A 56313-nucleotide genomic window follows, 5' to 3' on the forward strand; every position below is an offset into this window, starting at 1 on the left:
TCCCACCGGCGGCATTACCTGTGGCACCCGTGCCCCCGGCGGCGTCCCCGCCCGTGGCCCCGGCGCCAGGACCGCCGCCGTTCGCGGCCTGGCCGCGGTCCTGGCCCCCGCCGCCCTGTTGCTGCTGCGGGGCGCCCTGCCCGGCTCCGCCGGGCATCCGGCCGCCACCGGCACCGCCCTTGTTGCCGCGCAGGGACATCAGGGTGGAGTTCCCCTTCAGGCGGATCCCCACGTCCTGGAGGAAGACCCCGTCGATGGTGAGGTCCGCCTTGATGGAGTCCTTGGTGCCGTCGCCCTCGAACTCCTTGATCATCTTGTCGAAGTCGGTCTGCTTGTACTGCAGCTGGATCGCGTGCTCGACCGTGGTGTCGTACAGGCCGACCGTGCCCTTGACGTCCTCGGTGATCGTGTCGGCCTCGACACGGGACGCGGAGGTGACGTACGGGGAGATACGGGCGTCCCCGAAGGCGTACACCAGCACGGCGAGTCCCAGGCACAGCGCCCCGGCCGGTTTCCAGTGGTGCCGCAGCCGCACCGGGAGGCGGTCCTTCAGCCGCCGCCGGCGGACCGGCGTCGTACCGCCGCTCATCACAGGTCGGTCGTGTCGTAACCGGTCAGCACCGTCACCCGCTGCCCGGAGGTGCGTTCCTGGAGGGCCGTGACGAGGTCGCCGGGTTCGGTGCCCTTCTTCATCCGCACGGTGTAGAACACCTCGTTGAGGGCTCCCCCGCGGATCGTCTCCGTGCTGACCAGCTCGAACTCGCTGGTGTATTTGATCAGGACGTCACGGATGGCGGGCGTGTAGTCCTCGCCCGCGGGGACCTGGACCTTGACGACCTGGCGCTGGACGTTCAGGGCGAACCAGTTGAACTTGAACATCACGAGGATCACGACGCAGATCACGACGGCGCCGACGGCGGCCAGCGTGTAGAAGCGGGCGCCGCAGGCCATGCCGATGGCCATCGCCAGGAAGATGAAGCCGACGTCCCTCGTCTCCTTCACCGCGTTCCTGAACCGGACGACGGACAACGCGCCGACCAGGGAGAACGCCCGTGCCAGGTTCGAGCCGACCACCAGCATGATCAGGGCGACGATCATGCCGACGATGACCAGCGTCTGGACGTAGGACTGGCTGTACGAGACGTTGCGGTGCGTGTACCGGTAGGTGTAACCGATCACCGTGCTCAGGATGAACGACAGCGCCATGGCGGCGACCACGTCGGCGACGCTGAACGTCCCGCTGAGTTCCTGCAGATCGAAGTTCACTGTGCTCCTGCTTTCACCGGCGCGTACGGCGCCGCCGGCTGCCCCAGCGGCAGTCGGGTGTGGGGGGTGGGAGGCGGACAGTCCGCCTCGTCGAGGTGGAAGACCGACCTGGGGGCCAGGCCGAACGCTTCGATGGACTGCACGTACTTGCTGACCCGCACCAGATTCAGGTTCCGGCGCGCGGCCAGGTCCGTGATCCAGTGCGGGGTGCGCTCGTTGACCTTGATCTCCATCACCGTCATGTGCGGCGGGATGGTGAACCGGTTCTCCGGAGTGGCGGTCCCGAAGTGGAAGTCGCGGTCACGGCCCCGGATCCGCCGGTCGAAGGTGACCCGCAGCCCCGTGTCGGAGGCACGGCCGACCAGGGCCTCGCGCTGGTATCCGGTGATCGCCGTCGGCCGGAGGTTCAGCCGGATGACGAGGTCGAGCACCTCCTGGATGAAGGGGCTCTCCTTGGGCGAGTGCTCCACCATCTCCCGTGCGTCGCAGAGCCTTCTGGCGGTGGCGTACGGAAGGGTGATGCGCCGCTTCTGCGTCACCCGGTTCACCCGCTGCTTGATCTCCACGCACACCGGGGATCCGTCGGTGACACCGTCGAGATCGCCGTAGTGCCGGATCCGCAGCTTGCGCCGGAACTTGAGGCCCTCGATCTTCTCCCAGTAGAACCGCAGCTCGGGGCTGTCGTAGTACAGGCTCCAGACCCCGTAACCGCCCACCGGGCTGTTCAGGTCCCGGTCCATCCGCTCGCCGAGCTCCTCCCGGATCTCGACGGCCTGCTCGACGGGGACGAGGTACTTCAGCTCGAACCGGTTGAACGCGTGCAGTCTGCTCGCCACGTGCAGCGGCTGGTCACCCTCGGGGGCCGGGGCGTCGCCGTCCCGGGACCCACGGGGTGCGGCCATGTCGGGTCGCGACACCATGCGCCTCCTTGCGTCTACGTGCCGGACCGGGCCGGCACGGACACGCAATCAAGGCCGCATGAGGAAGCCGTGAGAAACGCGGGTTGATTGCAGGAGGATCAGAGGTGACGTACAGGTGAACACCAGGCGGCACGTGGCAGACCGGGGCTCCACGGACGAAGGGCCCGGAATCCTCTCGGATCCGGGCCCTTCGCGGGTGTACGGGGTCGTCAGCTGCCGTCGCGCAGATCGCCGGGCCCGGTGGGCCGGAAGGCGATCCGGTCGAACGTGACCGTGCAGCCGTCACCGGTGGGCGACTGGGCGAGGAAGCCGATACGGGCGGCGGCCCGCTCCTCCTCCGTGCCGAGGGTGAACAGCCGGACGAAGGTCCACCGCTCCCCGTCCGGCGAGGCGTGGAAGGCGAAGGAGCTGCCGATGCGGCTGAGCCGCAGCCAGCTGCTGTTCCCCTCCACCACGGCGGAGTTCACGTCGTCGGAGTGGCCCCGGGTGACCACGGTGCAGATCGTGGGGCGTTCGGGCGAAAGCTCCAGGCAGAGCTTCGCCCACTCCCGCTCCCCCACGTGGAGGTAGAGGACCCCCGCGTCGAAGGCGGCGGCGAAACCGACGCTCACCCGGGCGATCAGCTGGAAGTCGCCCTCCGGGGCGGGGCCCAGCAGCCGCGGCGCGTCGGACGCGGGTTCCAGGGTGTCGCCGCCGGGCGGGACGAAGCGGTCCTGCTTCGCCGCCGCCGATCCGGTCAGGACGCCTTCCTCGTACGTCCATCCGCCCTCGGGACCCACCGGCTCCAGGACGAAGGGGAGCTCGGGGATCTGTACGGCCGTCATGCGCGCCGCCCGTCGACCCGGCGCGGCAGGTTCTGCGGGTTGTCCTCGCGGAGCTCCGGCGGCAGCAGCGCCTCGGGCGTCGACTGGTAGCTGACCGGGCGCAGCCAGCGCTCGATCGCGGTGGCGCCGACCGAGGTGGAGGTCGAGGTGGTGGCGGGGTAGGGGCCGCCGTGGTGCTGGGCGGGGGCGACGGCGACACCGGTCGGCCAGCCGTTGACCAGGACGCGTCCGGCGACCGGGGTGAGCCGGGCCAGCAGCTCCGCGGCGCTGCCGTCGGCCTCCTCCGTGGCGATCTGGAGGGTGGCGGTGAGGTTCCCCGGCAGGCGGGAGAGCACAGCGGTGATCTCGTCCGCGGAGTCGTAGCGCGCGACGACGGTGACGGGGCCGAAGCACTCCTCCAGGAGCGCGTCGTGCGGTCCTTCCTGGGCCAGGCGGTGCGCCGGCACGGTGAGGAAGCCCGCGGAGACGGTGTGTTCGCCGCCGGCGCCCGGGGTGACCGGGGCCTCGACGTCCGGGAGCGCGGCCCGCTCGGCCACCCCCTGGACGAAGGCGTCGCGCATCCGGTGGTCGAGCATGACCCCGGAGCCCGTGCCGCTCACCGTCTCGGTCAGCGACTTCAGCAGCTGGTCGCCCGCCTCGCCGGCCGGGGCGAGGACGAAGCCGGGCTTGGTGCAGAACTGTCCCGCGCCCATGGTCATCGAGCCGCCGAGTCCGGCGCCGATCTGCTCGGCGCGCTCGGCGGCGGCGGCCTCGGTGACGACGACGGGGTTGAGCGAACCGAGCTCACCGTGGAAGGGGATCGGCGCGGGCCGGGCGGCCGCCGCGTCGAACAGGGCCCGGCCGCCGCGGATCGAGCCGGTGAAGCCGGCGGCGGAGACGAGCGGGTGCTTGACCAGCTCGACGCCCGCCTCGAAGCCGTGGACCACGGTCAGGACGTCCTCGGGCAGACCGTGCTGTGCGGCGGCCCTGCGCAGGAGCGAGGCGCAGAGCTCCGAGGTCGCGGGGTGGTCCGGGTGCGCCTTGACGACGACGGGGCAGCCCGCGGCGAGGGCGCTCGCGGTGTCGCCGCCGGGGACGGAGAAGGCGAGCGGAAAGTTGCTGGCCGCGTAGACGGCGACGACGCCCAGCGGGATCTTGTAGCGGCGCAGGTCCGGCCAGGGCGGGGTGCGGCTGCCGTCCTCGTGGTCGATGTGGATGTCGAGGAAGGCGCCCTCGTCGACGACCTCCGCGAAGGCCCGCAACTGGGCGGCCGTGCGGGCGAGTTCGCCGGTCAGCCGGGCGGGGCCGAGCGCGGTCTCCGCGTCGGCCGCCTCGATGACGTGTTCCTGTGCCTCGGCGAGGAGGTCGGCCGCGGTGCGGAGGAACGCGGCGCGCACGGTGCGGTCGGCCAGCGCTCCACGGGCGGCGTGCGCCGCCCGGACCGCGGCGTCGACCTCCTCCGCTGTAGCCTCCACCGCAACCTGCTCACGCGGGTTCCCCGTTCGGGGGTCGACGCTCCAGACTGGTGCTGCTGCCACCGTGTTTCCTTCCGGTCCACTGCCACACAGGAGAAGTTGTTCGGTATTCTGAACAGCGTTCCTGATCGTGAATACACAGGAACTCTATTTCCGGGCGCTCAGTGTTGGCAAGAAGTCGCAGGGTCGTGCAAGAAGGCTGGAAGGGGCATCAGGCATGTCGGTAGGCGAGTCCGGTGGGGCACAGGTCAAGTCCGCGGTACGGACGGTGGAACTCCTCGAATACTTCGCGGGGCGCCCCGGCATGCACTCGCTGGCCGCCGTGCAGGAGGCCGTCGGCTACCCGAAGTCCAGCCTCTACATGCTGCTGCGCACGCTGGTGGAGCTCGGCTGGGTGGAGACCGACGCCACGGGCACGCGGTACGGGATCGGCGTACGCGCCCTGCTCGTCGGCACCTCGTACATCGACGGCGACGAGGTCGTCGCGGCCGCCCGCCCGACCCTGGACCGGCTCTCCGACGACACCACGGAGACCATCCACCTGGCCCGGCTCGACGGGACGAACGTGGTGTACCTCGCCACCCGCCAGTCCCAGCACTACCTGCGCCCCTTCACCCGGGTCGGCCGCCGGCTGCCCGCGCACTCCACCTCGCTGGGCAAGGCGCTGCTGGCGACCCACAGCGACGAGCAGGTCCGCAAGATGCTGCCCGAGACGCTGCCGGCGCTGACGGAGCACACCCTCACCGACCGCGAGAAGCTGATCGAGGAGCTGCACCTCATCCGCGAGCAGGGGTACGCGGTGGACCGCGAGGAGAACACCCTGGGGCTGCGCTGCTTCGGCGTGGCGATCCCGTACCGCACCCCGGCGCGTGACGCGATCAGCTGCTCGGTCCCCGTCGCCCGGCTCACGCCGGCGCACGAACAGATGGTCAAGGACGCCCTGTTCGACGCCCGCGACCGCCTCACCCTCGCGACCCGCAGGCTCTGAACACCGGCCGGCGGTAGCCCGGGAGACCGAGGCTCTCTCCGCCGTGCGGCGGAGGCGGATCGTCGTCGGGCAGGACGTGGCGGCACGGCCCGCGCGGGAGCGTGGGTGCCATGACACGGACACCGCACGCACCCGCCGCCCCCGCGTCCGCCGCCCCGGGCACCACCCGGGTCCGCTCCGCGCTCCGCACCCTGGCGATCGTCGCCTGCCTGCCCTACATCGCCCTGAAGACCGCCTGGATCGCGGGCAGTCACATCGGGGTGCCGGAGAACAGCTCGCTGCTCGACCACCGGGCCACGACGATCGCGGCGAACGGCCTGTCCGTCCTCATGGACAGCGCGGTCGTGGTCATCGCCTTCCTGCTCACCCGGCCGTGGGGCCGCCGGGTGCCTGCCTGACTGCTCGTTTCGGCGTCGTCAACTCCGGCTTCATCGTCCAGGGGCTGGCCCTGGGCGCCCTCTTCGCGCTGTACGCCGGGGACCGCTGGGGCCACCTCTGGCGGGGCGCGCTGCGCCATCTCCCGTACAGCCCCACCGCGCCCGCCCTGCGGGTCACCGCGGTCGCCGCCTCACTGACCGCCCTGGTGCCGGGCACCCCGCACCCGCTCCGGGCCACGGGCTCGGCCTCCGGGCTGAACACCACCCGGATCGCGGAGCGCACCGGTGACTTCTACGCGCTGGAGGCGGTCTACGCCCTGTTCGTCGCCGTCGCGGTCGCCGGGGCGCTGCTCCTCGCCTTCCGCCGTCGTTCCGCGATGCCGCTGCGGGTGCCGCTGGCCCTGGCCTGGGGCGGCTCGGCGGCGACGGCCTGCTGGGGCGGCTGGCTGAGCCTCTCCGCGTGCTGAAGCGTGCGGCGGCCGAGGTGCTGGTCCAGGCGGTGCGGCTGGTCGCCCGCAGCGACTCACTGCTGTTCCCCGCCGCGGTGCGCGGTCTGGCCGCCGAGTACGGCAGGCGGGCCGCCCCGGCGCCCGCCTGGGTGGGCCGGCTGACCGGGCGGGAGGCGGACGTGCTGCGGCTGATGGCGGCGGGCCTGACCAACGCGGAGATCGCCGGACGGCTGGCGGTGGGGCCCGCCACGGCGAAGACGCATGTGGCGGCGGTGCTCGCCAAGACCGGCGCCCGGGACCGTACGCAGGCGGTGATCGCGGCGTACGAGTCGGGGTTCATCACTCCCGGGTGAGCCGGCCCGGCGCGTGGCAACGTGCCGGCCGGGGGGGAACGTGCCGGCACTGCGCGTGAGAAACCGGTGAGAAGGAACACGAACGGGAACGACTCCGGCGCTCCCGTTCGTCCCTCCAGCGGGATGAACAAGACGATCAGGCGCGCTTCGGTCTTCTGTCTGCTCATGGTGCTCGCCCTGCTGGTGCGGGCGACGTGGGTGCAGGCGTACGAGGCCCGGGCGCTCGCAGACGACGAACACAACCGGCGGAACACGATCGCGCAGTACGCGCAGCCGCTCGGCGACATCATCGTGGCCGGATCCCCGGTCACCGGTTCGAAGGAGACGGACGGCGACGACCTCCGCTACAAACGCACCTACACCCAGGGCGACCTGTACGCGGCGGTCACCGGCTACAGCTCGCAGGCTTACGGAGCCACCCAGCTGGAGGGCATCTACAGCGATGTCCTCGACGGCACCGACGACCGGCTCAAGAGCCCCGGCGATCTGATCACCGGCAAGCAGACGGCCCCCGGCGACGTGCTGACGACCATCGACCCGGGCGTGCAGAAGGCGGCCTACGAGGCGCTGGGTGACGACCGGGGCGCGGCGGTGGCCATGGACCCGGCGACCGGGCGGATCCTGGGGATGGTCTCCTCCCCCTCGTACGATCCCTCGGACATCAGCGGGACGGCGGACGGCGACGCCTGGCAGAAGCTGCTCGACGACAAGACCAAGCCGCTGGTCAACCGGGCCCTGCGGCAGCCGCTGCCGCCCGGTTCGACGTTCAAGCTGGTGGTGGCGTCGGCGGCGCTGGAGAACGGCCTGTACGGCTCGGTCGACGAGCCCACGGACAGCCCCGACCCGTACACCCTGCCGAACACGAGCACCGTCCTGTCCAACGAGAACCCCTCGGCGCCCTGCGAGAACGCCACGCTGCGCACCGCCCTCCAGTACTCCTGCAACAACGTCTTCGCGAAGGTCGCGGCCGATCTCGGCCAGGACAAGCTGAAGGCGATGGCGGACGCCTTCGGCTTCGACACCGAGGAGCTGGACGTGCCTGTGCGGGCGTCGCAGAGCGTCTACCCGACCGGCATGGACAAGGCCCAGACGGCGCTGACCGGCATCGGCCAGTTCGAGGTGACGGCAACCCCGATGCAGATGGCGATGGTCTCGGCCGCCCTCTCCAACGGCGGTGAGCTGGCCTCGCCGCACATGGTCGCGAAGGTGACGGACGCCGACGGTTCCACGCTCCAGGAGTATCCGGACGGTGACACCGAGCGGGTCGTGAAGGCCTCGACGGCCGAGCAGCTGCGCAGCGCGATGGTCACCGTCGTGGAGAAGGGCACCGGCAGCAACGCCAAGATCGACGGGGCCGAGGTGGGCGGCAAGACGGGCACCGCGCAGAACGGCGTGGACAACAGCAACACCCCGTACGCCTGGTTCACCTCGTACGCGAAGGACTCCTCCACCGGCAAGCAGGTCGCGGTCGCGGTGGTCGTCGAGGACTCCGGGGCGGCCCGCTCCGAGGTCAGCGGCAACGGTCTGGCGGCGCCGATCGCGCAGAGGATGATGAAGGCCGCCCTGAAGGGATGAGCCGCCCCGAGGGGGTGAGCCGCCCTGAGGGGGTGAGCCCTTCCGCTGCCACCGCCGCGCCGGAGGTGCGGGGCGGTGGCAGCAGGGCGGTGGCAGCAGGGCGGGCCGGCTACTTCACGCCGAGCAGCTGCTCGATCGGGTCGATGGCGAAGTACACCGCGAACAGCGCCGCGGTGCCCCACAGCAGCCAGTGGATCTCCCTGGCCTTGCCGAGGACGACCCTGATCACGACGTAGGCGACGAAGCCGGCGCCGATGCCGTTGGTGATCGAGTACGTGAACGGCATCACGGCGATCGTGAGGAAGGCCGGGATGGCGATCTCGTACTTCTCCCAGTCGATGTTCCGCACCTGGGCCATCAGCAGGAAGCCGACGGCGACCAGGGCGGGCGCCGCCGCCTGCGCGGGGACGATCGTGGCGAGCGGGGTGAGGAACAGCGCCACGGCGAAGAGACCGCCGGTGACGAGTGAGGCGAAGCCCGTACGGGCGCCTTCGCCGACGCCCGCCGTGGACTCGACGTAGGACGTGGCGGAGGACGCGGAGGCCGCGCCGCCCGCGACGGCCGCCGCACCGTCGATGAGCAGGACGCGGCCCAGGTGCGGCACCTTGCCGTCCTCGTCGAGGAGTCCGGCCTCGTGGGTGACGCCGACGACGGTGCCCATGGTGTCGAAGAAGTCGCTCAGCAGCAGGGTGAAGACCAGCAGCACGATGGTGACCACACCGACCTGCTGGAACGCCCCGAAGAGGCTGAAGGAGCCGAGCAGCCCGAAGTCCGGTGCGGCCACCAGGTCGTCGGGGACGGCGGGGACGGTCAGGCCCCAGGCGGCGGGGGCGATGTCGGCGATCTCGTTGATGACCACCGCGACCACGGTCGTCACGACGATGCTGATGAGGATGGCGCCCTTCGCCTTCCGGGCGAGCAGCGCGACGGTGAGCAGCACGCCGAGGCAGAAGACCAGGACCGGCCAGCCGGAGAGGTGCCCGGTGGCACCGAGCTGGACGGGCACGGAGCCGGTCTCGCCGGGGATGCGGGAGACGAAGCCGGCGTCCACGAAGCCGATGAACGCGATGAAGAGCCCGATGCCCACGCTGATGGCCTGCTTGAGGGAGGCGGGGATCGCGTGCATGATCGCCTCGCGGAGCCCGGTGACCACCAGGACGCAGATCAGCAGGCCCTCGATGACGATGAGGCCCATCGCGTCGGGCCAGCTCATCAGCGGCGCCAGCTGGAAGGCGGCGACGGCGTTGAGGCCGAGACCCGCGGCCAGGGCGAGCGGCAGATTACCGCCGAGCCCCATCACGATGGTCATCACGGCGGCCACCAGGGCGGTGGCGGTGACGAGTTGGGGCCCGGAGAGGTGGTTGCCGAACTTGTCCTCGGCCGAGCCGAGGATGATCGGGTTGAGCACCAGGATGTAGGCCATCGTGAAGAAGGTGGCGAACCCACCGCGTATCTCACGCCCGAAGTCGGAGCCGCGGGCGCTGATGGAGAAGTAGCGGTCGACCGCGCCGAGCCGGCCGGGCGCCGGGGCCACGGCCTTCGGGGACAGGGCCTCCGGGGACACGGTGGGCGCGGGCACCACGGCGTCCTCGGTCCTGCCTACGGGCGCGGTGGGATCAGGTCTGTCCGGCATGGCACTCCTCCTTGTGTACGGATCACGCGTCGGTCAGCCGGATTGTTCACCGGCCACGGCGATTTCTGGTTTTCCCCGTGTTACGTCTTGCCCGGCAGGGATCCGGGCGGGCCGTCGGGGCGGCCGGGCCCAGGCTCCCCGGATCGTTCGTCCGGCGCAGGGTCTTCACGTTTTCGCCGTGTTACGCCTTACTGGGAGGCGCACACGCGTCGAAGCGCTTCCGGGGTGCGCGTTGGTACGCTCTCGCCCCGCGAAACGGATGTGGGAACGTACACAGCTCGTTCGAGCGGGCAGGAACCCAGTGCAGAGAAGAGGTACCCGTGGGCACGGTCGTGGACGATGCTGCTGCCGCCGAGTTCCATGCGTTCTTCGAGGCGCATTACGCCGAACTCGCCCGCCTCGCCCATCTGCTGACGGGTGAGGCCGACGCGGCGGACGACCTGGCGGCGGACGCCCTGATGGCGCTCTGGCACCGCTGGGACCGGGTGCGGGGGGCCGACCACCCGGTGGCGTACGCGCGAGGGGTCGTCGCCAACCTCGCCCGTACGCGCATCCGCAGTGCCGTGCGTGAGCGCCGGAGGATCGCGCTGTTCTGGGCGCCCCGCGGGGCCGGGGACGGCTACGCGGCGGACGGGCCCGACGTGTCGGCGGTGGTGGACGTCCAAGGGGCCCTGCGCCGGCTGCCGTTCCGCAAGCGCGCCTGCGTGGTGCTGCGGCACGCCTTCGACCTGTCCGAACGTGACACCGCTCTGGTCCTCGGGGTCTCGGTGGGTACGGTGAAGAGCCAGACCTCGCGCGGTGTGGCGGAACTCCAGCGGCTGCTCGGGCACGGGACCCCGGCGGCACAGGTACAGGTGGCGGCCGCCGGGCAGCGCACCGGAGGAAGGCAGTGATGGACGAGGACCTGCGGGAGCGGCTGCGCACCGCCGCCGCTTCGCACCGCCCCGACCGGGCAAGGATGCTGGCCCGGATCGAGCGCGGCATGGCGCAGGAACCGCCGGCCCGTCCCGCGCGTGCCCCTCGCACACCGATGCCCTGGCTGCGGGTGGCCGGCGCGACGGCAGCGGTCTGCGGGGTGCTGACGGCCGGGGCCTTCGCGGTCACCTCGGCGGGCCGGGAGGGACCGGCGGACGGGGGGCAGGTGGCCGCCGGGCCCGCGTCGCCCGCCCCCGCGACGTCCCCGGCCCGGGGCGCGGCGCTGCCCGCGGGAAACGGCCCGCTGTGGTCGGACGGTTCGCTCGACCCGAACAGCAACAGCTACTGGGCGCAGAGCGAGGTGACGGTCAAGACGACACAGCCGCTGTCCACGCTCACCGTCGAGCTGCGGATCGCCCTGAACGGCGGGGTGAACACCACCGGTTCCTGGCGCTCACTGCCGGAGGAGGACTTCGTGGTCTCGGCCCGTGAGGAGGACGGCTTCCTGGTCTACCGCTGGACCCTGAAGCCGGGACGGAGCGTGCCCGTCGGGACGCACAGCTTCGCGGGGCAGTACAACCACGCGGAGGGCACCCGCGACACCGGGCGGGACGACTACACGGCGCGCGGGCGTGCGGCGGCGGACGGGGCGGTCTCGGTGGGCGGCGGCTTCACGGACACGCACTGAGGAAAAACAGATCCGGTACCACGGCAACCCTTTCCCGGGCGGCGGCGACCCATGAGCGCGACACACTCCCCCACCCCCTAGGAAACGGGACCGACGAAGATGAGTGAACGAGCGCACACCCACCGGCGCAGGCCCGGCAAGCGCCGTATGGCCGCCGCGCTGACCGCGGCCCTCGGCCTCACCGGCGCCGCGCTGGCCACCAACATGATGCTGCAGCCCGCGGGCGCGGCGACGGCGGCGGTGCCGGCCTGGCCCAGCGCCACCGGCACCCAGGCCGTCTCGAAGACCATCGAGGTCTCGGGGACGTACGACGGCTCGCTGAAGCGCTTCTACGGGAGCGGTGACCTCGGCGGGGACGGTCAGGACGAGGGTCAGGACCCGATCTTCAAGCTGGCCGACGGAGCCACGCTCAAGAACGTCATCCTGGGCTCGCCCGCCGCCGACGGCGTCCACTGCTCCGGCAGCTGCACGATCCAGAACGTCTGGTGGGAGGACGTCGGCGAGGACGCCGCCTCCTTCAAGGGCACCTCGACCAGCTCCGTCTACACGGTGTACGGCGGTGGCGCCAGGAAGGCCTCCGACAAGGTCTTCCAGTTCAACGGCGCGGGCAAGCTGGTCGTCACGAAGTTCCAGGTCTCCGACTTCGGCAAGCTCGTCCGCTCGTGCGGCAACTGCTCCAAGCAGTACAAGCGCGAGATCACCGTGAACGACGTCGACGTCACGGCGCCCGGCAAGTCCCTGGTGGGCATCAACACCAACTACGGGGACACCGCCGCACTGCGTTCGGTGCGGATCCACGGCGACAGCAGCAAGAAGATCAAGCCGTGCGTCCGTTACACCGGCAACAACACGGGCGCCGAGCCGAAGGAGACCGGCAGCGGCCCGGACGGCACGTACTGCCGCTACGCCGCGTCGGACCTCAGCTACGACTAGACCGCCGCTCTCCTGAGCTGCCCGCCCCCGCCCGTCGCACCGGGCCGGTGGGGGCGGACAGCGCTGTCCGCAGCGGCGCGGCACCGGCGATTGCGCCATGGATACGGCCGGTCGACACTGGGACGTGAGGATCCTGCTCGGGGAACCTACCGAGGATGTGCGCGCGTCATGGCCAGCTCCGACAGCACCGGCCGCGAGGGCCGGGACCCGGACACCGAGATCGATGTCCAGGAGGGCGAGGGCGGTCCCGACGAGGGGCCGTCAGATGTCTTCCTGGACGTTCCGGCCCTCCATGTGGACAAGCTGGACCTGGAGGTCGACGACCTGGAGGCCCACGTCTCGCTGCAGGCCGAGGTGCTGGACCTGCTCAAGCTGAACGTCGGGGCGGACGTACGTCTCGGGCGGGTCCAGCTGGATATCGAGGGTGTGGATGTCGAGGCACAGCTCAAGGTGCGGCTCCACCACATCGCCGCCATCGTCAACCGGCTGCTGGCCACGGTGGACCGTAACCCCCAGATCCTCGAACAGCTGACCCGCGGCGTGGGCGCGGCGGCCGAGGAGGTCGGGGCCGGCGCCGGCCGGGCGGCGGGAGAGCTGGGCCGGGGCGCCGGCGCGGCGGTGAGCGAGGTCGGGCGGGGAGCGGGGACCGCGGCCGAGTCCGTCGGTGAGGGCGCGGGCCAGGCGGTGAGAGACGTCGGCGACGGAGCGGGCGCCGCCGTCGAGGACGTGGGCGGCAGCGCCGCCGGCGCGGTCGACGAGGTCGGCGGGACGGGCCAGACCATCAGGGGAGAGCTCGCCGGCGAGCAGGAAGAGGAGCAGGACGAAGAAGCGCCCGACGAAGAGGCGCAGGACGAAGCAGCGCAGGAAGAGGAGCAGGAAGAGCCGGAGGACGAGCCCGACGAGAAGCCCCGCCGCCCGGCCGCCCGCCGCCGGCGCCGTGCTCCGGAGGACGCGGCCCCCGCGAAGAAGGCGAGCCGGAGCCGCAAGCCGGCGGCCGGGACCACGGCCACGCCCACGGAGAAACCGAGGACCCGGAAGACGGCAGCCCGGAGGACGACGGCCGGGAAGATGACGGCCGAGAAGGCCACCGCGAAGAAGCCGTCCGCGGTGAAGAAGGTCGCGAAGAAGGCGGCGGACCGCCCCCGGCACCGGACGTGACCGGGCAGGCGCACGGTCTCCCGGGCCGGAGCGCACACGCGTCGGGGGCGCGGCCACCGTGGTGTCCGCGCCCCCGCGTCATGCCTGTGGCGACCGGATCAGTCGCGCTGTGCCCCCTTGGGCAGCGTACGGAGTTCCATGGTCCCGGCGGTGTTCGAACCGAACCCGTGGTCCAGGATCTTCGCCGCGTCGCCGTACCGGTCCGTGCTGTTCAGGACGGTGCCGATGAGGGTCCTGTCGCCCCGGGTGGCGGAGAACACCAGGCAGTCGCCCGCCGGGGTGGTCGTACCGGTCTTGATGCCGGTGACCCCCTCGTACGACCCGAGCAGCTGGTTCGTGTTGGTCCAGGTGTACGTGCGGACGCGGCCGTTGGCGGCGGGCGCGTCGCCCTTGTACTCCTTGGCCTTGACGACCGTACGGAAGGTGTCGTTCTCCATGGCGTGCCGGGCCAGCCTCGCCAGCTCGCCCGGGGTGCTGACGTCGGACCCCGCGCCGTCGAAGGAGTCGAACTCGGTGTTGACGAGCCCGAGTTCGTCGGCCTCCGCGTTCATCTTCGCGATGAAGGAGGCGGTCCGCTCGGCGCTGGTGGCGCCGGTGCCGAACGTGTCGGCGAGTGCGAACGCCGCGTCGGCCCCGGAGGGGAGCAGGGACGCGTAGAGCAGCTGACGGACGGTGAGCTTGTCACCGGTCTGGAGGTCCGCGGTGCTGGAGCCGTGCTCGGTGACGTAGTCGCGGTACTCCTGCTGGACGGGTACCTGGCGGTCCAGGTCGACACCGGTGGTGTCGAGGACCACGGAGGCGGCCATGATCTTCGCGGTGCTGGCGATGGGGCGGGCGGTGTCCGCCTCCTTGCCGTAGAGGGTCTCGCCGCTGTCGCCGTCCACGAGCACGGCGCCCAGGGCGGCGATGCTCGGTTCTGGCTGGGTGGGTACCGCTGCGGCCTGGGCGACCAGTGGGGAGAGTGCGAGCAGCGTGCCGCCGGCGAGGGCGGCGGCCGCCTTACGCTTGGTCAGGAATGTGGCAGTCAAGGAGAAACGCTCCGTATCTGCGGTGCTTTGTCGTGCAGTTGTCGTTCTGTGGGGGCTGCGGGGGCTGCGGGACAAGTAAGCGTGCCCCCTACATAGAACGCCATGGAGCGGCGGCCCGGTTGCAGCGGGGCCGTGTCGGACCCGGGGCGGAAAGGACCGGTCAGGTGCGTACCTGCCGGTCAGGCGTACGGACGCCAGTCGCCCAGGTATCCGGCCGCGGTGTGCGCGCGGGCCTGGGAGGCGGTCAGCTGCGGGCGGTTCGCGGGGACGGTGACGCGCGCGCCGGGCCCGGTGTTGCGGTACTCGGCGAAGCGCTGGTCCTGCCAGGGGAAGCCCGAGGACATCGTGTCGTACGGCGTGACCGCGTCGATGCCCGCGCCGAGATGGCTCTCGCGGACCGTCAGCATGGGGTGCGCGGTGAGGTCGGAGGACGGCACCCAGGGGCGGGCCAGCTTGTAGTACGCGTCGGGGGCGGTGCTGGTGATCCGGGAGCGCAGGACCAGGTAGCCGCGCGGGTTGGCCCCGGCGGTGCTGGGCGCGAAGACGAATCCGTACGGCGCCGAGGCCAGGTCGGTGCGGGTCAGGGTGCGGAAGTGGCAGCGGTCGTAGACGGCGGTGGCGCGGCCGAAGACGAAGTCGACGTCACCCTCCACGTAGCAGTCGCGGTAGTACTGCCGGGCGAACGCCGTGAGGGCGAGGGAGTCGGCGTACAGGGTGTCCTGGTGGCCGAGGAAGTGGCAGCCGTAAAAGGCCGAGCGGTCGCCCTGCACCTTGATCGCGACGGCCTGCGTCCCGGTGTACTCGGGGTTGTCGGAGCGCAGCCAGTCGTTGGCGAAGGTCACGTGGCGCGCGGTGAAGCCGGCGGCCTGGACGGTGACGGTCGCCGATCCGCTCGTGCCGTAGGTGCCGGACCCGTCGGGCCTGGGCGTGCCGGCGGCGTTGTCGTACACGAGGACGGTGTCACGGGGGTCGCCGCTCGCGCCGACGAGGGTGAGCTCCGCCCGTGCGGCGTCGACGAGGACCGTGGAGCGGTAGGTGCCGGGGGCGAGCACCAGGGTGTGGCCGGTGCCGGACGCGGCGTCGACGGCGGACTGCACGTCGGCGTGGTCGCCCCGGCCGTGCGGGTCGACGTACAGCGTCCGCGCGTCGAGCCGCCGGGACGGCGAACCGTACCGCCCGAAGGGGTGCCGGTGCGCGGGCCGGGCCAGGGCGGCGGGTGCGCCGAGGGCGAGGGCGGTGCCCGCACCCGCGAACAGGGTCAGGGCACTGCGTCTGCTGGGCATGGCGGTACTCCTTCACGGGGGTGGGGGCCGGAGCGGCGCTCTCCGGGGTGCTGGAGAGCGTGCGGTGCCGCTCCGGCCTGTTCTCGGGGGTGCCGGGCGGGTCAGCGGAGCGTGGGCCGTCCCGCGCCGGCGCCCAGGCCGACGAGCAGCGGGACGACCAGCGGGTGGTCGGTCCTGGTGCGCAGCGTCGGGGTCCAGCCGGCGCCTTCGGTGAGCTGCTCGGCGGGCACGCCCGCGTTGTGCACGGCGATCAGGTCGGTCTTCCGGCCGTTGACGTAGTTGTCGCCGGCCGTGAGGGAGGACTCGGACCACTTCTTGAGGATGGTCGCCTTGTCGAAGCCCTTGGGGACGGTGAACGCGTTGTGCTCGGCGACGAGGTGTGACTCGGCCCCGATGCCGTACGTGTAGCCGTAGGCGGCGCCCGCGGTGGCGACGAAGTGGTTGTTGTACGAGTCGACCTGGCCGAAGCGGACGCGGGGCGCGCGCTCGTTGACGTCCTTGAAGAGGTTGTGGTGCAGGGTCACACGGAGCTTGCCCCGGTCGTCGGCACCGGCGCCGTCGCTGTTGCCGATGAGCATCGTCTTGTCGTGGTCCTTGAGGACGTTCCAGGAGACGGTGACCAGGTCGGCGCCGCGGACGATGTCGAAGAGCCCGTCGTGCTGCTGGAACAGCTCGTCGAAGTAGCGGGGCTGGTCGGCGTCGGGGCGGTCACCGTCGCTGAAGGTGTTGTGGTCGACCCAGACATGGCGGGAGCCGTACACGACGAGGTTGTCGTACTCGGAGTTCCAGTGGCCGGTGTCCCCGTCGGTCGGGTCCCACTGGGGGAAGCAGTCGTAGGTGTCCTCGAAGGTGAGGTTGCGGATGATGACGTTCGAGACGTTCTTCACCTGGAGGCTGGCGCCGACGACGGTGGCGTCCTTGCCGGCCCCGATGAGCGTGGTGTTGGACGGAACGTTCACGTTGACCGCCGCGGCCTGACGCTTCGCGGACGCGACGCGGGCGTCCTCCAGCGGGCCGGAGGGGACCTCGTCCCTGCCCCAGACCTCGGGGTCGTAGGCCGCGAGGTACTTCTCCAGGGTGTAGCCGTCCTGCTGGTAGGCCTCGCAGCCGATCGGGGTGCCGGCCGCGTCGGAGTTGCCGTGGACGGTTCCGGCGATCCTGACGATCTTCGGCGCGTCACCGGCGTCCTCGAAGGCGGCGATGAGCTCGGCCCGGTTGGTGACCGTGTAGACGTGGTCGGGGGTGGCCTTCGCGCCTCCCGTGGTGGAGCCCTCGGCGGCGGCCCAGCCGTCGCCCGGGGCGAGCACGGTGCGCTCGGCCCCCTTGCCGTGCGGGGTGGAGGCCTGGGCGGGGAGGCTCACGGCGAGGGCGAGCGAGGCGCAGCCCATCACCACGGCGATGGCGCGGACGTGTCTCATGCGTGCGGGCATGGCGAATCCTTAACTGTCGTACGGGGAAATGGGGTGGAGCGGAGTGTGCGGAGCGGGGATCAGGCCTGCGGCCAGGTGATCCACGCCCCCGGCACGGGCTCGCCGAGGCGGCGCAGGTCTCGCGGTGCGAGTACGCGCCCGTCCAGCAGGGCGCGGGCGGTCATGCGGGCCACCTCGACGGCGCCGTCGGGCCGGAAGTGGGTGTTGTCCTGGACTCCGTCCGGGTAGTTGGGCGACTCGCCCGGCTCCAGCCAGTTGAAACACGGCTTGGTGCCGTCGGGGCCGAGTTCCTGCCAGCGGGTGAGGGAGAGCGCCTGGGCGTCGAGCAGGGTCACGCCCTCCTCGGACGCCAGGGCGCGCATGGCCGCGGGGTACTCCCCGTGGGTGGGCCTGGCGGTGCCGTCCTCGGCGAAGCGCCGGCGCTCGACCGGGGTGATCAGCACGGGCTCGGCGCGACGGGCTCGGGCGCCCTTGACGTACTGGCGCAGATACTCCTGGTAGGTGGTGTACGGGTCGGTGCCCCGGGCCGGGTCCTCGGTCTTCTCGTCGTTGTGCCCGAACTGGATCAGGACGAGGTCGCCGGGGCGGACGCCGTCCAGGAGGGCGGTGAGCCGGCCCTCGTCGATGAAGCTCTTGGAACTCCGGCCGTTCACCGCGTGGTTGGCGACGGCGAGCGCACGGCCGAGGAAGAAGGGGAGGGCCATGCCCCAGCCGGTCTCGGGCGCGGCGTCGGCGTACTTCTGGGCGGCGGTGGAGTCGCCGGCGATGTGGAGGGTCCGGGGCCGGGGCCTGCCTCCGCCGCCGCCGTGCGCGAGCGCGGGGGTGGCGCTGAGGGCGAGGGGCAGCGCGAGGAGCGCGGCTGCCGTCCGTCTGCGGGTGAGTGACACAGGATGACTGCCTCTCTCGAAGGACACGCGTGAGGTGGTGCGTGGAGAAGAGGGACCGGCGGCGGGGTGCGACCCGGACCGCCGCCGGTCCCCCGGTCATCGGGGTGCCGGCCGTGACGGGACGGCCGGTCAGCCGTTGCCCAGCTCCTTCCACTCCTTCTGGGCGGCGTTCAGCTCGTCGGCCATCGTGTCGAGGAAGGCCTTGGCCGTGATCTTGCCGAGGAGCAGCTTCTGGAACTCGGGCTCGTTGTCGGCCTTGCTGATGTTGTTCCAGTCGGGCAGGTAGTACGGCAGGTCGACGATCTTGGTGGAGCCGTCGGTGAGGGCCTTCGCGGCGAGCGCGGTCGGCTCGGTCTCGTTGATCCAGGGGTCCTTGGCCGCCTCGGTGTTGGCCGGGATGGCACCCGCGGACTTGTTCCACTTGCTGTTCGACTCGTGCGAGGCCGCGAACTCGATGAACTTCCAGGCCGCGTTCTTGTTCTTGCTGGACCGGAAGAGGCCGAGGCCGTCGACGGGGTTGGAGACCTGGACGCGTGTGCCGCCCTCCCCGATGGGGGCGGGTATCCCGGCGAACTTGCCCTCGCCCAGCGCCTTCAGATGGTCCTGGTAGGAGCCGAGGTTGTGGCTGAGCATCCCGATGGTGCCGGTGTCCCACTGGGCGACCATCTTGGTGAAGTCGTTGTTGACGTCGGCGGCGGGCGTCGTCTTCTTGAAGAGCGCTGCGTACTTCTCCAGGGCCGCGACGTTCTTCGGGTCGTTCAGGGTGGTCTTCTCGCCGTCCCAGAAGTCGGTGATCCCGGTCTGGCCGTAGATCGCGTCCAGGGCCTGCGCGATGGAGCCGGCGCCGCCGCGGATGGTGTAGCCGAACTTGTTGTTCTTGGCGTCGGTGAGCTTGTCGGCGGCCTCGTAGAACTTGGGCCAGGTGGTGGGCGCCTCCAGCTTCGCCGCCTCGAACAGGTCGGTGCGGTACCAGAGGGCGCCGTTGTTGGCGGAGGTCGGCACGGTGTACATGTCGTCACCCCGGCCCGCCGCGGATCTGACGCTCTCGACCATGTTGTCGACGAGCTTGCCCTTGAGGGACGACTTCTCCAGCCGGTCGCTGATCGGCTCCAGGGCCTCCTGGGACACGATGTTGGCCAGGTACGCGGTGCCGACACCGCCCACGTCGGGGAGGCCGCCGCCCGCGATGGCCGTGTCGTACTTGGACTGGACGTCGGCGATCGGGATCGGGACGTACTTGACCTTGATGTCCGGGTTCTTCTTCTCGAAGTCCTTGATGATCTCGGTCCAGATGGCGGTGCGCGGACCGCCGTTGTTGTCCCAGAAGGTGATCTCGCCCTTCCCGCTGCCTTCCGTGCCCGAACTGCTTCCGTCGTCGCCGCAGGCGGTGGCCCCCAGGGCCAGGACCGCGGTGAGGGAGACCGCGGTCGCGGCACGCCCGCGGAGCGTCTTCGAGATGTTCATGTCAGCTCTTCTCTCTCGGGAATTTCTCGGAATCTGTACGCGTGCGTGGGGGGCGGTCAGTGGTGTGCGCGGTGCGGGTCAGACGGTGCGAGGCCGTCCGGTGGTGCGGAACGCGGTGAAGCCGGCCGTCCCGGACGGCCCCGTCCCGGCCGGTGCGGTGGCGAAGAGGCCGAGGAGCGCTCCCACCCAGCGCCACGGGGTGGCCGCGAAGACCTGGCCGGACGGCTGGAAGCCGGATCCGTCGCCGGTGTCGGCGTAAAAGCGGCAGCGGGCGCCCCGGGTGACCTCGATACGGACGCGTACGCCGGCGCCGGGTGCGGGGCGCGGGTGTGCGGCGTCCCGCTCGTGCTCGGCGACGGTCTCGGCGTACCGGTGCACGAGCCTGGCCGTCCCGTCGGGCCCGGCCTCCAGGCCGATCCACGAGAAGGCGTCCCCGAGCACGGCGAGCCCGGCCTTGGCCCCGGGTTCGGTGGAGTTCAGGGTGATGCCGGTCTCGACGGTGAACTCCTCGGCGGGCAGCCGCTGCACCAGGACGTTGGGCAGGGCCCGCAGGTCGTGGGCGTACGCGGTCCGTACGCAGCTGAGGCGCAGCCCGTCGCCCCCGTGCCCGACCGTCCAGCCGGGGCGCGGGTTGGCGGTCCACTGCCACTGACGGCCGTACCGGCCGCCGGGGAAGTCGTCGCCGGAGGCGGGTGCCCCCACGGTCCGTTCCGGGGCCGCGGGGCTGCGGTGCACGAGGACGGGTTCGCCCTCGTCGCCGATGACCGGCCAGCCGTCCTCCCAGCGCATCGGCTGGAGGTGCACCACACGGCCGTACGCCCCGCGCGCCTGGAAGTGCAGGAACCAGTCCTCGCCGGCGGCGGTCCTGACCCAGCCGCCCTGGTGCGGGCCGTTGATGTCGGTGGTGCCCTGCGCGAGGACGACCCGCTCCTCGTACGGCCCCTCGAACGTCCGGGAGCGGAAGGCGCCCTGCCAGCCGGTCTCCACTCCCCCGGCCGGCGCGAAGATCCAGAACCAGCCGTCGTGCCGGTAGAGCTTGGGGCCCTCCAGGGTGAACCAGCCGGGGAGGGTGTCGGCGTCGACGAGGATGGTTCCCTCGTCGAGCAGTTCGCGTCCGTCGGGGCTCATCCGGTGGCCGGTGAGCCGGTTCTTGATGCCGGAGCGGGACTTCGCCCAGGCGTGCACGAGGTACGCCTCGCCGGTCTCCTCGTCCCACAAGGGGCACGCATCGATCAGGCCCTTGCCCGCCTTGACGAGGTGCGGGGCGCTCCAGGGGCCGCGGATGTCCTCGGCGTTGATCTGCTGGATGCCGTGGTCGGGGTCGCCCCAGAAGATCCAGAAGCGTCCGGCGTGATGGCGCAGCGAGGGCGCCCACACCCCGCAGTCGTGGCGCGGCACCGCGAAGTCGGCGTCCGGTTCCAGCCGGTCGAGGGCGTGGCCGATGAGCGACCAGTTGACGAGGTCGCGGGAGTGCAGCAGGGGCAGTCCGGGGACCCGGCCGAAGCTGGACGCGGTGAGGTAGTGGTCCTCGCCGACGGTGATCACGTCCGGGTCGGACCAGTCGGCGTTCAGGACGGGGTTGCGGTAGGTGCCGTCCCCGAGGTCGGCCGTCCAGGGCATCGTCATCCGGTGACCGCCTTGCGGACGTGGGCGGCGGCGGCGTCCCGGTCGAGGCGTCCGTCGGCGACGACGGTGACGACCCGGCGTACGACGGTGTCCCCGGCGGCGACCGGTAGCCGGCGGTCCGCGGCGAGGGAGGAGCCGACCCCGGGGTACTCGGTGGTCCGTACGAACCAGGGGTCGCGGCGGGTCTCGTCGGTCGCGCCGGCGAAGACGAGCGTCCAGCCGTCCCCGGCGAGGGCCAGCCAGTCGGCGGCCTTCCCGTGGACCGCCTCCTCGCCGTCGAGGGTTCCGCTGAACACGGCGGGCGGGGCGGGCTCCTTGGGGGCGCGCCAGAAGAATCCGCCGTATCCGGCGCCGGGGCGGCCGTTGGTGGCGGGGCTGCCGATGGAGAGGTCCCTGCCGCCCCGGTTGGTGAGGGAGAAGGAGAAGTCCAGCGCCCAGGCGGTGCCGGAGATCTCGCTGACGGCGACCGTGCGGTGCTCGCGCAGCAGCTCGGTGCCGTCGGCCTCCCAGCTGAGCTCTTCCACGAACCCGTCCGGGTCGCGGAGCTTCCAGCCGAGGTGGCGCTGGGTGCCGTGGTTGTCGAGCGCGGTGGGGCCCTGACCGCGGACGAAGGTGCGCCCGCCCCAGAAGTTGTGTCCGGCCACATCGGGCACCGCGACGGAGGCGCCCAGGTGGTGGAGGTGGTCGGCCGGGCGCTCCTCGGTGACGGGGGTGCCGGCGAGGGTGGTGACGGGGTGCAGATAGGGGCGGCCGTCGGTCCCGGGCCGGTAGCTGTAGCGGCCGACGGGGCGTCCGGCGCAGCTGAGGAGTGCGGTGGTGGTCATGCGGTGCTCACCTCGCTGGGTCGCGCCCAGGAGGCGCCGAGTTCGGAGAAGAGGGTGAGGGTGTCGGCCGCGGCGGCGACGGTTCCGTCGATGCCGCGCACGATGCGCCGTTCGCCGTCGCCCTGGTCGGCGGGCCGGGTGTGCCAGGCGGTGGCGGGCAGCGCGGTGGGCTCGGGGGCGGTGCGCACCGCTTCGAGGACCCGCATGAAGGCGCCGGTGCGCTCCGGCGGTACGAGGAGCGGGGTGCCGTCCTCCAGGTGGGCGACGAGGTTCTCCAGGAGGTCGGTCCGCCCGTGGACGGTCTCCTCGGGGCCGTGTCCGGCGCGCTGGACGAGGACCCGGTCCTGCTTGTACCAGAAGGTGATGCGGCCCCGGTCGCCGTGGACGATCACGTACGGTTCGCCGGCCTCCTCCGCGCAGAGGGTGACGGCGACGGTCACCGGCAGCCCGTCGGTGGTGGTGATCCGGACGCAGCTGGTGTCGTCGGACTCGATGTCGTGGGCCCGGAACAGCTCGGTCTCGATGGACACGACGTCCTCGGCCGTTCCGCCGCCGGCGAGTTCGAGCGCGGTGGCGACGGCGTGGGCCAGCGGGTTGGTGAGCACCCCGTCGACGACATCGGTGCCGCCCATCCTGCGGCGCCCGGCCCACGGCGCCCGCCGGAAGTAGGCGTCGTCGCGGACCCAGGCGCCGGCGGCGCCGATACCCCGGACGGTGCCGACGGCTCCGGAGCGTACGAGGTCCTGGACGGCGGGCACGGCGTGCGAGCCGAGGGACTGGAAGCCGATCTGGCAGGCGACGCCGGCCTTCCGTACCCCGTCGGCCATGCGGGCGTAGTCCTCGTAGGTCGCGGCGGGCGGCTTCTCCAGGAGGAGGTGGACGCCGCGGGCCGCTGCGGTCAGGGCGAGGGTGGTGTGGGTCGGGATGGGGGTGCAGATGACGGCGGCACGCGCGCCGGTGGAGTCCAGGAGGGCCCCGAAGTCGGCGGACTGCTCGGGCATCTCCCCGGCGAACAGGCCGAGTTCGGCGTCGGTCAGCGGGTTCAGCTCGCAGACCCCGGCCAGTCTGACCAGGCCCTGGTGCTGGAGACGGCGGATGTTGGCGAGGTGCCAGCGGCCGTGGCCGCGGGCTCCGGCCAGGACGACGGGCACGGGGGTGGTCGCACTCGTCCGGGTCATGTCGTCATCCCTTCACGGCGCCGGCGCTGAAGCCGGTGATGAGCCACTTCTGGATGAAGGCGAAGACGATCACCACGGGCACGGCGGCGATGACACCGCCCGCGGCCAGCGCCCCCAGGTCGACGCTGTCGGCGCCGATCAGGGTGTTGAGGCCGACCGGGATCGTCTGCTTGTCCTGTTCGCTGAGGAACATCAGGGCGAACAGGAAGTGGTTCCAGCTGTGGACGAAGGCGAAGGAGCCGACGGCGATCAGTCCGGGGCGCAGCAGCGGCAGGACGACGGCGCAGAAGGCCTTGAAGCGCGAGCAGCCGTCCACCCAGGCGGCCTCTTCGAGGGAGACCGGCACGTTCTTGATGAACCCGCTGATCAGGATGATCGACAGGGGGAGCTGGAAGACGGTCTCCGCGATGACGACGCTCCCCAGGGAGTTGATCATCTGGAGGTTCTTGAAGATCTCGAAGAGCGGTACGAGCATCAGGGCGCCCGGGATGAACTGCGAGCAGAGCAGCGCCAGCATGAAGGCGCCCTTGATCTTGAAGTCGAACCGGGCCAGGGCGTAGCCGCCGGCCAGCGCGACCAGGGTGGTGGCGATCAGCGTCGCGACGCCGACGATCATGCTGTTCTGGAAGAAGAGGGCGAAGCTGCGCTCGTTCCAGACCTTGGAGAAGTGGTCCCCCGTCATCGGCCAGGGCACCAGCGAGGTGGAGCCGGCGGGCCGTACGGCGAAGAGGAGCATCCAGTAGAACGGGATGAGCGTGAAGAGCAGGTAGATGCCGAGCGGCACGTAGATCTGCCAGCGCGGTACGTCGTCGAAGGCGCGCTCACGCTTGGGGCGGCGGGGTGAGGAGGGCGGCGGGGAGTCGTTCCCCCGGGACGGTCCCGGGGTGTGGGCCCCGTTCTTCTCCACGAGTGCGGCGGTCACTTGTTGTCGCCTCCGAACTTGCTCAGGCGCAGATAGACGATCGAGCAGAAGAGGAGGATCACGAAGGCGACGGTGGTGAGCGCGGAGGCGTATCCGAAGTCGTGGCCCTCGATGCCTGTGTTGGCGACGTAGAGCGGGAGTGTGGTGGTCTCGCCCGCCGGTCCGCCGCCGGTGAGGGTGTAGAGCAGGTCGACGTTGTTGAACTCCCAGACCCCGCGCAGCAGGGTGGCCAGGATGATCGCGTCGCGCAGGTGCGGGAGCGTGATGTGGAAGAACTGCCGCAGCCGGCCGGCCCCGTCCACCGATGCCGCCTCGTAGAGCTCCTTGGAGACGGACTGCAGGTCGGCGAGGATGAGGATGGCGAAGAAGGGCACTCCACGCCAGAGTTCGGAGACGGTGGCCGCCCAGAACACGGTTCCGGTGTCGGAGAGGACCGAGGTGCCGTACTCACCGATCCCGGCGTCCGCGAGGTAGCGGCTGAAGCCGGTCGAGGAGTTGTAGAGCAGGATCCAGATGGTGCTGGTCAGCACCCCGGAGACGGCCCAGGGCGAGAAGACCATGGCGCGGGATATGCCGCGTCCGACGAAGGTCTGGTTGACGATCAGGGCGAGCGCGAGGCCGAGCGCGAGCTGCAGGGTCACCTGGGTGAAGACCCACTGGGCGCTGAAGCCGAGCGTCGGCCAGAACTGCTCGTCCTCGGTGAAGATCCGGGTGAAGTTGTCGAAGCCGGCGAAGCCGTTCCGCCACGGCTTGGTGACGTTGTAGTTCTGCAGGCTGTAGTAGAAGACGCTGACCACCGGATAGGCGATGAAGCCCAGCATCAGCAGGCCGGCCGGCGCGATCAGCAGGTACGGCAGTCGGCGGGGGGTGGCCGAGCGGCGCCTGGACGCCTTCCCCTTGGGGGGCGGTGTGGCCACGGCTGCGGATTGGGCCATGACGCGTCTCCGATCTCTGGGAAGTGCTGGATGTGCTGGATGTGCCGTGCTGTCGATGCGGGTCTTTCGGTGCATGGCGCAAGCGCTTACCGCATGCCGTTCGGTATTCCGGACGGGGCGGTGCGCGGAATTCTGTGCGCCCGGGTTCAGCCCGCGTACGGGTCGGGCACTTCTCCCTGCCGGGCCAGGAACGCGAAGTCGCATCCGGTGTCGGCCTGGGTGATCTGGTCCTGGTAGAGCGCGCCGTAACCGCGTCCGTAGCGGGCGGGCGGCTCGGTCCACGCGGACCTGCGCAGCTCCAGCTCCTCCTCGGACACGTCGAGGTGGAGCAGCCGTGCCTCGACGTCCAGCGTGATCAGGTCGCCGGTGCGGACCAGGGCGAGCGGTCCGCCGACGTAGGACTCGGGTGCGATGTGCAGGACGCAGGCCCCGTAACTGGTGCCGCTCATCCGGGCGTCGGAGAGCCTGACCATGTCGCGTACGCCCTGCTTCAGCAGGTAGTCCGGGATCGGCAGCATGCCGTACTCGGGCATGCCGGGACCGCCCTTGGGGCCGGCGTTGCGGAGCACCAGCACATGGTCCGGGGTGAGGGCCAGGGCCGGGTCGTTGATGGTGCGCTGCATCTCCTTGTAGTCGTCGAAGACGACCGCGGGTCCGGTGTGGCGCAGCAGGTGCGGCTCGGCGGCGATGTGCTTGATGACGGCGCCGTCGGGGCAGAGGTTGCCGCGCAGGACCGCCACCCCGCCCTCCTCGGCCAGCGGGTTGTCGCGCTCCCGGATGACGTCGGCGTCGTGGACGAGCGCCCCGTCGAGCTGTTCGCGCATCGTGGCGTGGGCGACGGTGGGCCGGTCGAGGTGGAGTACGTCGGTGAGCCTGGCCAGGAATCCCGGCAGCCCTCCCGCGAAGTGGAAGTCCTCCATCAGGTACTTCCCGCCGGGCCGGAGGTTGGCGAGGACGGGCACGGTGCGGGCGATCCGGTCGAAGTCGTCCAGGGTGAGCTTCACCCCGGAGCGGCCGGCCATCGCAATGAGGTGGATGACGGCGTTGGTGGACCCGCCGAGCGCGAGGACGGTGGCGACGGCGTCCTCGTAGGCGTCCGCCGTGAGGATCCGCGACAACGTCAGCTGCTGCCACACCAGTTCGACGATCCGGATCCCGGACTGCGCGGCCATCCGGTCGTGACCGGAGTCGACGGCGGGGATGGAGGAAGCGCCCGGCACGGTGACGCCCAGCGCCTCGGCGGCGGCCGTCAGCGTCGAGGCGGTGCCCATCGTCATGCAGTGGCCCGGCGAGCGGGCGAGCCCGTTCTCCAGCTCGGCCATCTCGCAGTCGCCGATGAGGCCGGCCCGCTTGTCGTCCCAGTACTTCCACATGTCCGTGCCAGAGCCCAGGACCTCGTTGCGCCAGTGGCCCGGCAGCATCGGCCCGGCGGGCACGAAGACGGTCGGCAGGTCGACGGAGGCGGCGCCCATCAGCAGCGCGGGCGTGGACTTGTCGCAGCCGCCCAGCAGCACGGCGCCGTCGACGGGGTAGGAGCGCAGCAGCTCCTCCGTCTCCATCGCCAGCATGTTGCGGTAGAGCATCGGGGTCGGCTTCTGGAAGGTCTCCGAGAGCGTGGAGACCGGGAATTCGAGCGGGAAGCCGCCGGCCTGCCAGACGCCCCGCTTGACCGCCTGGGCGCGGTCGCGGAGGTGGACGTGGCAGGGGTTGATGTCGGACCAGGTGTTGAGGATCGCGATGACCGGCTTGCCCAGGTGCTCCTCGGGGAGGTAGCCGAGCTGCCGGGTGCGGGCGCGGTGGCTGAAGGAGCGGAGCCCGTCCGTGCCGTACCACTGGTGGCTGCGCAGCTCCTCGGGGGCGATGCGGTTCCCGCCGGTGCCGGTCATATGGACCACCCGGCGACCAGTCCGGCGACCTCGGCGCGCTGCTCCTCGGGCAGCGCCCGGCTCGGTGCGCGTACGTCGCGGCGGCAGAGCCCGAGCGAGGCCAGGGCCTCCTTGACGACCGTCACGTTGTTGGCGGACTGCCGGTCGGCGCGCAGGTCCTCGAAGCGGCGGATCTGCTCCCAGACCTTCATCGCCGCGAGGTAGTCGCCGGCCCGGAGCGCCTCCAGCATGGCGAGCGAGACACCGGGGGCGACGTTGACCAGCCCGGAGGTGAAGCCGGTGGCGCCGGTCGCGAAGTAGGAGGGGGCGTACAGCTCGGCGAGGCCGGCGACCCAGACGAATCTCTCCAGGCCCGCGTCCCGGGCGAAGGCGCCGAAGCGGGCGGCGTCCTGGACGGCGTACTTCACGCCGATGACGTTGGGGCAGCTGTCGGCGAGCTCGGCGAGGCGCTCGCCGGCGAGCAGCGGGTTACGGACGTACGGGACGACCCCGAGCCCCGGGACGGCCTCGGCGATGGCCCGGTGGTAGTCGACCCAGCCGTCCTGCGAGACGTAGGGGTGGACCGGCTGGTGGACCATCACCATCTCGGCGCCGGCGTCCCTGGCGTGCTCCGCGGCGGCCACGGCGGTCGGCACGTCGTGGCCGACACCCACCAGGACGGTTGCCCGGCCGCGCGCCTCCTCGATGGTCAGCTCGGTGACGGCGCGCCGCTCGTCGGGGGTGAGCGCGTAGAACTCACCGGTGTTGCCGTTCGGGGTGACGATGCGGACACCGCCGTCGAGCAGCCGCCGCAGCAGTACGCGGTGCGCCGGGACGTCGATGCTCCCGTCCTCGGCGAACGGGGTCACCGGGATCGCCACAACGTCTGCGAGGGCCGCCTTCAGCGGGGAGAGGTCCATGCGGACCAGCCTTTCGTCGAGGTGCTGGTGTGTCAGATCCAGCCGGTGGTTCACGCCGTGTCACCCCCGTCTTCGTCGTCGGGGAAGGCGCGGCGCACGAACGATGCGATGTGGTCGTGCAGAGCGGCCGCGGCGGCGGTCGCGTCGTCGGCGAGCGCGAGCCGGAGGATCTCGCGGTGCTCGGCCGCCTCGCGCTCCCAGGACGGGATCGCCGACCAGGCCACGGTCGACACGAGGGCGGCCTGGTCACGGATCTCGTCGAGCATCCGGGCGAGCAGCGGGTTCCCGCAGGGCACGTAGAGGGCCCGGTGGAAGTCCCGGTTGGCGAGCGACCTGTCCGCCTTGTCGATCGCCGAGTCGGCCCGCTCCAGGGCCTCCTGGGCCGCCTCCAGCGAGGCCTTGCGGGTGATGGAGCGGCGCAGCGCCTCGGGCTCCAGGAGCAGGCGTACGTCGTACACCTCGCGGGCCATCGTCGCGTCGACGAGCCGTACGGTGGCGCCCTTGTACTGGCTCATCACCACGAGGCCGGTGCCCGCGAGGGTCTTCAGCGCCTCGCGTACGGGGGTCTTCGACACCCCGAACTGCGCGGCGAGTTCGGTCTCCACGAGCGCTTGCCCCGGTTGCAGCTGTGCGGTGAGGATCGCGTGCTTGATCGCCTCCAGCACGTACTGGGTCCTGGACGGAATCGGGGCGGGCGCAAAGGTCATGGGTGAAGGGCTCTCACATCTCGCGTATCGCGTCTCATATATGACGTACGAAGTACGACGCGATGAAGCTAGAGCCGTGGGAATGTTTCGTCAACGCTTCTGGCAAAAGAAGTTCCGTCGACGCGCGGCCGGGACACGGCGGGGGCCCGCCGCGTCCCGGCCGCCACAGGCCGTGCGGACATGGCGCAGGTCCCCGGCACCGTGCCGGGGACCTGCGCCTACGGGGTGGAAGAGGCCCCGATCAGCCGTCGCGGAGGGCGGAGAGGGCGCCCGCGACCGCGCTCAGGTCCGGTCCCGAGGCCAGGCCCGCGTGGTACAGGCGCAGTTCGGTCGCGCCGAGCGAAACCGCGTGCGCGGCGTCCCGCTCCAGCGTGCCGGGACTGCCGCCCATGCCGCTCACCACGTTGAAGTTGGCCGCCAGCACCCCGGAGAGCCCCGCGAACGGCCCGAGGACGGCCTCGCGCGCCGGGTCGCCGCCGGTGCAGGGCAGCACGACACCGTCCGCCGTGGACAGGATGTGCGCCGGGTCCGTCCCGGCGTTGGCACCGGTGCGGTAGGAGGCGGGGTCGGCGTGCAGCAGGACCTGGAAGCCCGGGTCCTGCGCGGCGGCCCGTACCGCCGCGACGGCCGCGTCCTGGAGGCCCCTGGCGACCTGGACGCGCCACCGCAGGGTGGCGTCGGCGAGCCCGGCGCCGAGCAGCTTCTCCACACCGGCCCAGCCCTGCCCGTCGGAGCCGGACCCGGCCCAGACCGGCTCCAGGGCGCGGCGTACGGCGTCCCGCAGCTCCTCGGGGTCCAGCCCCACGGAGGCGTAGCCGGCCCGGCAGTCGGCGCAGAAGCAGAGGGACATCAGGTACTGCGCCGCGTCCCCGAGGGCGACGCCAGAGGTCTTGTCGTGGGCGTGCAGATGGGCGAAGCCGTACCAGCCGCACGACTCCAGCTCGGTGCCCGCGGTCCCGGGGCGTACGGCCGCCTCCGCCGCCAGGTCCACCAGGTACGCGTGGACGGCGGGCTGCGCGATGCACGGCGCCCAGGGGTAGCGGTCACCGTAGGCGTTGACCACGGAGGTGTCCGGATGCTCGGCCCCCAGGCGGGAGTTGTGCGCGAGGACGACCCAGGAGTGCACCTGGAGACCGGCGTCCGCCAGGGCCTCGGCCGCCTCGGCGTACGGGTCCTCCCCGGCCACCCAGGACTGGGTGTAGGGGCGCAGCTCACGTCCCGCCCAGCGCGTGGCGTCCGGCGGGTAGAGCACCGCCGCGTGCTCGGCCGTCACGATCCGGCGGGCGGGGTGGCGCGGGGTGAGCGCCCGGGTGGAGTGGTAGGCGGCGGCGAGCGTCACCTGCTGGACGCCGAGGCCGGCGAGGCGGGCGGGGGCGTCCGGGTCCCCGACGACGTCCCACGGGTAGAGGAAGGCGGAGGCCTTCACTTCGCCTCCCCCGCCCGGTGCTTCTCCAGCAGGGTGCGGCCGTCCGCGATGATCGCGGCCAGCTCCTCGATGTGCTCGGCCGGCGGCTCGGTGAGCGGGGTGCGCACCGGGCCGACGTCCAGGCCCTCCAGCCGGACGGCCGCCTTCACGAGCGACACCGCGTAGCCGCGGCCCTTGGCCCGCAGTTCGACGAGCGGCCGGTAGAAGTGGTCGAGCAGCGCGTTGACCAGGTCGTCGTCGCCGGAGTCCAGCGCCCGGTAGAAGGCCAGCGCGATGTCGGGGGCGAAGGCGAAGACGGCGGAGGAGTAGAGCGTGACGCCGATGCCGCGGTAGGCGAGCCCGGTGAGCTCGGCGGTGGGCAGGCCGTTGAAGTACAGGAAGTCCTCGCCGGGCCGCCCGGTGCGTACGGCGCTGACGATGCGCTGCATCAGGTCGAGGTCGCCGTAGCCGTCCTTGAGGCCGATGATCCCGGGGGTCCCGGCCAGGGCGACGACGGTCTCCGGGGTGAAGACCGCGTTGTCCCGCTGGTAGACGATCGTCTCCAGGGAGGTGGCGGCGGCGAGGGCGGCGTAGTGGGCCAGCAGCCCCTCCTGGCCGGCGACGACGAGGTAGGGCGGCATGGCGAGGAGCCCGTCCGCGCCCGCGTCCTCGGCGAGCTTCGCGTACTGGATCGCGAGGGCCGTGCCGTAGCCGGCGCCGGCGACCACGGGCACCTGTCCCGCGGTCTCCTCGACGGCGGCCCGGACGACGAGCCGGAACTCCTCCGGGGCCAGGGCGTGGAACTCGCCGGTGCCGCAGCAGGCGAAGACGGCTGCCGCACCGGCGTCCACGCCCTTGCGCACATGCGCGCGGAAGGCATCGAGGTCCACGGCGCCGTCCGGCCCGTAGGCGGTGACGGGGAAGAAGAGCGGCCCGGCGACATCGGTGAGTCGGGCGGCAAGGGGGGCTGAGGTCACGGGCGCTCCCTGAGCAGATTCAGGCGTGCACAATTATGATCGGCGTCCATATTTCTGAACGCTGCCACGCTAAAGCAGCCTCGCGGGGCCGGTCAAGCCACGGGCGTCCGACCCCGGGACGAACCGACCGGCACCGGGAGCCACTTGACGTGGTCCGCCACGACTTCTTAGCGTGTCCACCCATGTGAATGCTGCCCATGGAGTTGACGCCTCGGGTGGTTGTGTGACGTCCGCGTGCCACGCGCACCCCGCTCTCCGCAGGTCCGCCCCACGCACCGCCCCGCACCGCCCCCACGCACCGCAGCACCGCATCACCCCGTCCGCGCACGCCGCGCCCGCGCCCTGCGCCCGCACCGAGGAGATCCCCGTATGCCAGCTCCGCGCACCGTCCTTCTCACCGGCGCCGCCGGCGGCCTCGGCACCCTCATGCGGGGACTGCTCCCCGCGTACGGCTACGACCTCCGGCTCCTCGACCTCACCCCCATCGAGGGCGAACCGGACGCCGTCACCGCCGACCTCGGCGACAAGGCGGCGCTGCGGGAGGCGGTGCGGGGCGTGGACGCGGTCATCCATCTCGCGGGCATCTCCCTCGAAGCGTCGTTCGACAAGATCCTGCACTCCAACATCCAGGGCACCTACAACCTCTACGAGGCGGCGCGCGAGGAGGGTGTCGGGCGCATCGTGTTCGCCTCGTCCAACCACGCCATCGGCTACACCCGGCCGCCGAGCGCCGGCGACCCGCTGATCCCGATCGACACCCCGCGCCGGCCCGACACCTTCTACGGCCTGTCGAAGTCCTTCGGCGAGGACCTCGCCCAGCTCTACTGGGACAAGCACGGCCTGGAGACGGTCTCCGTGCGGATCGGCTCCTGCTTCATGGAGCCGACCTCGGTGCGGATGCTGTCCGTCTGGATGAGCCCCGGCGACGGAGCGCGCCTCTTCCACGCGGCCCTCACCGCCGAGGACGTACGGCACACGGTGGTCTACGGCTCCTCCGACAACACCCGGCTGTGGTGGGACCTGACGACGGCCCGCTCCCTCGGCTACGAACCGCAGGACGACTCCGAGCAGTACGCCGAGAAGCTCGTCGCCGAGCAGGGGGAGCTGGACCCGCACAACCCCGACCACGCGCACCTCGGCGGCCACTTCGTCACGGACCCGCCGATCTGGCCGTACTGAGGACGGGTCCGGGTCCGCGAGGTCCCGGCCGGAAAACCGGGCGACGCGGGGCCCCGGGGCCGGGCACCATACGGCCATGCCGAAGCCTTCCGGATTCACGTACGAGCGACAGGGCGACGCGAGCGTCACCATCACCCACCACGGCCGCGCCGCGGGCACCCTGCGCGGCGGCCGGGCGGAGAAGTTCCTCGCCGAGGTGGAGTCCGGCGACGCCCAGCTCGTCATGGCCCGCTGGACCGGCGCGTACCGGCACGGCAACGAGCGCACCGCCCGCGAACACCCCCGCAACCGGGGCCGGGCCGGGCGCTGAGCCGTACGGATCACGTCCGCGAAGGTAAGGGAACGGCAAAGCCGGGTCGTTCGTTACCCCGTGCATGACCGCAATGACCCCCGGCTCGAACATCCCTCTCTCCGCCGCCCGCGTGGCGGTGGACGTCGCCGCCCCGGTGCGGCTCGACGTCTCGGGCCTGCTGCTCACCGCCGACGGCAAGGTGCGCTCCGACGACGACTTCATCTTCTACAACCAGCCCTCGGGCCCCGGCGTGACCTACCGCTCGGGCGGCGGGTCGGCGCCCGACGCCATCGTGGTGGACACCACGGCGGTCCCCCCGGGCATCGAGAAGATCGTGGTCACGGCGAGCCCCGACGCCGCGGGCCAGACCTTCCAGGGCGTCGAGCCCACCGCCACCGTGCGCAACGCGGACGACGGCAGCGCGCTCGCCACCTTCACCCCGCCGCAGCTGGGCGGCGAGACGGCGCTGGTGGTCATCGAGATCTACCTGCGCAACGGCGCCTGGAAGGCCCGCGCGGTCGGCCAGGGCTATGCGAACGGGCTGGCGGGCATCGCCACGGACTTCGGCGTCTCGGTGGAGGAGCCCGCCGCGGCGGCGCCCGCCCCGGCGGCCGCTCCGGTCGCACCGCCCGTCGCTCCCCCGGCACCGGCGGCCGCTCCCGTGGACCCCCGGATCGCGCCTCCGGCCCCCGCGGCGCCGCCCGCACCGCCCGCACCGCCCGCCGGCTCGGGCAAGATCAATCTCGACAAGGGCCGGATCAGCCTCCAGAAGAACCAGACCGTGTCCCTGGTCAAGGGCGGCAGGCCGCTGCTCTCGCAGGTCAAGATGGGTCTCGGCTGGGAGCCCGCGTTCCGCGGCAAGGACATCGACCTCGACGCCTCGGTGATCGCCTTCGGCCCCAACCGCAACCACCTGGACAGCTGCTACTTCGGCAAGCTCTCCATCCTCAACGGCGCGATCAAGCACTCCGGCGACAACCTCACGGGCGAGGGCGCGGGCGACGACGAGGTGATCGTCGTGGATCTCGGCCGGATCCCCGCCGACGCGACCGGTCTGGTCTTCACGGTCAACTCGTTCACCGGGCAGAAGTTCACCGAGGTCGCCAAGGCCTACTGCCGGCTGATCGACGCGGCCACCGGCGAGGAGCTGGTCCGCTTCGACCTGACGGGCGCGGAGCCGCAGACCGGCGTGATGATGGCCAAGCTGATCAAGCAGTTCTCCGGCGAGTGGGAGATGACCGGCATGGGCGAGTTCGTGAAGTCACGGACCGTCCGCGGCATGGTCAAGCCCGCCGCGAAGGCCCTGTAGCGCCACCGGCCCCGTAGCACTGGGACCCCGGGAACGGCTTCCGGGGCACCCGCGGGTTCTCCCCTCAGGTGCCCCGGATCCGGAGAGTCTCCGGTGGGACGCGGTGCGTGCTCGTTCGCTCTCTCAGAGCTTGGTCAGCTTGGAGTACGGGCTCAGGATCCTCCCCTGTCGCCCCGAGAAGTCGATGAGCACTGCGTCGTTGTCGCCCTCGACAGCGAGGACTCGCCCGAGTCCGAACTGGTCGTGCGACACCCTGTCGCCCACATCGAAGCATTCGACCGGTGGGGCCGCCTGGGCCGGGCGGTTGAAGGGACTGGAAGGCAGGTGACGCCGGGAACCGGCTGACTGTTTCATTACGGTCGAGTATGCGCCCTGTAAGCGCCCGACGCCATGCCCGACCGCTCCGGAGCGGGCAGTAGTGCCGGATTCGTAATCAGCGGTTCCAGGGCCAGTCGGCGCTCCTGCCCGCTTCCAGCAGGGGCACCATGCGGAACGCGGCGTCGGAAAGACCCCCGAAGGTGTGGCGGTTATCGCTTCCGGCCGGCGCGTGCCCGACCCGGTATCCGGCGAGGTTCCAGGTGTAGACGGGCACGGTCGGCGGGACGCCCTCGGTGGCGTCCCCGTAGTAGGTGAACGACGCCTGCTCGTCGGTGACGATCAGCACCCGGTCGTGCCCGCGGTAGTGCCGCTGCACGGCCCGCACGGTGTCGGTGCCGCCCAGATTGCCGAAGCGTTCCAGGATCCTCAGCACGGACTCGCCCCTGCGGTAGGGCACCGCCGAGCTGCTCGTACCGAACTCCACCAGATCGGCGTCGGCGGCCCGCAGCGCCAGGGCGGCGCCGAAGACGGCCGCGGCGTCGGCCCGGTTCAGCTGGGAGCGGTCCGAGAGCGGCGACCACATCGAGCCGGAGCGGTCGACGAGGACCAGGGTGCGGCCGGGCAGCGCGGGAACGTTGCCCAGCGAGTGCCCGAGCGCCTGCTCCAGCGGGTAGGCCCACCGCAGCGACGGGGCGTGCTGATAGGCGGCCAGGTAGCGGAAGGGGAACTGCCGCGAGGCGGCGACGGCCGCCGGGTCGCTGATCCGCGCCGCCACTCCGGCGGCGGCCTCGTCGCCGACACCCGCCTCGTCGAAGTTGCGCAGGTTACGGACGAGCGCCATCGCTCCCATGGACGGGATCACGGCCTCCCAGGCCGCGGCGTCCATCGGCCCCTGGAGCCAGCCCGCCAGGGCCTCCCAGGTCATACCGGCCTCGGCGAGCCGGTCCGCGCCGCCGGGTCCGGTGATCACCGCGCGGCGCTCGGAGACCGGCACCGCCATGAGTTCCCGGTGGGCGGTCAGGGTGCGGTCCGAGCGGGGCGCCACGGCGTCCTCGGGGTGGTGCCTGCGGTCCAGGGCGTACCGGAACAGATCCCCCTGCCAGGGCTTGGCGGGGTCGGGCGCGGCGTGCACCAGGTTGAGGACGTCGCCGAAGCGGTAGCCCTTGGACGCGGTGTCGTACTTCAGCAGCGCCCGGCCGTTGTAGAGCCGGCGTACGGCGTCGGCGATACCGCGCTTGACCGGCTTGGGCACCGCGCGGCCGTACCGCGAGGTCCAGTACCCGAGCAGCTCCCCGGGCTCGTCCGCGCGCAGCAGCACGGAGTCCACGACCTGCCGGTTGGACGGGCCGTCCACCGCGCCGGCGTCGAGGCGCGCCTTCACGTACTCGGCGGCGCCGACGACGGCCGCCGTGCGCATCCGCCCCTCGTCACGCAGCCAGCGCAGCAGGCCCGCCGTCCACTCCGGGTCCTCGACGGCGAGCGTCCGCACGAGCGTCGCGAACCGGGTGTCACGCGCCTCGGAGTCCTCGTGGTGGGTCTCCTGCGACACGAAGTTGGCGACCGCCAGGAGGAAGAGTTCGGAGCGGCTGTCACGGAGATGCCCCACGGCGCCCTGGTGGTTGCGCGCGGTGTCCCCGGTCGACCGCACGGGCGAGGTGACCCGGGGACGGGTGGAGCGGGTGTTGAAGCGTGCCATGTGAATTCCCCCGAATTCATGGGAGAGAGCACAGCGAAGAAGGGGTGCCCGAGATCAGGAATCGGCGACGGTGCTAGTCCGATGCTCTATCCATTTGAGCTACCGACCGGAGCCGGGCGGGACTCGAACCCGCAACCGTCAGATCCGTAGAAGTATCCGTCGCCTGCGCACCGGGCACCCCGGCGCTTGTGCCTCCCGAGATCAGGTCGGCTGCGGCGTGTTTCGGGGAAGGAAGTAGCCGCTGCCTTCGCACCGGGAGGTGCATGGCCCTGACTCTAGGAGGTCGACCTCGCGGCGCGCGAGGCGTTTTGCCCCTCCCGCGCACCGCGCATGCCGGTGTCAGCGCTTGTCCGGCTGGCGCTTCCACGGGCCGGTGATGGCGAGCATGATGCCCGGGTTCTGGATGTTGGCGAACAGCGTCCTGCCGTCCGGGGAGAAGGTGACCCCGGCGATCTCGCTGTAGGAGGGGTCGTCCTCCGTACCGGCGTTGAGGTCGTTGCGCGCGATCGGGTACGTACGGCCGCTGTCGGTCGCCCCGAAGAGGTGCTGGATCCCGTTGCCGTCCTCGGAGATGACGATGCCACCGTAGGGCGAGACGGTGATGTTGTCCGGTCCGTCGAAAGCGCCGTCCACGGAGGGGTCCGCGTTGACCCCCAGGAGGACCTTCAGCGTGATGGTGCGGCGCTTGGGGTCGTAGAACCAGACCTGGCCGTCGTGGGCGACGGGGCTCTCGTCCCGGGCGAACGAGGAGACGAAGTAGGCGCCGCCGTCGCCCCACCACATACCTTCGAGCTTGCGGGCGCGGGTGACCTCGCCGTCGGCGAACTGCTTGCGCACGGACACGGTCTTCGCGTCGCGGTCGGGGACGTCGACCCAGTCCACGCCGTAGACGGTACCGATCTCAGTGGCGCGGGACAGGTCGTCGACGAACCGGCCCTTCTTGTCGAAGCACTTGGTGGCCTGGAGGACGCCGGCGTCGTCGGCGAGGGTGCGCAGCTTTCCGCGGCCGTGCTTGAAGCCGTGCGGCGGGACCCAGCGGTAGAGGAGGCCGTTGGGGCCGGACGCGTCCTCGGTCAGGTAGGCGTGTCCCTGCTTGGGGTCGATGACGACGGCCTCGTGGGCGTACCGGCCGAACGCCTTGACGGGACGCGGGTCGCGGTTGGCCCGCTTGTCGTACGGGTCGACCTCGAAGACGTAGCCGTGGTCCTTGAGCAGACCGTTCTTGCCTGCCTTGTCCTCAGTCTCCTCGCAGGTGAGCCAGGTGCCCCACGCGGTGCTGCCGCCGGCGCAGTTGGTCGACGTGCCCGCGATGCCGACCCACTCGGCGGTGCGGCCGTCGCGGCGGGTCTCGATGACGGTGCAGCCGCCGGCCGCGACGGGGTCATAGACGAGTCCCTCGGTCAGCGGAACCGGGAACTCCCAGCCGGCCCGGGTGCCGCTCAGCTCGTGGTTGTTGACCAGGAGGGTGACGCCACGGGGGCCCTCGAAAGCGGCCGTGCCATCGTGGTTGGAGGGTGTGTACTCGCCGCTCTCCAGCCTGGTGACACCGCTGTGGGTGACGATCCGGTACGAGAATCCGGCGGGCAGCGCGAGGATGCCCTCCGGGTCGTCGATCAGCGGGCCGTAGCCAAGCTCCTTGCCGTGGCCCCTATCGTCGTCGTGACCGTGACCGTGACCGTGCCCGTGCCCGTGGCCGTGTCGCGCGTCGTCGGCCGCCAGGGCGCCCGGGGCCGTGGCCAGTGCGCCGACGGCACCGGTCAGGGCGATTCCGGCGCCGGTGAGGGCGGACTGTCTGCTGAATTCCCTGCGTGTGATCGACATCGCGGACTCCTGGTGCTGCGTGGCCGGGTGGGTTGACGCGATCACGCTCTCTCCCCCGCACCAACTCCGGCTGAACTCCGGTCGGCGTTCCGGGGACCTGTGTCCCAACCCGCTCCCCGTCCTGAGACAAATCCACCCGACAGCATGTCCGGATCCGGCCGTTCCGTGGCCGGAACACACCGTGGAGGCCGCCCTGGCCGTGGCTCACGGGTGGTGCCTGCCGCCTCCGCCGCAAGGGCGCCGGAGGCGGCCGCACCGCCGGGTGACGCCCGGTCAGCCCCGGCCGAGGACCTTGCGGGTCGTTCCGAGGTCGAGGAAGACCGTCTCGCCCGTGGAGTCGTCCAGGCCGTCGTTGTCAGTGACGGCGTAGACATGGCCGTCACCGCCCACCGTGAGTCCCTCCAGCTTCTCCTGCGTCCAGCCCTTCGTGGCCCGCAGGTCGGGCAGCACGTCGTGGGCGAGGGTCTTCGGCAGGACGGTGAGCGCGCCCTTCGGGGCGGCGCTCGTGGGCAGGTCCACCGTGTAGATCCGCTTGACCCCGGCCGCCGGGCCGTTCAGCTTGTCGCGTTCGATGACGGCGAGCCGGTCACCGACGACGGTGATCTCGGACAGGCCGAGCCAGTCGCCGGGCGTGGTGGTGGTGCCGAGCCGGTAGCCGTACCAGCTCCAGGTGCCCGCCCGGACGTCGTACCGGCCGAGCCGGACCACACCGGCCGGGTCGGTGCCGGCCTCGCGCTGGAGCGCCGCCCAGACGATCTCGCGGCCGTCGCGGCCCGTGGTGGCGGTGACGCCCTCGAAGCCCTGTGAGCCGAGGCCCGCGGCGATCTCGGAGGGGAGCGCGACGACCTGCTGGGTGACGCCGTCGCGGTCCAGGCGCACCAGCTGGTTGCCCGCCCCGGTCTTGCCCTCGACGGCCAGCCAGAAGCCGCCCTGGGGTCGGGCGTGGATGCCCTCGGCGTCGTACCCGACGGGCTTGCCCGCGGCGTCCTTGACGGTCAGCTCGCGCGTGATGACGGCGGGCTTCCGGTCCGTGCGGACGGTGAGGATGCGGGTGGTGGCGTACGCGGCGTCCGTGACGGTGTACAGCTCGTCGGCGCGGCCCGGCACGGCCGACAGGGCGCCGAGCGCGCCCCACCCGATGGGGGCGCCGGTGCCCGAGGAGTCGGAGGCCGAGACGAGCGAGGGGTACGAGGCCGTGCCCCTGCCCAGGCGGAACAGGCTCACCGAGGCGCGTACACCGGCGTCGGCGTCGTCCTCCTCGCTGGAGACGGCGAGCAGCCCGCGTGAGGGGATCGGCAGCAGCCCCTCGGGGCCGTTGGTGGTCGGCAGGACCTGCCGGAAGACCGGACGGGTCGGCTTGCTGATGTCGTAGACGGCGACGAAGTTGGAGCGCTCCGAGCCGACGAAGGCGTAGCGCACCCCGTCGTACGTGCCGATCGCCAGCCCTTCGGGCTCGGTGCCCTTCTTCTCCGAGCGGCTGTCGTCGAGCAGGCCGTGGCGGGCAGCCAGGCGCTCGAAGCTGTTGCCGGCGTCCCAGACGGCCTTTCCGGTGCGGCTGTCGAAGACGGTCCAGCCACGGGTGCCGCCCTTCCAGTCCCCCTCGTTGGCCGTGGCCAGGTAGCGGTCGTCGATCCAGCCGAGTGCGTCCGGTTCGCGCGGTACGCCGGTGAGGGAGCCGGTCTGGTCGATGACGCCGTCGTCGGCGGTGTCGATGCCCTCGATGTCGGCCGTGCCGGCGGTGAACGCCTTGGTGAGGCGCCCCGACGCGAGGTCGATCATGACGACGCCGTTGTTCTCCTGGAGGGTGACGGCGAGCTGGCCGCGGCCGTTGACGGAGACGTACTCCGGCTCGGGGTCGGTGGGCTCGGTGATCCCGGCGGCCACCAGTGCGGGCAGCGCGGAGCCGTCGGGCGCGGTCAGTGGCACGGCGCGGGTGGTCCACCGGGCGGGTGAGGAGCCCTTGATGTCGACGATCTGCACGAACCCGGCGGGTGCCTGCGGGAGGTCACCCTCCTCGCCGCCCGCCGGGGTGGCCTCCTCGTCACGCTCGTTCTCGATGGCGATGGCGGCGTACCGCTGGTCCTTGCTGATCGCGATCGAGTCGGGCTGGCCGCCGAGGTCGTGGCTGGCCACCCGCTGCCGGGTGCGCAGCGAGATGACGTCGAGGCGGCCGGACGGCCGGGTGTAGCTCGCGCTGGTGTTCACGACGACCAGGACGTACTGGCCGACGACCGACACCGAGGTCGGTTCGTCCTCGGCGTCCCCGAGCGCGGCCAGGGAGAGCGTGCCGAGCCCCCGGGGCCGGCCGGTGTCGCCGATGTCGAGGAAGCCGATGCGCCGGGCGGCGGCGTCCGTGTACACGAGGGTGCGGCCGTCCTCGCTGGTCGCGGAGATCTCGGCGACGGTCTGCGCGGAGGCGTCCTCGCCGGCCGGGCGGTTCTGGAAGACCGGGTAGGTGGCGGTGCGTTCGAACGCCACCGCGTTCCGTCCGCGGTCCCCGCCGTGCGGCTGGCCCGCGGACGCCGCACCTGCGCCGGCAAGGGTGCCCGCGGTCACGGCCAGGACCGCGAGTGCGGCACAGGTTCTCTTCGGGAGCATCGTTCCTCCGGTTCGGTCCACTGAGGAACCGGATGCTCGCAGCCGTGAACCATGACCGCTGGGCGGCCCGGTGAACGGACGGCGAAATCCAGGAACATCACCGGAGCGCGGACCCGGGGAGCGCGCGGTCACGGCAACGTCTCCGCCGCGACCGCGCACTCCCCCGCGCCTCGGCCCTCTCCCCTTCGGGTCCCTGGCGTCCCTGGCGTCCCTGGCGCCCCTCGAGCCCGATTCAGTCCTTCTGCCGCGACCGTGCCTTGTAGGCGGCCTTACGGGCGGCCTTCGCGGCACCCTTGTCGCTGTGGAGGCGGCCCATCGCCTCCAGGACCTCGGCGGTGGCGGGGTGGTCCACCCGCCAGGCCTCGTCGAAGAAGCCGCTGTGCTGGCCGGAGAGCCCCTCGACCAGCTCCTGGAGCTCCTCCATCTCGCCGTCCGCGTCCAGTTGGGCGGCGATCGTGTCCACGGCGAGCCAGAAGATCATCGACTCCGGCGGCGCGGGCACGTCCGCCGCGCCGCGCTCCGCGAGCCAGACCCGCGCCAGCCCGCCGAGCTCGGGGTCGCCGAGCACCGCGCGCACGGCGGGCTCGGCCTCCGGGCCGACCAGCGCGAGGGCCTGCTGACAGTGGAGCCTGCGCAGCGGTGCCCGCCGGTCGCCGCCGCGCGCCGCGCCCAGGAGTTCCGCCGCGGCGGTCTCCGCGCCTTCCGCCCCGCGCCGGCCGAGCCACAGGCCGACCTCGGTGCGGGCGGCCTCCTCGGGGTAGTACGCGATGCCGTCGAGGAGGACGTCGGCGCCCTTGTCGGCGAGGTCGCCGACGGCGGGCGCGTCCACGCCGGCCTCCAGCATCCGCTCCCGGATGCCGTAGAGGCCGAGCGGGGTCAGCCTCACCATGCCGTAGCGGGTGACGTCCTCGTCGTCGGCGGGCGGAGTCGCCTCCTCACCCTCCTCGGTCAGCAACGTCTCGTCCACCGGCCGGTATTCGACGATCCCGATGGGTTCCAGGACCCGGAACTGGTCGTCCAGCCGCATCATGGCCTCGGACACCTGCTCCAGGACGTCGTCGGTGGGCTCCCCCATGTCCTCGGGCACCACCATGGACGCGGCGAGGGCGGGCAGCGGCACGGGCCCGTCGCCCGGACCGGCGTCCGAGAGGGTCAGCAGGTAGAGGTTGCCGAGCACCCCGTCGAGGAACTCGGCCTCCTGCTCCGGGTCCCAGTCCAGGGCGTCGAAGTCGACGCTGCCGTCCTCACCGATGAGGTCGGCGAAGTCGTCGAAGGCCGGGGCTGTGGCGTCCGCGTGCACGGCCTCCAGCCCGTCGAGCCAGATCGCGAGGACGTCCTGCGGGGATCCGGAGGTCAGCAGGGCCAGGTTCTCACCGGCGGTGACGGTGCCCTCCGCCTCACCGTCCGCGCCCTCCGCCTGCGCCTCCTCCTCGTCCTGCGGGTCCTCGACGTCGACGAGCCCGGTGTCGACGGCGAGGCGCCACGCCTCGCTGGCGTACGCGGCGCCGTCCTCGTCGTCGGCGAGCCCCAGGTGCGCGGCGGCCGCGGGCAGCTGCGCGTCGACGAGCTCGCCTCCGGCGCCGACCCGGGTCGTGGGGCCCGCCCAGCGGGCGAGGCGGGCGGCGCGGGCGAGCAGCGGAGCGGCCAGCGCGTCCCGTGCCAGCTCGGCCTCGGTGTGCAGCCGCACCGGCGGCAGGGAGGGGCGCTCTGCGGACATCAGGGGTTCTCCTCGGGGCGTGCGCGGGCTGTGTGCGGGGGCCGGCCCCGGTACGTGCGGGGCCTCGGCCGACGCCCAAGCGTAGACGCAATTCGTCCCTTGCCGCCCGGTTCTACCGCAGCTCCGCCCCGATGCTGAGCGCGGGTGTCCAGCGGCGTACGGTACTGCCCTTCAGACCGGGGTAGTGCTGGACCCGGTGCCACTGCGGAGTCAGCGATCCGATCCGGCCGTCGGCCGGGTCGAGTGCGTCGATGTGGGCCTGCGCGGTCTCCCACTCCGCGTAGTTGACCACCCGCGTCCCGTCCGTACTGGCGTGCAGATGGGCCGAGACACCGCCGGGCGCCGGCGCCGGGTCGCTCTCCAGCGCCTCGAACACCGCGTCCACCCACGCGCGTTGGCGGGCGGGGTCCGGGCCGTCGAAGCGGATGTCGACGGTCACGACGCAGCCCGGCTCACGGGCGCCGCTCCCCAGGCTTCCGGAGCGGTAGAGCTCGAAGGTGTCCAGCCCGAGCCGCTCGACGCCGGGAACGGCCGCGTCGATCTCGTCGTTGCGCGCGTCGCGTCCGTTCCGTACGAACTCCTGGTAGGCCTCCTCCGAGGTCCACTGCGAGTAGTGGAGCAGCGTCCTGCCGTCGTCCCCGGTGTGCACGGTGTAGGAGAGGAGCCCGGGGTGCGGCCAGTCGCGGCTGCCCCAGGCCTCGCGGACGGCTTCGACCGCGCGGCGCTGCCGTTCCGGCGTACCGGTGTCCCAGGTGCTGATCTTGACGATGCCCACGTCGGAACGGGTGAGGTCGGGGCGGGAGTTGAACCGTACGGACGTCATGGCGTGGCCATCCTCTCCTGACGCACCCCCGTGGTGCGCCGCCGATCACCACCCTCGTACGTCAAGCGCGCTTGAGGTCAAGCCCGTTCATCCGGCCGGCGCGGTCCGCCAGGCCGTGGTGTTCAGCTCGTCCATCAGGCGGATGTCGTGGCCCTCCAGCGGGAAGACCCGCGCCCCCGTGTCGGGGGCGGCGGCGATCTCCAGGGCGTCACCCTCGATGAGGTCACCGCCCTCCTGGGTGGAGACCCAGGCCAGCGTCGAGGTGACGCTCGCACCGGGCTTCAGCTCGACGTCCTCCGGCCCCTCGTCGTTGCCGAACATCGACCCGCCCGCGTTCACGGGTACGGGGATGCGCTCCCCGTCCTCCCCCAGCGCGCGGACGGAGGGGTAGCCGTGGACGCGGTAGGGCTTCTTCCCGCAGTTGACGAGCGTGAGGGTGACCGCGCGGTGGAACATCGCCGTCTGGACGGGCCCCATCTCCACGACCACTCCGGAGGCGGGGCAGCCGGAGGCCGATGCCGCGGGGGTGGGCGCGAGCGGGGCCGGCCCGTCCGTCGCGGGGCCATCCGTCCCCGAGTCGGCGTCCGGGGCGGGCGCGGCGGCGTCCGGCGGCGTCGTGGCGGCGGGGCTCGTCGTGGGCTCCGGCTCCCCCTCGCCGGCGGGGACGAGGAAACCGGCACAGCCGGACAGGGTCAACGCGGCCGCCGTGAGCACGGCTGCCGAGATCGCTCTCCGTACGCGCATGCCGTGTACCCCACCCCTGGAACGGTCCGTCGCCTGTACGTTCGATCATGCCAGAACGGGCCCGCGACAGTTCAGCGTCGCTTGCCCGACACCCCAAGCAGAACTAAGTGGACCCGGGTGCACCGGACGCCGAGACTGCGGAGATGACATCCCACACGGCCAGGCCCTTCGGCCGCACCCTCTGCGCCATGATCACTCCGTTCACCGCCTCCGGTGACCTGGACCTGGACGCCGCCCGCCGTCATGCCGCCGGTCTCGTCGCCGACGGCTGCGACGGCCTGGTGCTCAGCGGCACCACCGGTGAGTCGCCGACGACGACGGACGAGGAGAAGACCGCGCTGCTGCGGGCCGTGCGGGAGGCGGTCGGATCCACGGTCCCGCTCGTCGCCGGGGTGGGCAGTTCCGACACCCGGCACACGGTCCGGCTGGCCCAGGAGGCCGAGGCTGCGGGCGCGGACGGGCTGCTGGTGGTCACCCCGTACTACAGCCGTCCCCCGCAGGCCGCGGTGGAGGCGCACTTCCTCCGGGTGGCGGAGGCGACGGGCATCGGGCTGATGCTGTACGACATCCCGGGCCGCACCGGCACGAGGATCGAACCGGCGACCTTGCTGCGCCTGGCGGAACATCCACGCGTCGTGGCGGTCAAGGACTGTTCGTACGACCTGCTCGGGGCCACCAAGGTGATGGCGCGGACCTCGCTGGCGTACTACTCGGGGTGCGAGGAGCTGAACCTCCCGCTGTACGCCCTCGGCGGGGCCGGCTACGTCAGTACGGTCGCCAACGCGGCCCCGCGCCGGATGCGGGCCGTGCTGGACGCGTTCGACGCGGGCGACACCGCGGAGGCGGCCCGCCTCAACGGGCTGACCATCCCTCTGGTGGAGGCGATGATGGCCTCCGGCCTGCCCGGCACGGTCACGGCGAAGGCGCTGCTCGACGCGGGCTCGGTCCGCGAACCGCTGCAGCCCGCCGGCCGCGAGGCGGTCGACGGGCTGCGCCGGGTCTACGAGGAACTCCTCGCCGTCACTGCTTAGTTGTGGCTGTGCAGGATGTCGTTGAGCCCGTCCCACACGGCGTTGTTCGGGCGGGCCTCGACGGCGCCGGTCACCGAGTTGCGACGGAAGAGGATGTTCGAGGCGCCGGAGAGCTCACGGGCCTTGACGACCTGGCCGTCGGGCATCGTGACCCGGGTGCCGGCCGTGACGTACAGCCCGGCCTCGACGACGCACTCGTCGCCGAGCGCGATCCCGATGCCGGCCTCGGCACCGATCAGGCAGCGCTGCCCGATGACGATGCGCTCCTTGCCGCCGCCGGAGAGGGTGCCCATGGTGGACGCGCCGCCGCCGATGTCGGAGCCGTCGCCGACGACGACGCCCGCCGAGATGCGGCCCTCGACCATGGAGGTGCCGAGGGTGCCCGCGTTGAAGTTGACGAAGCCCTCGTGCATCACGGTGGTGCCGGAGGCCAGATGCGCACCGAGCCGCACCCGGTCGGCGTCGGCGATACGGACCCCCTTGGGCGCGACGTAGTCCGTCATCCGGGGGAACTTGTCCACCGAGGTGACCTGGAGGTGCAGGCCCTCGGCGCGGGCGTTGAGCCGGACCTTCTCCAGGTCGTCGACGGCGACCGGGCCCAGCGAGGTCCAGGCGACGTTGGCGAGGAAGCCGAAGATGCCGTCGAGGTTCTGCCCGTGGGGCTGCACGAGACGGTGCGAGAGCAGGTGCAGGCGCAGGTAGGTGTCGTGCGCGTCGAGCGGCTTGTCGTCCAGTGAGGAGATGACCGTGGACACGGCGACGATCTCCACCCCGCGGCGCGCGTCCACACCGACGGCCTTGGCGGCGCCCTCGCCGAGGCGGTTCACCGCCTCCTCGGGGCTGAGTCGCTGCGTCCCGGCCGGGCCGGGCTCTGCGGAGAGCTCGGGGGCGGGGAACCAGGTGTCGAGGACGGTGCCGTCACCGGCGATGGTGGCGAGGCCGGCGGCGACGGCGCCGGTGGTGCGGGCGGAACCCTGGGAAGTCGTGTCGGTCATGAACAGAACCTAACCGGCGGACCCCTTCGCGGGCGAACCGGTCTCACCCCCCGGAGCGTGTCCTCCCCGGGGGGTGGAGGGGGCAGGCTGAGCGCGTCCGCCCGGAGGGGCCGAAGGGGCAGGCTGAGCGTGTCCCTTCGGAGGGGCCGAGGGGACGGGGCGGGCGTGTCTGTCCGGAGGGACGGGGCGCTCGCCTTCCGGACCGCCTGTCACCCGCAGCCCCGTGGTGGGTTCACCCAGCCGCCGCGCGGCCAGCACCGCCACGCCCGCGCCGCACGCGAGGGCCGCGGACAGGGGCCAGAGCAGCGCCGGGGCGGCGGTGTACAGCGCGCCGCCCAGGGGCGGGGCGAGGACCTGGCCGCTGATGGAGGCGCCCGCGTACAGGCTCTGGAAGCGGCCCTGCGCGTGGGCCGGGGCCTGGTCGGCGACGTAGGCGGTGGCCGTGGTCTTGTAGAGGATCTCGCCCGAGGTCAGCGCCACCATCATGGAGACGGCGAACAGGGCGCCCGCGCCGGGGATCAGCACCGCGTAGCCGAGGCCCACGAGGAGCAGTCCGGTCCCGACGACGGTCAGGGGAGCCCGGCGGCGCAACGCGTGCGTGACGGGGAGTTCGAGGCAGAGGATGACGCCTCCGTTGACCGCGATCAGCCAGCCGTAGAACTGGGTGCCGTAGCCGTGGTCGGCGAGGAAGACGGGCAGCGTGGAGTACTGCTGTCGGTAGACGAGGTCGACGCAGACGATCGCGGCGAGCAGGACCAGCACCGCGGGTCTGGCCCGGAGTTCGCGCCAGAGGCCCGGCGCGTCCGGATCGTGCGCGGGCCGGGTGTGCGCGGTGCCGCGCGAGGGCAGCATCGCGGCCGCGTAGCCGGCGAAGAACAGGGTGCCCAGGCCGTCCGCCAGGAAGAGCCAGTCGTACGAGGTCGCGGCGGCGATCATCGCGCCGAGCGGCGGCCCTACGGTGAAGCCGCCGTTGGAGGCGAACCGGGTGAGGGCGAAGCTCTGGCGGCGCTCCCCCTCCGGGACGGAGACCGCGACCAGGGCCGCGTTGGCCGACCGGACGACCCCCGAGGCGTACTGGGCGAGCGGCAGCACCGCGTACAGGGCGGCCAGGGGCAGTACGGGGAGGGTGATCAGCGCGGCACCGCTCACACAGGCGCCGGTCAGGAGCGCCCGGCGGTGGCCGTAGCGGTCGCCGAACCAGCCGCCGGTGTAGTTCCCCGCGACCAGGCCGATCCCGCCGATACCGCTGATCACGCCGGCCTGGGCGACGGAGAGGCCGCGCGGGCCGGTGAGGTAGACGAAGAGATAGACGAAGGTGAAGCTGACGACGGCGTTGAGGAAGGCGCCGAACGCCAGGAGGCGCACCGTTCTCGGTACGCCGCGCAACATGCCCATCCCGTTCCCCCCAGGGTGAGTTCCTTTTGGGAACGGACTATGGCAGCCTGGTATCCGCAGGTCAACCGAGTAGGGAGGCGGACATCGTGCCGCAGCGCACCAGCCTGGCCGACGCCGACTGCGCGATCGCCCAGGCCCTCGACGTCGTGGGCGACTGGTGGACGCTGCTGATCGTGCGGGACACCGCGCGTGGGGTGCACCGCTTCGACGCGCTCCAGCAGGAGCTGGGGGTGTCGCGCAAGGTGCTCACCGAGCGGCTGCGCCTGCTGACGGAGGCGGGGGTGCTGGCCCGGCACCCCTATCAGGACCGCCCGGTCCGCCACGAATACCGGCTCACCCCGCGCGGACGCGCCCTGCTGCCGGTGCTGATCGCACTTCAGGACTGGGGCGACGCCTGGGTGCTGGGAGAGGGGGAGACGATGGCGACGACCACGGAGGACTCCAGGGAGGCGGCGCGGGTGCACGCCCTGGTGGGCACCCGGCTGCCGGAGCTGGAACTGCCGGACCACGACGGCCGGTTGCGCGATCCCGTCGCCGGCACGCCGCACACCGTCCTGTACTGCTTCCCCGGCGCGTACGCACGCCAGGACGCCTATCCGCCGGGATGGGCCGGGATCCCGGGGGCACGGGGCTGCACCCTGGAGTCGTGCACCTACCGCGACCAGCTGGCGGAGTTCACGGAGGCGGGCGCGACCGTGCACGGGGTGTCCACCCAGCGCCCGGACGAGCAGAAGGCGTTCGCCGGCAAGGAGCGGCTGCGCTTCCCGCTGCTCTCCGACGCGGGGCTGACCCTGACGGCGGCGCTGCGGCTGCCCACGTTCCGGGCGGCGGGCGTCAGCCGGCTGAAGCGGCTGACGCTGGTGGTGGACCGGGACCGTACGGTCGTCGAGGCGCTGTACCCCGTCACGGACATCGAGGCGAGCGTCCAGGCCGCACTGTCGGCCGTCCGCCGGAACACCACCTGACCGGCCACCACCACGACCGCCACCACCACGACCGGCCACCCGCCCGGGCTCAGCGGCCGGCCCCCTCCACGACCCTGGCCAGCATCTCCCTGGTGTACTCCGGGTCGAAGTCGCCGCCGGTGAGCAGCACCTGGAGGCTGATCCCGTCCAGCAGGGCCGTGAGCGCCCGCGCGGTGGCCCGGTCGGTGCGGTCGGCGATGAGCACGGCCAGGGCGTCGGCCCACTCGGCGGCGACGGGCCGCAGCGCGGGCCGGCGCAGGGCCGCGAGGTACAGCTCGTACTCCAGCGCCAGCGGCCCGGGCCCCGCCGCGAACCACTCCCCCAGCAGCCGCGTCAGCTCGTCGGCCAACGGCACCTCGGGGTCGGAGAAGTACGGGCTCTCCCGCACCGTCCGCGCGAAGCTCTCGTTGCACCGGCGCAGCGCGGCGACCAGCAGCTCGTCGAGCGAGGCGAAGTGATACGTCGTCGAGCCGAGCGGCACGTCGGCCTCGGCAGCCACGGTGCGGTGGCTGAGCCCTCCGATTCCCCGGTCGGCGACGACGCGAATCGCCGCGTCGATGATGCGCTCGCGCCGCTCGGGGTCGTACCGCCGGGCCATCAGTGGGCTCCTCCGAGGTTGAGGACGACGACCCCCGCGATGACCAGGACGATGCCGGCCAGCTTGGCGAGGCTCGCGGACTCGCCCATCCAGAGGATGCCGATGGCGGCGACGGCGGCGGTGCCCGTCCCCGCCCAGATGGCATAGGCGGTGCCGATGGAGAGCGTCTTGAGGGTCTGGGCGAGCAGGGCGAACGCCAGCACGTAGCCGACGACGGTGATGAGCGAGGGCCACAGCCGGGTGAACCCCTCGCTGTACTTCATGGCCGTGGTCCCGGCCACCTCCGCCGCTATGGCCGCGGCCAGCAATCCGTATCCCATACGTACGAGCGTACACAACGTTGTGTACGGGCGTACGCAACTTCGCGCATCCATATCGTGACCAGCCGGGAAGGGATTCGCGGGCACCTCGGGACGCTACGGTGTCCGCACCGGTAGGACCGGATGACAAGCGGACGATACGAGCGACGGAGCAGTGGTGGCGCAGGACGCAGGGTGGGGCGGGGGCGCCTACGGGGGCGCGGCGTACGGCGGGGGTCCCTACGGGCCCCCGGGATGGGGCGGCTGGGTGCCGCCGCCGAAGCCGGGGGTGATACCGCTCGCCCCGCTGAAGCTCGGGGACGTGCTGGGCGGGGCGTTCTCGACGATGGGCAGGTACTGGAAGCAGCTGTTCGGCCTGGCCGCGGCGCTGTACGGCGGAGCCGCGCTGCTGATGGCGGGGGCGGTGGCCGTCGCCTACTCCGCGGTCTCCGGCCATCTGGACCATGTGATCTCCCTCGACTACGACGAGAGCGCCTCGTCCACCGACATCGTTCCGCTCGTGGTCGCGGGCGGCGTCCTCGCACTGCTGGGCATCGTCACGATGGCGATCGTGTCCGGTCTGATGTACGCGGCGGTCCCGGCCGTCCTCCAGGAGGCGGTCCTGGGCCGGCCCGTCGCCTTCTCTGCGGTGTGGCGCAAGGCATGGGCGCATGTCGCCCCCGTGATCGGCGCCCTGATCCTCACCGCCCTGGTCGCCACCGTGCCCGTACTCCTGGTGATGGCGGCCTTCATCGGGGTGATCATCAGCGTCCTCACCATGGACAGCGGCGGTGCCGCCGCCACCGCCGTCACGCTGGGCATCCTCGGAGCCCTGGTGACCGGCCCGCTGGCGGCCTGGATCTGGATAAAGGTCTGCCTGGCACCGGCGGCCGTGGTCTTCGAGGGCCGGGGTCCCGTCGCCGCGCTGCGCCGCTCCGCCGAGCTGGTGCGCGGCGACTGGTGGCGGATCTTCGGCATCACCCTGCTGGCCGCCCTGATCGCGGGCGCGGCCGGCTATGTCATCCAGATCCCCTTCTCGGTCCTCGGGCTGTTCCCCGGCATGATCGGGACGGCGTCGCTGGAGGAGGACCCGAGCCCCACCGCGGTGATCGTCGCGATGAGCGGATACATGGTCGCGACGCTGCTGGGGCAGCTCGTGAGCCAGATCATCTCGACGACCTTCCCCCAGCTGGTGACCGGCCTGCTCTACGTCGACCGGCGCATACGGACGGAGAACCTGGGCCCGGCACTGGCCGAGGCCGCCGGATTCCCCGCACAGGGCGGCCCGATGCCTCCGCCGTACGGAGGTGGCGCCCCGCAGTGGTGACCCGGCCGGGCGGTGGCCGGGGGGACGAGGCTCAGCCGTTCGACAGCTGATCCCGCAACACCGTGCGCAGGGCGACGGGTTCACGGCCTATCAGCTTGGCCAGCGTCGGGTCGACGGTGGCGAACTCGTCCGCCCGGGCCGCGGTGAAGATGCCCAGCAGCTGCTCCGCGGTCTCCCGGGGAACACCTCCGCCCACCGCCTGCTCCAGGAACCGGCCGTCGGGCGCGGTGACCCTCGTAAAAGTGCGGCCCGTGAGCTCGGTGGCGATACCGGCGATGTCGTCGAAGGTCAGCGCCTCCCCGCCGGTGAGCGGCGGCGTGGGCCCCTCGAAGCAGCCCTCGTCGGCCAGGACGGCGGCGGCCGCGTCCGCGAGGTCGGCGTGTGCGGTCCAGGCGACCGGCCCGTCCGCGGGGAGCACGATGCGGCCCGACTCCACGGCCTGACCGAGGAAGTGCGCGGCGCTGGCGGCGTAGAAGCCGTTGCGCAGCGAGGTGAACGGCACTCCGCAGGCACGCAGCGCCTCCTCGGTCGCCGCGTGATCACGGCAGGCCTGGAAGTGCGAGGACGCACCGGCCCCCATCTGACTGGTGTAGAGGATGCGACGGGCACCGGCCGCGACGGCCGCCCCGATCGCGGTGCGATGCTGCGCGACGCACTCGTCGCCCATCTTGTCGACGGAGACGATGAGCACCTGGGAAGCACCCTCGAAGGCATGGGCGAGTCCGGCGGCGTCGGTGAAGCTGCCCTGCCGCACCCGCACACCCCGCTCGGCGAGCGACCGCACCTTCTCCGGGTCGCGGACACTGACGCCGACCTGGTCCGCCGGCACACGCGCGAGCAGGCTCTCGACGACCTGGCGGCCCAGGTGCCCGGTGGCTCCGGTAACGATGATCATAATGCGCTCCTCATGCGTCGCCCCATGACGCGGCGGCGCTTGGTTCCAACGGAATCAACCTTACGTTATCACCGATACTAACACTGGAACCATCGACGCGGTATCGTTGATGCATGCCAACACCTCCGCGTGGCCGGGACGCCACCGCCACCAAGCCCGACACGGCGCCCCCGGGCCGGGAGCAGACCCGGCAGCGGGTCGTCGACGCCGCCATCGGCCTGCTGACGCGCGGGGGACGCGACGCGGTCACCACCCGCGCGGTCGCCGATGCGGCGGGGCTGCAGCCGCCGGCCATCTACCGGCTCTTCGGCGACAAGGAGGGGCTGCTCGACGCGGTCGCCGAGCACGGCTTCACCGCGTTCCTCGCCACCAAGCACATCGACCCCGACCCCCAGGACCCCATCGAGGACCTGAGGAACGGCTGGGATGTCGCGGTCGAGTTCGGGCTGGCCAACCCCGCCCTGTTCACCCTGATGTACGCCGAACCGGCCAGGTCGGACTCACCCGCGTTCAGGACCGGCATGGAGATCCTGATGGGCCGGGTCGGCCGGCTGGCCGCCGGCGGCTGGCTGCGCCTCGACGAGGAGCTCGCGGCCCAGACCATCCACGCCACGGCGCGCGGCGCGGTGCTCACCTGGCTCTCCCTGCCCGAGGACCGGCGCGACCCGGCGCTGTTCACCACCCTGCGGGAGTCCATGGTCACCGCTGTCACCCAGCAGGAGCCGGCCGTGCGGGACGCGGGCCCCGCGGGCGCCGCGCGCGCCCTGCGCGCCGTACTGCCCGAGGAGACGCTGCTCAGCAGCGGGGAGCGGCATCTGCTGCGGGAGTGGCTCAACCGCCTCGCCACCGAGGGCTGACCCCGGCGCACACACAGAACCGGCGCACGCTCGGAGCCGGCGCACACCGAGCCGGCCCGCGCTCATGGAAAAACGAAGGACGGCCCCCGGCATTGCGCCGGGGGCCGTCCAGGACGTCGTGGCTCGGACGTCGAATCAGACGTCGTCGTGGCTCAGACGTCGTGGCTCAGACGTTGAAGCCGAGCGCGCGAAGCTGCTCGCGACCGTCGTCGGTGATCTTGTCGGGACCCCACGGCGGCATCCAGACCCAGTTGATCCGGAGCTCGTTGACGATGCCGTCCGTCGCGGACTTCGCCTGGTCCTCGATGACATCGGTCAGCGGGCACGCCGCGGACGTCAGGGTCATGTCGAGGGTGGCGATGTTGGCGTCGTCGATGTGGATGCCGTAGATCAGGCCCAGGTTGACGACGTCGATCCCCAGCTCGGGGTCGACCACGTCGTACAGGGCCTCGCGGACCTCCTCCTCGGAGGCCGGCTTGGTGGTGAGAGTCTCGTTGTCGCTCATGCCGTCTTCCCTTCGGACAGCGCCTGCGCCGTCGCGTCCTTCCACGCCATCCAGCTCAGCAGCGCGCACTTGACCCGGGCCGGATACTTGGAGACGCCGGCGAACGCGACCGCGTCCTCCAGCACCTCCTCCATCGCCTCGTCCGGCTCCAGCTGACCCTTGGACTGCATCAGTTCCAGGAACGACTCCTGGATCTTCTGCGCCTCGCCGAGCTGCTTGCCCACCAGTAGCTCGTTGAGCACGGAGGCGCTGGCCTGGCTGATGGAGCAGCCCTGACCCTCGTAACTGACGTCGGCGATGGTGTCGCCGTCGTACTTCACGCGGAGCGTGATCTCGTCGCCGCACGTCGGGTTGACGTGATGCACCTCGGCGTCGCCGTCCCGCAGGCCACGCCCGTGGGGGTGCTTGTAGTGGTCCAGGATCACTTCCTGGTACATGGAATCAAGCTTCACCAGTCAACCCTCAGCCGCTCTGCCATCTAACCGAAAAAGTTCCGCACGTGCTCCAGGCCGTCCACCAGGGCGTCGACCTCGGCAGGCGTGGAGTACAGATAGAACGACGCTCGCGTCGTCGCAGGAATTCCGTACCGCAGGCAGACGGGCCGTGCGCAGTGGTGACCGACCCGGACGGCGATGCCCTGCTCGTCGAGCACCTGCCCCACGTCGTGGGGGTGGATGTCTCCGAGCGTGAAGGAGATCGTCGCACCGCGGTCCTCGGCCGTCGCCGGACCGATGATCCTGAGGTCGGGGACCTCAAGGAGCCGCCGCACCGCGTACTGGGTGATGGCCTGCTCATGGCGGTGGATGTTCTCCATGCCGATCGAGGAGAGGTAGTCCACGGCCGCACCGAGGCCGACGGCCTGCGCGATCGGGGGCGTACCGGCCTCGAACTTGTGCGGCGCGGGGGCGTACGTCGAGGAGTGCATCGACACGGTCTCGATCATCTCGCCGCCGCCGAGGAACGGCGGCAGGTCCTCGAGGAGCTCCTGCCGTCCCCACAGCACGCCGATGCCCGTCGGGCCGACCATCTTGTGGCCGGTGAAGGCCACGAAGTCGGCCTGCAGCGCCTGCACGTCCAGCACCATGTGCGGGGCCGCCTGCGAGGCGTCGATGCAGACCAGCGCGCCGACCTGCTGGGCACGCCGGATGATCTTCTCGACCGGGTTGATCGTGCCCATGATGTTCGAGACCAGCGTGAAGGAGACGATCTTCGTCTTCTCCGTGATGATCTCGTCGATGTTCGACAGGTCGAGACGGCCGTCGTCCGTGATGCCGAACCACTTCAGCTTCGCGCCGGTGCGCTGCGAGAGCAGCTGCCACGGCACGATGTTGGAGTGGTGCTCCATCTCCGTGGTGACGATCTCGGTGTCGCTGTCGACCCGGTAGGGCTCGTCCGCCCAGCCGAGCATGTTGGCGACGAGGTTCAGCGACTCCGAGGCGTTCTTGGTGAAGATCACCTCGTTGCGGCTGGGTGCGTTGATGAAGGCCGCGACCTTGTCACGAGCGCCCTCGTACAGCGCGGTGGCCTCCTCGGCGATCGTGTACACACCGCGGTGGACGTTGGCGTTGTGCCGCTCGTAGTACTCGTTGAGCGCGTCGAGGACCTGGCGCGGCTTCTGCGAGGTCGCCGCGGAGTCCAGGTAAACGATCTTCTTGCCGTCGTGGACCGTGCGGTCCAGGATCGGGAAGTCCTTGCGGATCGCCTCGGTGTCGAGGAGGCCGGAGAGCCCCTGTCGGGCGTCAGTCACGCGGAAGCGCCACCCTTCGTGTAGGCCTCGTAGCCCTCGTTCTCCAGCTGGTCGGCCAGCTCGGCACCGCCGGAGGCGGCGATGCGGCCGTTGGCGAAGACATGCACGTAGTCGGGCTTGATGTACTTGAGGATGCGCGTGTAGTGCGTGATCAGCAGGGTGCCGACCTCGCCGGTCTCGCGCACGCGGTTGACACCCTCGGAGACGGTCTTCAGCGCGTCGACGTCCAGGCCGGAGTCGGTCTCGTCGAGGATCGCGATCTTCGGCTTGAGGAGCTCCAGCTGGAGGATCTCGTGGCGCTTCTTCTCACCGCCGGAGAAGCCCTCGTTGACGTTGCGCTCGGCGAAGGCCGGGTCCATCTGGAGCTGGGCCATCGTCTCCTTGACCTCCTTCACCCACGTCCGCAGCTTGGGGGCCTCACCGCGGACGGCGGTGGCGGAGGTGCGCAGGAAGTTGGAGACCGAGACACCGGGGATCTCGACCGGGTACTGCATGGCGAGGAACAGGCCGGCGCGGGCCCGCTCGTCCACGGACATCTCCAGGACGTCCTCGCCGTCCAGGGTCACCGTGCCACTCGTGATCGTGTACTTGGGGTGACCCGCGAGCGAGTACGCGAGGGTGGACTTGCCGGACCCGTTCGGGCCCATGATGGCGTGGGTCTCGCCCTGCTTCACGGTCAGGTCGACGCCCTTGAGGATCTCCTTCGTGGCGTTGTCGGCCTCGACGGAGACGTGCAGGTCGCGGATTTCAAGCGTTGCCATGGGTGACTCAGGACTCCTGGGTGACGGAGACGAGCACATCGTCCCCTTCGATCTTTACGGGGTATACGGGGACGGGGCGCGTCGCGGGAAGACCGGACGGCTTGCCGGTGCGGAGGTCGAAGCTCGATCCGTGCAGCCAGCACTCGATCGAGCAGTCCTCCACCTCGCCCTCCGAGAGCGAGACGTTCGCGTGCGAGCAGATGTCGTTGATCGCGAACACCTCCCCCTCGGTACGGACGACGGATACCGGCGTGCCGTCGAGCTCCACCCGCTTCGGGGTGTCGTCCTCCAGCTCGCTCAGCGCACAGGCTTTGACGAAGGCCATCAGACCGACGCCTTCAGCTCGGTCTCGATCTTGTCGAGGAGCCGGGCTTCGACGTCCGGCAGACCGATCTGCTGGACCAGCTCGGCGAAGAAGCCGCGCACGACGAGCCGGCGGGCCTCCTCGGCCGGGATACCGCGGGACTGCAGGTAGAACAGCTGCTCGTCGTCGAAGCGGCCGGTCGCCGAGGCGTGGCCGGCACCGACGATCTCGCCGGTCTCGATCTCCAGGTTCGGTACGGAGTCGACACGGGCACCGTCGGTGAGAACCAGGTTGCGGTTCATCTCGTAGGTGTCGGTGCCCTCGGCCGCGGCCTGGATGAGCACGTCTCCGATCCAGACGGCGTGGGCGCCGTCGCCCTGGAGCGCACCCTTGTACACCGCGTTGGACTTGCAGTGCGGGGTGTTGTGGTCGACCAGGAGACGGTGCTCCTGGTGCTGGCCCTTGTCGGTGAAGTACAGGCCGAAGAGCTCGGCCTCGCCGCCCGGGGCCGCGTACGCGACGCGGGGGTGGAGACGGACGAGGTCCCCACCGAACGTCACGATGATCGACTTGAAGGAGGCGTCGCGGCCGACCAGCGCGTTGTGCTGGCCGACGTGGACGGCGGTGTCGTCCCAGTCCTGCACGGAGACGACGGTCAGCTTGGCGCCGTCACCCAGGACGTAGTCGACGTTGGCCGCGAGCACGGCGTCACCGGTGTGGTCGATGACGACGACGGCCTCGGCGAAGGCACCCAGCTCGATGACCTGGTGGCCGTAGGCCACGCCGCCCTCGCCGTGCACGGTGATCCGGACCGGCTCGCTGAGCACGGCCTCCTTGGCGACCGTGACGACCGAGGCGTGCTGGAAGGACGAGTACGCCTGAGCGGCGACACGGTCCACCGGGGTGCCGGCCTTGCCGATGCGGGCGTCGTCGCGGCCGACGGTCTCGACCGTGACGCCGGAGGGCGCCTCGACGACGACCTTGACCCCGTCGCCGGTGGCGACCGCGGTGCCGTCGTGCAGACCGCGCAGCCGCTCCAGCGGGGTGAACCGCCATTCCTCCTCCCGGCCGTGCGGGACCGGGAAGTCCGCGACGTCGAAGGACGGGGGCGCGCTCATGCGCGTGGCGACGGTGGACTCGGCCGCCACCGCGA

The 56313-nt window shown here is 71.6% G+C and carries 51 protein-coding genes and 3 pseudogenes (1 of these 54 only partly in view); 15 read left to right on the forward strand and 39 right to left on the reverse strand.

From position 1 onward, the window contains the following. From JKV81_RS12345 to JKV81_RS12365, 5 genes and pseudogenes are all read right to left on the reverse strand, one after another. Positions 1 to 589, reverse strand: a pseudogene (locus JKV81_RS12345) (CotH kinase family protein); the annotation flags it as partial. Beyond that, positions 589 to 1266: a DUF4956 domain-containing protein gene (locus tag JKV81_RS12350; protein ID WP_099176060.1), complete on the reverse strand. Its 678-nt coding sequence runs from the start codon at positions 1264 to 1266 to the stop codon at positions 589 to 591. The pseudogene JKV81_RS12345 and the gene JKV81_RS12350, both read right to left, overlap by 1 nt. Beyond that, positions 1263 to 2168, reverse strand: coding sequence for a polyphosphate polymerase domain-containing protein (locus JKV81_RS12355; protein WP_129266899.1), 906 nt, complete (start codon positions 2166 to 2168; stop codon positions 1263 to 1265). The genes JKV81_RS12350 and JKV81_RS12355 overlap by 4 nt, the downstream gene beginning before the upstream one ends. Before the next feature lie 227 nt (positions 2169 to 2395). Beyond that, on the reverse strand, positions 2396 to 3010 hold the full coding sequence (locus JKV81_RS12360) for a DUF1349 domain-containing protein (RefSeq protein WP_202075849.1): 615 nt from the start codon (positions 3008 to 3010) through the stop codon (positions 2396 to 2398). Beyond that, positions 3007 to 4527, reverse strand: coding sequence for an aldehyde dehydrogenase (NADP(+)) (locus tag JKV81_RS12365; RefSeq protein ID WP_202075850.1), 1521 nt, complete (start codon positions 4525 to 4527; stop codon positions 3007 to 3009). Before JKV81_RS12365 ends, JKV81_RS12360 begins: the two co-directional genes overlap by 4 nt. Positions 4528 to 4681: 154 nt before the next feature. Between JKV81_RS12365 and JKV81_RS12370 the strand changes: the two genes are divergently transcribed. The 4 genes and pseudogenes from JKV81_RS12370 to JKV81_RS12385 all read left to right on the forward strand — a co-directional run bounded on the left by JKV81_RS12370 (position 4682) and on the right by JKV81_RS12385 (position 8206). Continuing rightward, on the forward strand, positions 4682 to 5452 hold the full coding sequence (locus tag JKV81_RS12370) for an IclR family transcriptional regulator (protein ID WP_033305764.1): 771 nt from the start codon (positions 4682 to 4684) through the stop codon (positions 5450 to 5452). 110 nt (positions 5453 to 5562) lie between these two features. Beyond that, a pseudogene (locus JKV81_RS36905) lies at positions 5563 to 6290 on the forward strand (hypothetical protein); the annotation flags it as partial. Then, positions 6290 to 6631 (forward strand): annotated as a pseudogene (locus JKV81_RS12380) (response regulator transcription factor); the annotation flags it as partial. The pseudogenes JKV81_RS36905 and JKV81_RS12380, both read left to right, overlap by 1 nt. Positions 6632 to 6754: 123 nt before the next feature. Further along, positions 6755 to 8206, forward strand: a complete 1452-nt coding sequence (locus JKV81_RS12385; RefSeq protein ID WP_202075851.1) for a peptidoglycan D,D-transpeptidase FtsI family protein — start codon at positions 6755 to 6757, stop codon at positions 8204 to 8206. A gap of 109 nt (positions 8207 to 8315) precedes the next feature. Here JKV81_RS12385 and JKV81_RS12390 read toward each other — a convergent pair whose 3' ends face one another. Then, positions 8316 to 9839 (reverse strand): NCS2 family permease, encoded by a 1524-nt coding sequence (locus tag JKV81_RS12390; protein WP_129261936.1) that lies wholly within the window; start codon positions 9837 to 9839, stop codon positions 8316 to 8318. 320 nt (positions 9840 to 10159) lie between these two features. On the opposite strand from JKV81_RS12390, the gene JKV81_RS12395 reads away from it, so the two are divergent. The 4 genes from JKV81_RS12395 to JKV81_RS12410 all read left to right on the forward strand — a co-directional run bounded on the left by JKV81_RS12395 (position 10160) and on the right by JKV81_RS12410 (position 13533). Next, the gene (locus JKV81_RS12395; RefSeq protein WP_129261938.1) at positions 10160 to 10732 is read left to right on the forward strand and encodes a SigE family RNA polymerase sigma factor; all 573 of its coding nucleotides are present in this window, start codon (positions 10160 to 10162) and stop codon (positions 10730 to 10732) included. Next, the gene (locus JKV81_RS12400) at positions 10732 to 11442 is read left to right on the forward strand and encodes a hypothetical protein (protein ID WP_202075853.1); all 711 of its coding nucleotides are present in this window, start codon (positions 10732 to 10734) and stop codon (positions 11440 to 11442) included. Before JKV81_RS12395 ends, JKV81_RS12400 begins: the two co-directional genes overlap by 1 nt. A 99-nt stretch (positions 11443 to 11541) precedes the next feature. Further along, positions 11542 to 12375, forward strand: coding sequence for a pectate lyase (locus JKV81_RS12405; protein ID WP_124277081.1), 834 nt, complete (start codon positions 11542 to 11544; stop codon positions 12373 to 12375). 168 nt (positions 12376 to 12543) lie between these two features. Further along, positions 12544 to 13533: a hypothetical protein gene (locus JKV81_RS12410; protein ID WP_202075856.1), complete on the forward strand. Its 990-nt coding sequence runs from the start codon at positions 12544 to 12546 to the stop codon at positions 13531 to 13533. Between the two features lie 98 nt (positions 13534 to 13631). Here the strand turns inward: JKV81_RS12410 and JKV81_RS12415 are convergent, their stop codons facing one another. From JKV81_RS12415 to JKV81_RS12485, 15 genes are all read right to left on the reverse strand, one after another. After that, entirely contained in the window at positions 13632 to 14561 is a 930-nt protein-coding gene (locus tag JKV81_RS12415; RefSeq protein WP_202075857.1) for a D-alanyl-D-alanine carboxypeptidase family protein, read from the reverse strand. Between the two features lie 179 nt (positions 14562 to 14740). Beyond that, positions 14741 to 15844, reverse strand: a complete 1104-nt coding sequence (locus tag JKV81_RS12420) for a pectinesterase family protein (RefSeq protein ID WP_202075859.1) — start codon at positions 15842 to 15844, stop codon at positions 14741 to 14743. Positions 15845 to 15945: 101 nt separating this feature from the next. Beyond that, complete coding sequence (locus tag JKV81_RS12425) at positions 15946 to 17274, reverse strand: pectate lyase family protein (RefSeq protein ID WP_202075861.1); 1329 nt, start codon at positions 17272 to 17274, stop codon at positions 15946 to 15948. A gap of 59 nt (positions 17275 to 17333) precedes the next feature. Further along, on the reverse strand, positions 17334 to 18161 hold the full coding sequence (locus tag JKV81_RS12430; RefSeq protein ID WP_124277075.1) for a rhamnogalacturonan acetylesterase: 828 nt from the start codon (positions 18159 to 18161) through the stop codon (positions 17334 to 17336). 129 nt (positions 18162 to 18290) lie between these two features. Next, a complete protein-coding gene (locus JKV81_RS12435) occupies positions 18291 to 19625 on the reverse strand; it encodes an ABC transporter substrate-binding protein (RefSeq protein ID WP_202075863.1) in 1335 nt (444 codons plus the stop codon). Between the two features lie 78 nt (positions 19626 to 19703). Continuing rightward, positions 19704 to 21251, reverse strand: coding sequence for a glycoside hydrolase family 43 protein (locus tag JKV81_RS12440; protein ID WP_202075865.1), 1548 nt, complete (start codon positions 21249 to 21251; stop codon positions 19704 to 19706). Further along, the gene (locus JKV81_RS12445) at positions 21248 to 22075 is read right to left on the reverse strand and encodes a DUF6807 domain-containing protein (RefSeq protein ID WP_202075868.1); all 828 of its coding nucleotides are present in this window, start codon (positions 22073 to 22075) and stop codon (positions 21248 to 21250) included. The genes JKV81_RS12440 and JKV81_RS12445 overlap by 4 nt, the downstream gene beginning before the upstream one ends. Then, a complete protein-coding gene (locus JKV81_RS12450) occupies positions 22072 to 23253 on the reverse strand; it encodes a Gfo/Idh/MocA family protein (protein WP_202075871.1) in 1182 nt (393 codons plus the stop codon). The genes JKV81_RS12445 and JKV81_RS12450 overlap by 4 nt, the downstream gene beginning before the upstream one ends. A gap of 4 nt (positions 23254 to 23257) precedes the next feature. After that, a complete protein-coding gene (locus JKV81_RS12455) occupies positions 23258 to 24175 on the reverse strand; it encodes a carbohydrate ABC transporter permease (RefSeq protein ID WP_129261955.1) in 918 nt (305 codons plus the stop codon). Beyond that, the gene (locus tag JKV81_RS12460; protein ID WP_124277070.1) at positions 24172 to 25110 is read right to left on the reverse strand and encodes a carbohydrate ABC transporter permease; all 939 of its coding nucleotides are present in this window, start codon (positions 25108 to 25110) and stop codon (positions 24172 to 24174) included. Before JKV81_RS12460 ends, JKV81_RS12455 begins: the two co-directional genes overlap by 4 nt. A gap of 146 nt (positions 25111 to 25256) precedes the next feature. Next, a complete protein-coding gene (gene araD / locus JKV81_RS12465; protein ID WP_202075874.1) occupies positions 25257 to 26996 on the reverse strand; it encodes an L-arabinonate dehydratase in 1740 nt (579 codons plus the stop codon). Continuing rightward, a complete protein-coding gene (locus tag JKV81_RS12470; protein ID WP_202075955.1) occupies positions 26993 to 27895 on the reverse strand; it encodes a dihydrodipicolinate synthase family protein in 903 nt (300 codons plus the stop codon). Before JKV81_RS12470 ends, araD begins: the two co-directional genes overlap by 4 nt. Before the next feature lie 50 nt (positions 27896 to 27945). After that, on the reverse strand, positions 27946 to 28602 hold the full coding sequence (locus JKV81_RS12475) for a GntR family transcriptional regulator (RefSeq protein ID WP_129261959.1): 657 nt from the start codon (positions 28600 to 28602) through the stop codon (positions 27946 to 27948). Between the two features lie 241 nt (positions 28603 to 28843). After that, positions 28844 to 30028 (reverse strand): hypothetical protein, encoded by a 1185-nt coding sequence (locus tag JKV81_RS12480; protein ID WP_202075877.1) that lies wholly within the window; start codon positions 30026 to 30028, stop codon positions 28844 to 28846. Continuing rightward, on the reverse strand, positions 30025 to 30984 hold the full coding sequence (locus JKV81_RS12485; protein ID WP_129261963.1) for a 5-dehydro-4-deoxyglucarate dehydratase: 960 nt from the start codon (positions 30982 to 30984) through the stop codon (positions 30025 to 30027). Before JKV81_RS12485 ends, JKV81_RS12480 begins: the two co-directional genes overlap by 4 nt. 369 nt (positions 30985 to 31353) lie before the next feature. Here JKV81_RS12485 and JKV81_RS12490 point away from each other — a divergent pair, with 369 nt between their 5' ends. The 3 genes from JKV81_RS12490 to JKV81_RS12500 all read left to right on the forward strand — a co-directional run bounded on the left by JKV81_RS12490 (position 31354) and on the right by JKV81_RS12500 (position 33764). Beyond that, positions 31354 to 32163 (forward strand): NAD-dependent epimerase/dehydratase family protein, encoded by an 810-nt coding sequence (locus tag JKV81_RS12490; RefSeq protein ID WP_129261965.1) that lies wholly within the window; start codon positions 31354 to 31356, stop codon positions 32161 to 32163. Between the two features lie 76 nt (positions 32164 to 32239). Beyond that, positions 32240 to 32473: a hypothetical protein gene (locus JKV81_RS12495; protein ID WP_124277064.1), complete on the forward strand. Its 234-nt coding sequence runs from the start codon at positions 32240 to 32242 to the stop codon at positions 32471 to 32473. Positions 32474 to 32537: 64 nt separating this feature from the next. Next, on the forward strand, positions 32538 to 33764 hold the full coding sequence (locus JKV81_RS12500) for a TerD family protein (RefSeq protein WP_202075892.1): 1227 nt from the start codon (positions 32538 to 32540) through the stop codon (positions 33762 to 33764). 123 nt (positions 33765 to 33887) lie between these two features. On the opposite strand, the gene JKV81_RS36235 is transcribed toward JKV81_RS12500, so the two are convergent. From JKV81_RS36235 to JKV81_RS12535, 7 genes are all read right to left on the reverse strand, one after another. Beyond that, entirely contained in the window at positions 33888 to 34118 is a 231-nt protein-coding gene (locus tag JKV81_RS36235; RefSeq protein ID WP_014156926.1) for a hypothetical protein, read from the reverse strand. A gap of 79 nt (positions 34119 to 34197) precedes the next feature. Further along, positions 34198 to 35778, reverse strand: coding sequence for a TROVE domain-containing protein (locus JKV81_RS12510; RefSeq protein WP_202075894.1), 1581 nt, complete (start codon positions 35776 to 35778; stop codon positions 34198 to 34200). A gap of 339 nt (positions 35779 to 36117) precedes the next feature. Then, positions 36118 to 37599, reverse strand: a complete 1482-nt coding sequence (locus JKV81_RS12515) for an alkaline phosphatase PhoX (protein WP_129261971.1) — start codon at positions 37597 to 37599, stop codon at positions 36118 to 36120. Positions 37600 to 37872: 273 nt separating this feature from the next. After that, a complete protein-coding gene (locus JKV81_RS12520; protein ID WP_202075895.1) occupies positions 37873 to 40197 on the reverse strand; it encodes an esterase-like activity of phytase family protein in 2325 nt (774 codons plus the stop codon). Positions 40198 to 40429: 232 nt separating this feature from the next. Continuing rightward, positions 40430 to 41914 carry a hypothetical protein gene (locus JKV81_RS12525; RefSeq protein ID WP_202075896.1) on the reverse strand — a complete coding sequence of 495 codons (1485 nt, stop codon included), beginning with the start codon at positions 41912 to 41914 and terminating at the stop codon, positions 40430 to 40432. A gap of 112 nt (positions 41915 to 42026) precedes the next feature. Beyond that, positions 42027 to 42737: an antibiotic biosynthesis monooxygenase gene (locus JKV81_RS12530; protein ID WP_129261978.1), complete on the reverse strand. Its 711-nt coding sequence runs from the start codon at positions 42735 to 42737 to the stop codon at positions 42027 to 42029. Positions 42738 to 42824: 87 nt separating this feature from the next. Continuing rightward, positions 42825 to 43481: a DUF4232 domain-containing protein gene (locus JKV81_RS12535; protein WP_202075897.1), complete on the reverse strand. Its 657-nt coding sequence runs from the start codon at positions 43479 to 43481 to the stop codon at positions 42825 to 42827. A gap of 143 nt (positions 43482 to 43624) precedes the next feature. Between JKV81_RS12535 and dapA the strand changes: the two genes are divergently transcribed. Next, positions 43625 to 44512, forward strand: a complete 888-nt coding sequence (gene dapA, locus JKV81_RS12540) for a 4-hydroxy-tetrahydrodipicolinate synthase (RefSeq protein ID WP_202075898.1) — start codon at positions 43625 to 43627, stop codon at positions 44510 to 44512. Here the strand turns inward: dapA and dapD are convergent. After that, positions 44509 to 45507, reverse strand: a complete 999-nt coding sequence (gene dapD, locus JKV81_RS12545) for a 2,3,4,5-tetrahydropyridine-2,6-dicarboxylate N-succinyltransferase (RefSeq protein ID WP_124277056.1) — start codon at positions 45505 to 45507, stop codon at positions 44509 to 44511. The genes dapA and dapD overlap by 4 nt on opposite strands. 9 nt (positions 45508 to 45516) lie before the next feature. Continuing rightward, on the reverse strand, positions 45517 to 46902 hold the full coding sequence (locus JKV81_RS12550; RefSeq protein ID WP_202075899.1) for an MFS transporter: 1386 nt from the start codon (positions 46900 to 46902) through the stop codon (positions 45517 to 45519). 86 nt (positions 46903 to 46988) lie between these two features. On the opposite strand from JKV81_RS12550, the gene JKV81_RS12555 reads away from it, so the two are divergent. Then, the gene (locus JKV81_RS12555; protein ID WP_129261988.1) at positions 46989 to 47867 is read left to right on the forward strand and encodes a winged helix-turn-helix transcriptional regulator; all 879 of its coding nucleotides are present in this window, start codon (positions 46989 to 46991) and stop codon (positions 47865 to 47867) included. A gap of 49 nt (positions 47868 to 47916) precedes the next feature. Here JKV81_RS12555 and JKV81_RS12560 read toward each other — a convergent pair whose 3' ends face one another. Next, complete coding sequence (locus tag JKV81_RS12560; RefSeq protein WP_129261991.1) at positions 47917 to 48465, reverse strand: TetR/AcrR family transcriptional regulator; 549 nt, start codon at positions 48463 to 48465, stop codon at positions 47917 to 47919. Continuing rightward, a complete protein-coding gene (locus JKV81_RS12565) occupies positions 48465 to 48785 on the reverse strand; it encodes a DMT family transporter (protein WP_099176096.1) in 321 nt (106 codons plus the stop codon). Before JKV81_RS12565 ends, JKV81_RS12560 begins: the two co-directional genes overlap by 1 nt. A gap of 157 nt (positions 48786 to 48942) precedes the next feature. Between JKV81_RS12565 and JKV81_RS12570 the strand changes: the two genes are divergently transcribed. After that, complete coding sequence (locus tag JKV81_RS12570) at positions 48943 to 50091, forward strand: DUF7847 domain-containing protein (protein ID WP_202075900.1); 1149 nt, start codon at positions 48943 to 48945, stop codon at positions 50089 to 50091. A 31-nt stretch (positions 50092 to 50122) separates the two neighbouring features. Here the strand turns inward: JKV81_RS12570 and JKV81_RS12575 are convergent, their stop codons facing one another. Then, entirely contained in the window at positions 50123 to 50986 is an 864-nt protein-coding gene (locus JKV81_RS12575) for an NmrA family NAD(P)-binding protein (protein ID WP_202075901.1), read from the reverse strand. 113 nt (positions 50987 to 51099) lie between these two features. On the opposite strand from JKV81_RS12575, the gene JKV81_RS12580 reads away from it, so the two are divergent. Further along, positions 51100 to 51843: a TetR/AcrR family transcriptional regulator gene (locus JKV81_RS12580; RefSeq protein ID WP_202075904.1), complete on the forward strand. Its 744-nt coding sequence runs from the start codon at positions 51100 to 51102 to the stop codon at positions 51841 to 51843. A 166-nt stretch (positions 51844 to 52009) separates the two neighbouring features. Here JKV81_RS12580 and JKV81_RS12585 read toward each other — a convergent pair whose 3' ends face one another. The 6 genes in view from JKV81_RS12585 to sufD are tightly spaced (at most 26 nt apart) and all read right to left on the reverse strand, a layout consistent with a single transcriptional unit that may run on beyond the window. Next, positions 52010 to 52348, reverse strand: coding sequence for a metal-sulfur cluster assembly factor (locus JKV81_RS12585; RefSeq protein WP_093539690.1), 339 nt, complete (start codon positions 52346 to 52348; stop codon positions 52010 to 52012). Further along, entirely contained in the window at positions 52345 to 52800 is a 456-nt protein-coding gene (gene sufU / locus JKV81_RS12590; protein WP_099176099.1) for a Fe-S cluster assembly sulfur transfer protein SufU, read from the reverse strand. Before sufU ends, JKV81_RS12585 begins: the two co-directional genes overlap by 4 nt. Positions 52801 to 52826: 26 nt before the next feature. After that, positions 52827 to 54095, reverse strand: coding sequence for a cysteine desulfurase (locus tag JKV81_RS12595; RefSeq protein ID WP_099176100.1), 1269 nt, complete (start codon positions 54093 to 54095; stop codon positions 52827 to 52829). Then, positions 54092 to 54856 (reverse strand): Fe-S cluster assembly ATPase SufC, encoded by a 765-nt coding sequence (gene sufC, locus JKV81_RS12600; RefSeq protein ID WP_099176101.1) that lies wholly within the window; start codon positions 54854 to 54856, stop codon positions 54092 to 54094. Before sufC ends, JKV81_RS12595 begins: the two co-directional genes overlap by 4 nt. Positions 54857 to 54863: 7 nt before the next feature. Further along, on the reverse strand, positions 54864 to 55181 hold the full coding sequence (locus JKV81_RS12605) for a bifunctional 3-phenylpropionate/cinnamic acid dioxygenase ferredoxin subunit (protein ID WP_018555702.1): 318 nt from the start codon (positions 55179 to 55181) through the stop codon (positions 54864 to 54866). Then, positions 55181 to 56313, reverse strand: partial view of a Fe-S cluster assembly protein SufD gene (gene sufD / locus JKV81_RS12610; RefSeq protein ID WP_129261997.1) — the 3' portion only. It continues 49 nt past the right edge of the window; 1133 of the gene's 1182 nt are visible here — the last part of the coding sequence; its start codon lies beyond the right edge, outside the window — the gene reads right to left on this strand; its stop codon occupies positions 55181 to 55183. The genes JKV81_RS12605 and sufD overlap by 1 nt, the downstream gene beginning before the upstream one ends.

Origin of the sequence: Streptomyces silvae (assembly GCF_016745505.1) — a bacterium.
GTDB classification, from domain to species: Bacteria; Actinomycetota; Actinomycetes; order Streptomycetales; family Streptomycetaceae; genus Streptomyces; species Streptomyces silvae.

Coding starts and splice junctions, on each gene's coding strand:
- JKV81_RS12385 (WP_202075851.1), top strand. CDS start 6,755: ATGAACAAGACGATCAGGCGCGCTTCGGTCTTCTGTCTGCTCATGGTG.
- JKV81_RS36235 (WP_014156926.1), bottom strand. CDS start 34,118: ATGAAACAGTCAGCCGGTTCCCGGCGTCACCTGCCTTCCAGTCCCTTC.
- JKV81_RS12405 (WP_124277081.1), top strand. CDS start 11,542: ATGAGTGAACGAGCGCACACCCACCGGCGCAGGCCCGGCAAGCGCCGT.
- JKV81_RS12535 (WP_202075897.1), bottom strand. CDS start 43,481: ATGCGCGTACGGAGAGCGATCTCGGCAGCCGTGCTCACGGCGGCCGCG.
- JKV81_RS12495 (WP_124277064.1), top strand. CDS start 32,240: ATGCCGAAGCCTTCCGGATTCACGTACGAGCGACAGGGCGACGCGAGC.
- JKV81_RS12520 (WP_202075895.1), bottom strand. CDS start 40,197: ATGCTCCCGAAGAGAACCTGTGCCGCACTCGCGGTCCTGGCCGTGACC.
- JKV81_RS12420 (WP_202075859.1), bottom strand. CDS start 15,844: ATGCCCAGCAGACGCAGTGCCCTGACCCTGTTCGCGGGTGCGGGCACC.
- JKV81_RS12575 (WP_202075901.1), bottom strand. CDS start 50,986: ATGATCATCGTTACCGGAGCCACCGGGCACCTGGGCCGCCAGGTCGTC.
- JKV81_RS12425 (WP_202075861.1), bottom strand. CDS start 17,274: ATGCCCGCACGCATGAGACACGTCCGCGCCATCGCCGTGGTGATGGGC.
- dapD (WP_124277056.1), bottom strand. CDS start 45,507: ATGACCGACACGACTTCCCAGGGTTCCGCCCGCACCACCGGCGCCGTC.
- JKV81_RS12360 (WP_202075849.1), bottom strand. CDS start 3,010: ATGACGGCCGTACAGATCCCCGAGCTCCCCTTCGTCCTGGAGCCGGTG.
- JKV81_RS12525 (WP_202075896.1), bottom strand. CDS start 41,914: ATGTCCGCAGAGCGCCCCTCCCTGCCGCCGGTGCGGCTGCACACCGAG.
- JKV81_RS12580 (WP_202075904.1), top strand. CDS start 51,100: ATGCCAACACCTCCGCGTGGCCGGGACGCCACCGCCACCAAGCCCGAC.
- JKV81_RS12400 (WP_202075853.1), top strand. CDS start 10,732: ATGGACGAGGACCTGCGGGAGCGGCTGCGCACCGCCGCCGCTTCGCAC.
- JKV81_RS12585 (WP_093539690.1), bottom strand. CDS start 52,348: ATGAGCGACAACGAGACTCTCACCACCAAGCCGGCCTCCGAGGAGGAG.
- JKV81_RS12440 (WP_202075865.1), bottom strand. CDS start 21,251: ATGACGATGCCCTGGACGGCCGACCTCGGGGACGGCACCTACCGCAAC.
- JKV81_RS12435 (WP_202075863.1), bottom strand. CDS start 19,625: ATGAACATCTCGAAGACGCTCCGCGGGCGTGCCGCGACCGCGGTCTCC.
- dapA (WP_202075898.1), top strand. CDS start 43,625: ATGACATCCCACACGGCCAGGCCCTTCGGCCGCACCCTCTGCGCCATG.
- JKV81_RS12515 (WP_129261971.1), bottom strand. CDS start 37,599: ATGTCGATCACACGCAGGGAATTCAGCAGACAGTCCGCCCTCACCGGC.
- JKV81_RS12450 (WP_202075871.1), bottom strand. CDS start 23,253: ATGACCCGGACGAGTGCGACCACCCCCGTGCCCGTCGTCCTGGCCGGA.
- JKV81_RS12500 (WP_202075892.1), top strand. CDS start 32,538: ATGACCGCAATGACCCCCGGCTCGAACATCCCTCTCTCCGCCGCCCGC.
- JKV81_RS12410 (WP_202075856.1), top strand. CDS start 12,544: ATGGCCAGCTCCGACAGCACCGGCCGCGAGGGCCGGGACCCGGACACC.
- sufC (WP_099176101.1), bottom strand. CDS start 54,856: ATGGCAACGCTTGAAATCCGCGACCTGCACGTCTCCGTCGAGGCCGAC.
- JKV81_RS12475 (WP_129261959.1), bottom strand. CDS start 28,602: ATGACCTTTGCGCCCGCCCCGATTCCGTCCAGGACCCAGTACGTGCTG.
- JKV81_RS12560 (WP_129261991.1), bottom strand. CDS start 48,465: ATGGCCCGGCGGTACGACCCCGAGCGGCGCGAGCGCATCATCGACGCG.
- araD (WP_202075874.1), bottom strand. CDS start 26,996: ATGACCGGCACCGGCGGGAACCGCATCGCCCCCGAGGAGCTGCGCAGC.
- JKV81_RS12470 (WP_202075955.1), bottom strand. CDS start 27,895: ATGGACCTCTCCCCGCTGAAGGCGGCCCTCGCAGACGTTGTGGCGATC.
- JKV81_RS12530 (WP_129261978.1), bottom strand. CDS start 42,737: ATGACGTCCGTACGGTTCAACTCCCGCCCCGACCTCACCCGTTCCGAC.
- JKV81_RS12565 (WP_099176096.1), bottom strand. CDS start 48,785: ATGGGATACGGATTGCTGGCCGCGGCCATAGCGGCGGAGGTGGCCGGG.
- JKV81_RS12490 (WP_129261965.1), top strand. CDS start 31,354: ATGCCAGCTCCGCGCACCGTCCTTCTCACCGGCGCCGCCGGCGGCCTC.
- JKV81_RS12510 (WP_202075894.1), bottom strand. CDS start 35,778: ATGGCACGCTTCAACACCCGCTCCACCCGTCCCCGGGTCACCTCGCCC.
- JKV81_RS12605 (WP_018555702.1), bottom strand. CDS start 55,181: ATGGCCTTCGTCAAAGCCTGTGCGCTGAGCGAGCTGGAGGACGACACC.
- JKV81_RS12370 (WP_033305764.1), top strand. CDS start 4,682: ATGTCGGTAGGCGAGTCCGGTGGGGCACAGGTCAAGTCCGCGGTACGG.
- JKV81_RS12460 (WP_124277070.1), bottom strand. CDS start 25,110: ATGGCCCAATCCGCAGCCGTGGCCACACCGCCCCCCAAGGGGAAGGCG.
- JKV81_RS12390 (WP_129261936.1), bottom strand. CDS start 9,839: ATGCCGGACAGACCTGATCCCACCGCGCCCGTAGGCAGGACCGAGGAC.
- JKV81_RS12445 (WP_202075868.1), bottom strand. CDS start 22,075: ATGACCACCACCGCACTCCTCAGCTGCGCCGGACGCCCCGTCGGCCGC.
- JKV81_RS12355 (WP_129266899.1), bottom strand. CDS start 2,168: ATGGCCGCACCCCGTGGGTCCCGGGACGGCGACGCCCCGGCCCCCGAG.
- JKV81_RS12550 (WP_202075899.1), bottom strand. CDS start 46,902: ATGGGCATGTTGCGCGGCGTACCGAGAACGGTGCGCCTCCTGGCGTTC.